This is a genomic window from Novosphingobium sp. GW835-FHT14H07, assembly GCF_058793515.1.
Map to the genome: position 1 here is coordinate 1 of NZ_JBXAFX010000028.1, position 50367 is coordinate 50367.

Below are 50367 nucleotides of genomic sequence, written 5' to 3' on the forward strand. Positions count from 1 at the left end.
TCACTCCTTCTCTTCGCAAAGAGGCGTGAATCACAACATGCTGGTATTGCTCAACAACTTTCGGTTCGGGCTCTTAGAACGACACTTGTGGATGGCCCGTTGGGATCGTCCATGTAAGTTACAGTCGCAACGATGCTGTCTTCGGACCGCGTTTGTACCGCAACGCTGCCTCGGGAAATGCTTCCTTCGTAGTAAACCCAAGTAATTTGGCCGGATTCGGCCATCCTAACGAACAGTCCTGACCCATCCCCGCTTTCATCTGAAAAAGAAACATTTGAATAGGCACCAATACATCCAAACACCGCTTCGGCTGGTGCCAACACTGGAGCGGGCGGCCCTGCCTCCGCCGGCGTATCTTTTGGTGCAGTGGGGATTGATTGGGATGACATCTCCTGCGGCACGACGGGTGACGGTGATGGCGATTGATCAGGAAGCAACACGTATACGATCAATGCGGTGGCAATCAGAAGCACTGCGGCACCAGCAAACTTTGTCCAATTAAAAGCTGGCGTGACGTCCGCTTCTCCCGGGTCTTCGCCGTGTTCTTCATCATGCTCGACAGGAGCCATTGACGCTCGAGGCAACAAACGAGCCTTTTCAGCGTCAAACTCTTCAGGTGTAAGCGCGCCAGCGTCTAGCAGATCCTTCGCGCGTTCAAGCTTGATCAGCCAATCTTGCATGCCTACACACTTACCACTCATCCTATGAAGAGCAAGACCATGGACTACGACGCGCTCGAACGACTTGTCCGACTGAGGGATCAAGGTGCTCTATCGAGTGACGAGTTTGCCGAGCAAAAGCGAATTTTGCTTGCAAACGACATGAACCTTAGCCCTTCCCTAGCCACTAGGACCGGGCTTTTTTCCACCTCTTCGTCGCTGCAGAAAGTTAGCGCCGGTGGGTTCATGATAGGGTTGTGTCTCGTGCTATACTCTACGTTTGTCTACGACACGACGATCAGCCCACTGGACGCTGCTAGCACATACTCGTCGGACGATTCTAGCAGCATCGAAGACACCGCGAGCGCAATCAGCGACATTGTAAATCGGTACGAGCGTTCAATAGCCGGTGAACGGATTATCAACCTGCCGCGCGTAGAGGAGCAGCGCCGGATATTCTCATTCGGCGCGCTGCTTATGATTGTGAGCACCATTGGTTTTGTCGTCCCACTGGTGCGCGGCGTCCGCTAGGTCTCGAGCCCTGTTCCGTTCATATGGCTCACCAGGCAGGGCGAGCGAGGTGGGTGATGACTGTTTGGCTATCCTGCCATTCTCGCGCCAATTTAGCCGGTGAACTGCGATCCGGCCTCAGCCTTGCGAATTGGCGTAACGTTGTCGCCGGCAGCCGGCATCGCGGCGCAATAGCTGCCCCAATCATCCATGAGCCGCCGCCGCTTATCGAACAAGTCGCCGCGACGATACGCCCGCTCCACCTTGTTCTCGATAGTGTGCGCCAAGGCCATTTCCGCGACCTCATGGGCATAGCCGGTGCATTCGGCAGACCAATCGCGGAAGCCCGACCGGAAGCCGTGCACGGTCACGTCAACTTTCATCCGGCGAAGCAGCATGGTCATAGCCATGCCGGACATTTTTCCGCCCTTGGTTGTCGGGAACAGCCATTCCTTGCGCAGCCCTTCCGTGGCCTTCAAAATCTCCACGGCACGCACCGACAGGGGCACGCGATGTTCCTTGCCCGCCTTCATGCGGCTGGCAGGGATCGTCCAGATTGCCTTGTCCAAATCGACCTCATCCCACTTCGCGCCGATCACTTCCCCGGTGCGGGCAGCGGTCAGGATCGTAAATTCCAACGCCAGCGCCGCGACGGCTTCCCGCTTGTGCAGCGAGCCGACGAATGCCGGGATCGCTTCATAGGGCATGGCCTTGTGATGGCCGCGCGTGAGCCGTGAGCGGGCAGGCAGGATTTGCGCGATATGGCCGCGCCACCGGGCAGGATTTTCGCCCTCCCGGTATCCCCGCGCCTTGGCGGCATCGAGGATCGTTTCCATGCGTCCCCGCACGCGGCTGGCAGTCTCGGCCTTGGCCTTCCAGATCGGCTCAAGGATTTTCAGGACGTGGGCAGTCCCGACCTCGGCAACGGGCAACTCCCCGATCACCGGATAGACATAGGTGGCCAGCGTGTTCTTCCATTGCTGGCGATGCTTGTCATTGCGCCAGCTTCCCTCATTCGCGCCGATGTAGGTTTCCGCCACCGCCTTGAACGTCATTCCGGCGACTTGTGCCGCCTGAGCCGCTGCAAGGGCCTCAGCGGCCTCTCGCTGGCGTTCCTCAAGGGGATCAATCCCCGCCTTGACCTTGAGGCGCAGGGCGTCGCGCGCGTCGCGGGCTTGCGACAGGGAAATGCCGTCCGGTCCAGCCGGGCCAAGCCCAATGTCCCGCGACTTGCCGCTGAGCATGAAGCGATAGACCCATGATCGGGCACCGCTTTCCTTCACCAGCAAATGCAGCCCGCCACCATCGGCATGGCGACCGGGCTTTGCATTCTTCACCGCCAAGGGCGTGAGCACGTTGCTGAGCTTCTTGGGCATTATGGCTCCCTGTCCGGGAACCAAACCTGCCCTTAGATCGCCCCAATGGCGTCGCGGCATCGCGTTCCCAAAACTGTTCCCCGATAATAGCGCGGTTTTATGGGAACGCAACGGGACGCATTCGGACAAGCGAACGGGCAGGCCCCACTAAATCCGCCTATTATAGCCGTTATCGTGGAGGTATTCGGATGCGGCTGGACGCTAGTTAGGCGGACTCCGTCTCCGCCACTATGCGTAAATGCCGCAAGCCCCTCCAGACCATGATGAATACCCGGACCGGGCGGCCTTGCTGAGCGGCTTGGTGATAACGCGGGATGGCATCCGGCACGGTCCTGGGCGATACCACCAGCATGACTGGTGGACCGACTCATGACTGATACTCTGATCCTGCATGGTTTCTGGCGATCTACGGCCACCTGGCGCGTACGCATCGCGCTTGGGCTGAAGGGGCTGGAATGGCAGGGCGTTGCGCATGACTTGCGGGCGGGCGATCAGCAGGCGCCAGCCTACCTCGCGCTCAACCCGCAAGGGTTCGTGCCGGCGCTGGTGAGCGATGGCGCGGTCCTGACCCAGAGCCTTGCCATCTGCGAATATCTGGACGAGTTGCATCCCCATCCCCCGCTCCTGCCGTCAACGCCTCTGGAGCGCGCCCGGGTACGCGCCGCTGCGCAAGTCATCGCCTGCGACATCCACCCGGTACAGAACCTGAAGGTGCTCAAGATGTTGCGTCGGCGTGGCATGACGGAAAGCGAGACCAATGCCTGGGCAGCCGAGGTCATCGAAAGCGGCCTCAGTGCCTTTGCCACTCTCATCGCGGACTTCGACGGTCCTTATTGCTTTGGCGATCGGCTTACGCTGGCCGACGTGGTGCTGGTTCCGCAATTGGGCAATGCACGCCGCTTTGGCGCAAGGTTCGACTTCGGAAGGATCGCAGCGATCGAAGGGGAATGCATGAAGCTTGCCGCATTCGCGTCTGCGGCGCCGGAACGGCAGCCTGATGCGCCGTCGTGACGCAGCGGCATGGCGCGGTCGACGGGGTAGCGGAAACCGTATCGCCGCATCGCAAAGTCGGTTACAGCCGCGGCAAGCCCTGAAATCGAAAACGGCGGGCAGAGCGAAGAGGAGTGCGGGCCAAGGGTGAGCGACAACGATCTCGTTGCGGCCATGTACGGCGCGGTCGGCGAGGATGCTCGCTGGACTGAAGTCCTCGACGCGATCAAAGTGCGCCTTGGCGTAGCAAGCGCGGTGTTTCAGCGGCTGGTGACGGACGGGGACGATCTGGTGCCGGTCACAAGCCTGCGTGACACCTGGTCCACCCAGGAAGCCGAAACCCATGACGCATGGGCGAATTCACCGCTCAACCCGCGGTTTCGCCGCGATACCGAACCGCGCGGACAGGACGAGATCGAAAGCGACCTGCGCTGCATTGCGCTGACGGCAAGCGACCGGGAGGCGCTCAGGCGCGGTCTTGCAGGCTGCGGCCTCGGCGCCGGTTTCTGGCTCGGCTGCAAGACCGTGCCGGGCGAACACACGACGCTGATCTTTCATCGCCACGCCGGCGACGGGCGCGACATGACCGAGGAGGACCTGCGCTTCCTCAACCTGCTGCTGCCGCATTTTCGGCAGGTCTCGCGATTGGTGACCAGCATGGCAGGATACGAGGCGCGTCTTTCGGTCGCCGAGGCCTTCATGGATTCGACCAGCCTGGCGCTGCTCGCCTGTGACGCCGATCTGGGAATCCACTGGATGAACGCTGCTGCCGAGGCGCTTATCGATGCCTTGCCGCAGGTCAGGCAAATAGGCGGCCGATTGCAGTTTGGCGCGAGCGAAGCCACCGGCGTTGTCCGCGCCGCGATCGCAGGAACGCTGGGTGATACCTGCCGCGTGCCCGGTGAGCAGCCGGCCGAAGTCCTTCATTTGCGCGTGCTGCGCCGCGATGCGGCAGACAAGCGCAAGTGGGGGCGAAAACTGGCCTTGCTGGCGCTGTGCTCGCCCGGCACGGCTCCCCGGATCGATGCATCCGAGGTGGCCAGCCTGTTCGGACTGACAATGGCCGAGGCCACGTTGACCGCGCACCTCGTCGGGGGGATGACGGTCAAGGACTACGCGGCGCATCGCGGCATTGCCGAGGGTACGGCGCGCATGCAGCTCAAGAGCGCCCTGGCCAAGGCGGGCGTCGGAAGGCAGGCCGACCTGGTGCGGCAGGTCTGCCAGTCCCTCGCCAGGCTGTAGAGGCCGGAGCGGGCCATCCGCTCCGGCACCCGGGCGTCAGAAGGTGACGTTGAGCTTGACCCCGTACTCGCGCGGCGCACCGTAGAACTCGTTCGAGTTCAGCTGGCCGGTGATATAGTCCTTGTTCGTCAGGTTCGTGCCCCAGGCCTCGAGCTTCAGCCTGTCGTTGATCCTGAGAGTGACGATCGCCGAGAGCAGGCCGCGCGGGTTGAGACGATCCGACAGCGGTGAATAGCCGATGTAGGTGAACTGCTCCCCGACGTAGGCATAGTTCACCCGCGGCGTCAGCGACATTTCCCCGCCAAGCGGGATCTCGTATTCGACGCCGCCGCCCCATGTCCAGCGCGGCGCATAGAGGTTAGGCCCGCCGCCGGTAGTCTGGATGAAGGGTGCGTAGTCGAAGCAGAACGGCGGCGCAGACGGCGTGCCCACCGGGCACTGCGGGCCGAGGTTGGCTCCGCCGAGCTGGCGGGTGTTGACGAAAGTGACGCTCGCCAGATCCGAATCCACGAAAGCCACGTTGGCATCGAAGCCGAAGCCGCCGAAGCGCCCTTGCACCTGCGCTTCCACGCCCTTGATCTCGACAGTCGAGATGTTCTCCACGCCCGCAAAGCCCGTGCTCGGTTCCACGACGTTGAACTGGAAGTTGGCGTACTTGTTGTAGAACGCGCTGATCTGGGTGCGGATGCGGTTGCGCAGGAAGGCGGATTTCCACCCCGCTTCGTAGCTGATCACGCGCTCCGGATCGAAGTTCGATGTGGGCGAATTGAAGCCGCCGGGCTTGTAGCCACGTGCAACCAGCGCATAGAGCAGGTTGTCGGCATCGACCTTCCAGTTGAGCGCGAACTTGCCGGTGGCGAGCGAGTCCTTGTGGCTGCCGGCCAGTGAGGCAACGGCCAGGCCGCCGGGAGGGAAGCCCGGAATGCCCGCGCCGATGGTCACGTCGCCATAGCCGGTGGCCTTGTAGGTGGAATAGCGCGCGCCGAGCTGGGCTTCCAGGCCCGGGACGATCTCGTAATTGCCCTGCGCGAACAAGCCCGTGGTGGTGCGCTGGTTGCCGCCGATGATATCGGTCGGAAAACCCTGCTGGTCCTGCAGGATGCGGATCGCGATATCGTTGCGCTGGAAATATCCGCCAAGGATCCAGTCGAACCGGCCTTCGGTGGGCGAGATGATGTTGATTTCCTGCGTGTAGACTTTCTCCCCCGCAAAGTAGTCTTCGGCAATACCGCCGGGCCCCGCCGAGGCGTCGACGTCGTTCAGGGCATTGATACGCTTGTTCTGGTAGCCAGTGACCGAGCGCAGGGTGATGCCGCTTGCCAGCTCCTGCCGCAGCTCGAGGCTGGCCTGGAATGAGCGTTCGCGGTTGGCGACGGGGGTATCGAAGCTGATCGTGCGGATATCGCCCACGCGGAAGACGTCGTAAGGCGTGCCCAGGATCGGGCGATAGGCATAGCCGCCCGTGTCGCGATCGTTGAACGAGACCTTGGCCACCGCCTGGAACGAGCCGGGCTTCCACATGGCGGTAAGGCGGCCGCCACCTTCGCGCAGCTTGCCCGCATCATTCCCGACCGGGCCGACGCTGGTGTAGAAGCTGTCGCGGTTGCGATAGAAGCCTGCTGCGCGGAAGCCGAACGTGTCGGAAACGGGCAGGTTCACTGCGGCTTCGGATTGAACCGAGTTGTAGTTTCCGCCGCCGAACATGGCATATCCGCCCAGCCCCTCATCCAGCAGCGGGTTCTGCGTGTTGATGAAGATTGCGCCACCCGTGGAGTTCGAGCCGACGAGCGTGCCCTGCGGCCCGCGCAGCACCTCGACGCTGGCAAGGTCGTAGAAGCTGTTGGCCTGCACGATCGGTGGCTGGAACAGGCCGTCGACATACGTCGCGACACCTGCCGTCACGCTTGGCGAATTGCTGGCAAGGCCGATGCCGCGAATATTGATCGACTGCGTGATGCCGCCATCGGAGATGGACAGCGCGGGGCTGGCATTCTGCAGGTCCGCTAGATTGGTCACGGCCTTGTCGGCCAGAGCGCTGGCATCGAAGGCGGTGGCGGAAACGGCGACGTCCTGGAGCTTTTCCTTGCGGCGCTGCGCGGTAACGATGATTTCGCCAACGCCTTCGCTGGCCTCTTCCGGCGCGCTGGCCGTATCTTGTGCCGCTTGCGCAAACGCGGTGCCAGGCTGGGTGACAAAGGCGAGCGTCATCGCGCAGCCCAGCGCGAACTGAGTCTTCATGGTATCCTCCCTGTTGTTATTGCTTACGGTGCCGGCTTCCACGCAGAGGCGGCGGCAAGGAACGCCATGGTTTCCTGTCCGACACTGCCTTCCGCAGGAGGGAAGTAGCTCAGCTTGACCACCACGGTCCGGCTGGCGGGATCGACGTAAACGTACTGCCCCTGCAGTCCGATGGCCGAATAGGCAGGCGAATTGGCCATCGTCCACCACTGATAGCCATAGCCACCTTCCGGTCCGTCCTCGGGGCCGGCCGGCGCCTGCGCGGCCTTGACCCATTCCTCGCTGATGATGCGCTTGCCGTTGGCCATGCCGCCATCGAGCATCATCTGGCCGAAGCGCGCCCAATCGCGCAGCGTGGCGTTGAAGCCGGCGCCGCTGAACTCGCGCCCGGTGCCGGGCTGGCCATCCATGATGTAGAAGCCATCAGTCTCGGTGCCGAGCGGTTCCCACAGCTTGCGCGCGGTATAGGCCGCCACCGAGCCCCCGCTGACCCGTTCGATCAGCCAGCCAAGCACGGCGGTGTCGATGGTCTTGTAGGCGAAGACTTCGCCGGGCTTCGACTTGCGCTTGATGGTGCGGGCGACATCGGCAAAGCGCGCGACGTTCTTGACGAGAGCGTTGATGTGGTTGCTTGCCGCGATGCCGGGATTGGCGAAGTCGTAGCGCTCCTCGTAATCGACGCCCGAACGCATCTGCAGGATCTGGCGGATGGTCACGCCATCGTAGCCGCTCCCTTTCAATTCGGGCAGATAGCGCACGATCTGATCATCGAGCGAGCTGATCAGCCCATCGGCAAGGGCTGCGCCAACAAGCGTCGAGGTCAGCGACTTGGTCATCGACCAGCCCATGAAGCGCGTGCGCTCGTTCGAGCCATTGCGATAGATTTCGGTGACGATCCGCCCGTCCTTCATGATCAGGAGAGCGTTGGTATAAGTGCGCTCGAGCGCCTGTTCGGCGGTCCAGGTCTTTCCGCCGAATGCGTAGGTGAAATCCATCGGGCGTTCGACCTTGGGCAAGGCCCACGGTGCGCCGGAATGCGCGACCGTGCGCGTGGTGAACAGCTGATCCATGTTGCGAAAGGCAAAGCTGTTCACGTCGGCGTCGTTCATGCGCCAGCGCATTACCTGCGTTGCCACCGGCACTTCCGAAGCGGGACCGGATTGCAGTTGCTCCGGCAATTGTTGCTGCGCCTGAACGGGCAGTGGCAAGGCAAGCAGTCCGGACAGCGCGGCTGCGGTCAGGCGAAATGCAAGAGTCATCGTGAACTGTCTCCCTGGCGGACGACTCGCATCGGTCGACCTCGGGAGAAAGGCTAGGCTGCGCCCGAACGCGGCGCATGAACCATTTGGTATATGCCATAACAATTTTATTCCGCCCGTTGGTGACGGGCGGAACGCACAAAGAGAAAGCCCTCCCCTCCGCATCGGAGAGAAGGGCTTTCGTCATTGATCGTCAGGTAGCGGCCAAGGGCCGGCCTGATCAGAAGGCGACAGTAGCCGAAACAACCACGCGCGAACCGGCGATCGACGAACCATCCTTGGTCGACGAGAAGTTCGGCGTCAGGTAATTGAAGTCGGTCGGGGTGAGGTCGGTATCGACATAGGCCACGCCGAGCGTGACGTTGCCGAGGGTGTAATCGGCGCCAACCAGCCAGTCGACATAATCACCGGTCGGCGAAACCGAGGTGCCTTGAGGGCCAAGCCCCTTGTTGCCGCCGGTGGTGTAGCCGATGTGGCCCTTCACGGTCAGGCCGGTGTCAGGGATACCTGCCGACGCATCGGTCCAGACATAGAGATTGTCAGCCTTGGCACCCGGATTGTCATAAACGCCGGTGGCAGCCGAAGCACCCGAATTGTACCACTGGCCGAGAGCTTCCTGCTTGGGAGCATAGGCTGCGCCGACAAGAAGATTTGCAGGACCGACCGACCCGGACACCTTTACGTAGGGCTCGGCGAAGTCCGTGTTGTCGAGACCGCCCGGATACATGTACCAGGTCAGGCCGACATCGACCGTCACGCCGCTGATTTCGGTCTTGTAGCCACCGATAATGTCGAGTTCCATGTTGGAACCCGCGAAGGTGCCCCAGCCTGCGAGGTTTGAACCCCAGGTGCCGACATAGAAGCCGCTTTCATGCGCCACGGTGACGCCGGCCTGAACCGCCATTTCCTTGTCGGTCATGGAAACGCCGCGGAAGCGGTAGTCCGAAACGAGAGCAGCGCTGCCCGAAACGGTGATGGCGGGGGTTTCTTCCTGCGCGAAAGCCGGAGTCGCAAAGAGTGCGAGGGCGACAGGTGCCACGGCTGCGGCGAGACGGGTCTTCATACGGAACGCTCCCTGGATAGGTTATCACGTTCCACCTGCGTCTGCCGTGCGAGCGCTTCTCAAGAACGGAGCGACGTCACTGCAGAGCCCAAAGTATTACACCCGGTTTTTGCTGCACTGCAAGATAGATTCTTGTGCAAAGTGGCAAGAGCCCGCAATTTCTGCGGACTCTTGCCACCATGCGCGCAACAAGAGGGGGTGGGATGTCGCGCGCGATCTGCCAGCTTTGGCCCTGAATCAAGCCAGTGGTCAGGCGTGCGCCAGTGTCTTCAGCAACGGCGCGGGGCCCGAAACGGTCACCGCATTCCCGCGCTGCTTGCGACGCGCCAGCCACTCCGTCAGCATCTCGGCCGTGGTGTGGTCCATCGCGTGGACACGATCGAGATCGACGTGGACGGGCTTGGCAACCGGAACCTGCTCGAGAGCATTGGTGAGGCGCGTAAGACCGAGGAAAGTGGCCGCGCCTTCCAGTTCAAGCCGCACGGTTTCGCCCACGGTCTGCTCGCCCACGCGGAAGCGCAGGTTACGCAGGTGCGGAACAAGTTCGAGCGCAGACAGCGCAAGACCGACGAGCACACCAGTCAGGAGGTCGGTCGTCACGACGAGTGTGAAGGTCGCGACCCAGATCAGAGCTGGCATGAAGCCGTGCACCTCAAAGAGGCGGCGAACCTGCTTGATGCTGACCAGCTTCCATCCGGTGACCACGAGAACGCCGCCCAGCGCCGCCATCGGCACTTCGCGCAAGATAAAGGGCAGCAGGGCCACAAAGCCGAGTATCCACACTCCGTGCATGACCGCAGACATGCGGGTCATCGCACCCGCCTGAACGTTGGCCGAACTGCGCACGATCACGCCCGTCATCGGCAGCGCGTTGACCACACCGCAAAGCAGGTTGCCGACACCCTGCGCCCGCAATTCCTTGTTGTAGTCCGTGCGCACGCCATCGTGCATCCGGTCAACCGCTGCGGCCGAAAGCAGGGTTTCGGCGCTGGCGATGAATGCGATGGCAATCGCCGAGACGATCAGCGAGCCGTTGGTCAGCGGAGCAAGAAAGTCCCCACCGGGCAGAGCGAAGGCAGCACCGATCGAATCCGGAACGACAATCCGCGCCACGTCGAGCCCGAGGCCCCACGCCACGCCTGTCGCCGCCAGCACGCCAAGCAGCGCGCCCGGGACCAGGCCAAGCCTTGCCGGCTTGAGCTTTTCCCACGCCAGCATCGTACCGATGGTGAGCAGGCCGAGCATGAGGGCGAGTTCCGTCGAACGCAGATCGAACGGGGTCAGGCCAAGCACGCGCGCTGGCATCATGGCAAGATTGTCAATGCCGTTGGAAAGCGGCTTGGCGTCGAACAGGATATGGAACTGCCCGATCACGATCAGCGCGCCGATCCCGGCCAGCATGCCATGGACCACTGCAGGCGAGATCGCGCGGAATACGCCCCCCAGCCTGGCCACACCCGCGACGAATTGCAGGGCGCCAGCCAGCACCAGTACCGGCCCGAGAGCGGACAGGCCATTGTCGCGAACGAATTCGAAGACGATCACGGCAAGGCCCGCGGCCGGCCCGCTTACCTGCAGCGGCGAACCGGCGAGGAGGCCAACGACGATCCCGCCGATGATCCCGGTGACCAGCCCTTTCTCCGGCGGCACGCCGGAAGCAATGGCGATCCCCATGCACAAGGGCATGGCGACAAGGAACACCACGATCGACGCGGTGAAATCGCGCACGAAGTAGCGGGAAATCCCGCCACCGGCACTATCGCTGGTCGCGGCTGTCATTCTGCGGCCTCGGCGGTCCAGGTATCGAGAATGCGGCGCGACCGGGCGGGAAGCGCCACCGGCAGGGGCTTGTCTTCGCGCAGCGGCACGAACTCGCCCGTATCGCCATCGAGACCAAGCACCATGCCGGCACTGATGTCGACGAACCAGCCGTGCAGCGACATTTCACCCTTGGCAATTGCCGTCGCCACCGAAGGATGAGTGCGCAGGTGATCAAGCTGGACGATGACGTTCTGCAGGCTGACCGCGCGGACCCGCTCGTCGGTGTCGAGGTGGGGCGAGCAGCTTGAAACGACGCTTTCGGCTGCGGCACCATGACGCAACCATGCAACCACGTTCGGCATGCCTTCCGGCAGCGCCGGCGCGGACAGCGCCTTCATCGCGCCGCAGTCGGAATGGCCGCAAACGATGATGTCACGCACGCCGAGCGCCATGACCGCGTATTCGACGGTCGAGGTCACGCCGCCGTTCATGGTCGCGTAGGGGGGAACCATGTTTCCGGCATTACGGCACACGAACAGCTCGCCGGGCTGGGCCTGCATGATCTGTTCGGGAACGATGCGCGAGTCCGCGCAGGAGATCATCAGCGCCTTGGGAGACTGCCCCTCGCTCACGAGCTTGCCGAACAGCTCGCGGCTGTCGGGAAAGATGGTCTTTTCGAAGCTGAAGACGCGGCCGATAAGTTCGTTCACGGTGCTGGACCTTTCACTAGAATCGACAACCGACTGAGGTCGCCCGGAAGCTAGTCAAAGTATGTGTCGCATCTTTCCGTAACGGCGCGGGCGTGTAACGAACTGTTTCGGAACGCTTCAATTCGTCGCCAACGGGAAACAGACCGTGACGCAGAGCCCTCCCGTGGGCCGGTTGCGCAATTGCAAGGTGCCATTGTCCAGCTGGATTGCTCGGCGCACGATGGCGAGGCCAAGGCCCATTCCCGGTGTGTCGCGGGCACACGCCGTGTCCAGACGGACGAACGGTTGCAGAACATCCTCGATCCGCTCGGCCGGAATGCCGGGGCCATCGTCATCGAACTGTAGCTCGGCCGCCCCGTCAACGCGCCGTACGGTAACCCGCACGTTGCCAGCGTAATGGAGTGCATTCTCGATCAGATTGGAAAGAGCACGTCGCACCGAGACGGGACGCGCCATGATCTCGAGGCTTTCAAGCCCGTGAAAGGTGGCATCCGCGCCATTGTCGGCCGCCGTGTCCACCAGAGTCTGCGCCATGACGGCAACGTCAATACGCTCTGCCGGCAAGCGACTCCCACCGGATTCGACGAAGGCCTGCAGCGATTCGAGCATGTGCCGCATCTCGCCAAGGTCAGCGCTCATGCCCTCGCGCGTTTCCTCATCAAGATCGAGGCTTTCGACGCGCAGTTGCATGCGCGAGAGCGGCGTGCGCAGATCATGTCCTATCGCCAGCATGGACTGCGTGCGATTGGTCATGGATTCATAGACGCGCTGCTGCATCTCATTGAAGGCATGGATCAGGTCGCGGACTTCCGCCGTGCCCTGTTCGGAAAGAAGTTGCGGCGGCCCCGAACCAACCGTTTTCGACGCCCGGACCAGCGTCCGCAACGGCGCCAGCGTGGCCCGAAACAGGACCCAGGCCAGCAGCACGAGCGCCAGGGTCGGCATCATCAGCGTGAGGATGCGCCCGGCATTTAGTGTCCAGGCATCGCTGGCATAAGTCTGGAACTGCACGACGCTGCGGTCAGGCAAGACCAGTGAACCTGAGACATTGCCCGCGACGGCAACCGGCTTGAGATGCAACTGCAAGTCGGCACGGCCGAGTTCGGGTGCGTCTTCTATGATCTGTTCGCGCAGGCGTGAAAGCTGGATGGAACCGCTCGGACGCTTGCCTGACGGCTGCCAATCGAGCGCGAACCGGGCCGAACTGAGATCCCTGGCAACCTGCTGGCGTTCGGTGACCGGCGCTCGCTCGATCGCACGCGTGGCGATGATGAGGTTTTCGGCAACGCGCGCAGCATCATCCTCGCGCAGCGCGAATTGGCTGGCACGATCGAACAACAGGGTATTGGCCGCAAAATCGACCAACGCGACAAGCAGCAGGATTGCCAGCAGCCGCTCGGGCAGGCCAAAGCGGCGCGACAGCATCAGGCGCGCTGCACTTCGGCCTTGAACATGTAGCCGACACCGCGAACCGTTACGATCGGGGCATTGCCTCCGGCCGCGGAGAGCTTGCGCCGCAGGCGACTGACCAGCACGTCGACGCTGCGATCCGAACTGTCACCCAGACGGGTTCGCGAGAGTTCGATCAGGCGTTCGCGCCCCAGCACGCGCTGTGGCTGCCCGATGAACGTGGCCAGCAGATCGAATTCGGCCCCCGTCAGGTCAACCATCGCGCCGCTGGGCGAATGCAGTTCGCGCCGGGCCATCGATACGGACCAGCCGTCAAAATGGATGTCGCCGCTCCGGCTGCCCGTATCGCCAGCGGTATCGGTGACGGCGTTGGCCCCGCGACGCAGCACCGCGCCGATCCGGGCCACCAGTTCGCGCGTGCTGAAGGGCTTGGGCAGATAATCGTCTGCGCCGAGTTCAAGCCCGAGGACGCGATCCTCCTCGCTGCCGCGAGCGGAGACGAAGATGATGGGCACGTCGCTTTGCTTGCGCAGGCGGCGGAACAGCTCGATCCCGCTCGTTCCCGGCAACATGATGTCAAGCACGACCAGGTCGGCCGGCTCGCTTTCCAGCGCAACCCACATTTCTGCGCCAGTGGCAGCAGTGCGGACATTGTAGCCGTGTTCCCGCAGGGCACGCGCGGTCAGCGTCCGCAGCGGCCCGTCGTCTTCCACAAGTACGATTGATGGAGATTGCATAAAGCTCCGGCGCGGTTGCAGCAACACGGTGCACGATAGCAGCGACGCCCGTGGTGCCAAGGTTGAAGAACAGGCACTATGGTGACGTTTGCTGGGGAAAACCGGCGGTTTGGCGCCCTGTTTGCGCCTGCCCGATCCGTTCGCCCCCGCAGACCGACAGGTCCTCTAGCTGAAGGCACCGTTTTGCGCGTTACGGGCGGCAATGCGACAAAATATTGCTGATTTACATTTTTGACTGAATTGCTCCAAATTGAGCAAGGTTCAGGGCCTCGCTTTCGCCCAACCACATGACATGGCGTGTGTGATCGTCCAGATCGTTGCCGCTGTTGCCGTGGCAGAAGATCGTGAAGTGCCCACGATTTTCCATCATCCAGGCGATGGCCGCGCCGATTCGGTCCGCCGGGATCGTCATCTGGCAAGAGCCTCGCGGATGCGGGCCAACCGGACGAGCATGCACGCGCCCCATTGCGACGCCAAGTTCGTCGCGCATTCTCATGCACAGCGCGCCAGCTTCCTCCGTCTCCGAAGGGTCGAAATAGACATGCGCGTGATAATCGGAAAAACAAGCCATGGCCAAGCCTTGCGCCAGACCGGGCGCAATCGCAACATCCTGCCGCGTGACGGGGCCTGCCGGGCCTTGCCCGCTCGGCGGGATCGACCATATCTACGACTATTGTCTAAAAGCCCGGCGGGGCCTCAGGCGGTAAACCGCCAGGCAAGATCGAAGAAGCCAGAGGAGAGAGTTGATCATGGGCGAGGCAGTCTATCCGGTTCCCGCGCAATGGGCCGAGAACGCCCTTGTCGATGAAGCGGGCTACTTCGAGATGTACCGCCAGTCGGTGGAAGATCCCGAAACCTTCTGGGCCGAACACGGCAAGCGGCTCGACTGGATCAAGCCCTTTACCAAGGTGAAGAACACTTCCTATCACGAAGCCGATTTCGGCATCCGCTGGTTCGAGGACGGCACGCTCAACCTCTCGGCCAACTGCCTTGACCGCCACCTGGCAGAGCGCGGCGAACAGATCGCCATCCTGTGGGAGCCGGACAGCCCTGCCACGCCCCACCGCGAGATCACTTACCGCGAGCTGCACGAACAGGTCTGCCGCTTTGCCAACCTGCTCAAGGCGCAAGGGGTGAAGCGCGGGGAGCGAGTCACGATCTACCTGCCGATGGTGCCCGAAGCCGCCGTCGCCATGCTTGCCTGCGCCCGCATCGGCGCGATCCACTCGATCGTCTTTGCAGGTTTCAGCCCGGATGCCCTTGCCGGTCGCATCATCGACTGCGACAGCCGCATCGTCCTGACGTCTGACGAAGGCCTGCGCGGCGGCAAGAAGGTCCCGCTCAAGGCCAACGTCGACGAAGCGCTCAAGCAGTGTCCGGGCGTCGACAGTGTCATCGTGCTGCGCCACACCGGTGCCGACGTGCCGATGGTTGAAGGCCGCGACGTTGATTGGGCCACCGGCGTTTCGGCGCAAAGCGCGGACTGCGCGCCCGAGGAAATGAATGCGGAAGACCCGCTGTTCATCCTCTACACTTCAGGCTCCACCGGCAAGCCCAAGGGCGTGCTGCACACCACCGGCGGCTACTCGGTCTGGGCCTCGATGACCCACCAGTACGTGTTCGATTACCGTCCCGGCCAGATCTACTGGTGCGCGGCCGACATCGGCTGGGTCACCGGCCACTCCTATGTCGTCTACGGACCGCTCGCCAACGGCGCGACCACCGTGATGTTCGAAGGCGTGCCGAACTTCCCCGATCCCAGCCGCTTCTGGCAGGTGGTCGACAAGTTCAAGGTCGAGATCTTCTATGGGGCTCCCACAGCCCTGCGCGCCCTGATGCGCGAAGGTGATGACTGGGTGAAGCAGACCAGCCGCGCCTCGCTGCGCCTGCTGGGCTCGGTGGGTGAGCCGATCAATCCCGAGGCCTGGGAATGGTATCACAAGGTCGTGGGCGACAGCCGCTGCCCGATCGTCGACACGTGGTGGCAGACCGAAACCGGCGCGGCGATGATCACCCCGCTGCCGGGCGCCACGCCGCTCAAGCCCGGCTCGGCCAGCCGCCCGTTCTTCGGCGTGAAGCCCGCCCTTGTCGACAATGAGGGCAACTTCCTCGAAGGTGCGACCGACGGCTGCCTGGTCATCACCGACTCATGGCCCGGCCAGATGCGCACCGTGTGGGGTGATCACGAGCGCTTCTTCCAGACCTATTTCAGCACCTTCAAGGGCCTCTATTTCACCGGTGACGGCTGTCGGCGCGACGAGGACGGATACTACTGGATCACCGGCCGTATCGACGACGTGATCAACGTCTCGGGCCATCGCATGGGCACCGCCGAGATCGAAAGCGCGCTGGTTGCCCACGCCAAGGTTGCCGAAGCGGCGGTGGTCGGCATGCCGCACGACATCAAGGGCCAGGGCATCTACGCCTTCGTCACCTGCAATGCCGAGGTCGAGCCGGACGAGGCGTTGCGCAAGGAACTGATCCAGTGGGTGCGCCACGAAATCGGCCCGATCGCCACGCCCGACGTGATCCAGTTCGCCCCTGGCCTGCCCAAGACCCGCTCGGGCAAGATCATGCGCCGCATTCTGCGCAAGATCGGCGAGAACGACATGTCGAACCTTGGCGATACCTCGACGCTGGCCGATCCCAGCGTGGTCGACAACCTCGTCGCCAACCGCCCGCAACTGGAAAAGGCCTGATCTGGAGAGGGCGCGGCCTTCAGGGCTGCGCCCCTGGCTTCACGTCAGCAGCTTGCCGCTCTTCTCGCGGATCACGCCTTCGATCATGCGCTTGGCAAAGCCTAGGCTGGCGGGAATATCCACCTCGACCACCAGCTCCTTCTCGGCCAGTTCCACTCCGCAATCGAGCGTGTAGCCCATCGCGCTGACGGTCATCACCATGTGGTCGTCATCGGTGAAGGTGGTGCTCACGGTCGCCAAGCCATCGGCCTTGGCCGCCGCCTGCGCAGCCTTCTCGCGCAGGCGGCGGCGCGCTTCGTCACGGTCGAGCGAGTGGGGAATGGCGATACGCATCAGTAGACCTTCGGAGCTTCAAGCTGTGGCGCGGCCTCTAGACCCTCACCGTAGCGATAGTCCAGATAGCGTCCGCGCACGGCCAGCGCATCGAGATCGCCCGCCGCCAGCTGCCGCGTGATCTCGTCGATTTCCTTGCTGATCTTGCCAAGACCATCGGCCAGCTGCTGATCGGCATTGCGCCCGCCGCGCTCCTCGCGCCGCAGGTGCTGCGGAATCTTGCGGTAGCTTTCGACCATGCCCGGCAGATGCTCGCCCACCAGCTTGCGCACTTCGACTGCGGCAGGTTCGGCCGGGTCGATGCCTTCCAGCTGCAGCCCCAGCCCATCGAGCTGCACGCCGATCTGGTCCACCAACTGCACTGCAGGCGCAGGCAGCGCCGGACGCTGGGCCTCAAGCCACAGTTCGGTCCGCCCCACCATCGTCCGCACATCGCCAGTGTTCAGCGCTGAAAGATCAGGGACCTTCATCTTCGGATATTTCGCGAAGAATGCCAGCGCAGCAATGATCGCCAGGCCCAGCACCATCACCCCGGTAACGCCGATGCCATCGAGGATGATCCCCGCCACCATCGCACCCACCAGCAGCACGCCGACCGACATCGCCATGCGCGCGGCCTTCTTGCCGAAGTGCTGGCGCTTCAATTCGGCCGAACGCTTGCCGATGCTGCGTCGCCCCCCTGCCTGCTGGCGCACCAGCGAGGAGCGCGCTTCGGCAAGGATACGGTCGCTGTCATGTGCCGAGGAATTGGCCATGCGCTGCTCAGCCCTCCAGCGTCAGCAGCGGCGAGGTTTCCGGGCCGGCCAGCTTGGCCTGCGCCGCACCTTCCGCCCGCGCGATGTAGCCCTTCGACTTCTCGACCTCGCCCGAAAGCGTGTCGACGGTCTGCTTCATCGCGTCCAGCGCCTTGAGCTTGAAGGTATCGATCGTGTCCATCGTGTCGTAGATGTTCTGGAAGGCGCGCTGCAGCGTCTCCAGCGGGATCGTGCTCGAAGCGGCCATCTCGTGGATCTTGCCGGTCTGCTCGCGCAGCAACTTGCCGGTGGAATCGATCATGTTCGCCGTCGTGGTGTTGAGCGCGGTGATCTGCTGCAGCACCAGCCGCTGGTTGGTCATCGCCTGCGCCACGGTCACCGCGGTGCGCAGCGCTGCCACCGTCGTGGTACTCGCGCGGTCCACGCCCTTTACCAGTTCGACGTTGTTCTTCTTGACCAGATCGAGCGCGAGATAGCCCTGCACCGTCACCGCCATCTGCGTCAGCAGGTCCTGCGTGCGCTGGCGGGTATAGAACAGCGCGCTTTCGCGGATCGCCTTGGCCTTGGCCGGATCGGTATGGTCGAGGTCGGCGGCAGCCTCCTCAAGCTTGGCGTCGAGCGTCCTGGAGATGTGGATCATCTGCTCGAGATTGCCCATCGCTTCCCACAGCTTCTGGCGCTCGACATCGATACCGGCGTTGTCCATCAGCAGCTCGTCCTTGCCCGAGGCCAGGCGTTCGAGGATCGCCTTGATGTGCCCCTGCGCCGAGGTGTAGCCGTCGAAATACTTCTTCAGGCTGTTGCCGAAGGGGATGATCCCCAGGAACTTTCGGCCTGAAGACAGGTTGCCCTGCCGGCCGGGATCGAGGTCCTCGATCGTCCGGCGCAGCGCGGCAAGGTCGGCGCCGACGCCTGTATCCTTGTCCATCGCACGGATCGGCCGGTCGAGAAACCGGTTCGACATGCCCGCTGCCTGCGAAATCTCCTTGCGGCCCATGTTGGTAAGCTGGTCGACCTTCTTGCCGAATTCCGGGCTCTGCGCGTCGACCGAGATGAGGTCAGCCACGAAGGCATCGACCTTGGCCTCCAGCTTGGACCGGTTCTCGTCCGACACCGGCACCAGTCCTGCCGCCTGCGCGGGCGCGACCACCGGCACCGGATCGGGCGGGGTCAGGCTGATCGGGGTCATCGTCGCGGTTTCGGTCGGTGTGGAAGCCATCGTGCTGGGACTTTCGGAATTGAACGCGTTCAACGGTATCTTTGGCAACATGGTATGTCGCGCGGCTGCGCGCAAGCTGTCTTATACTCGCAACACAGCACCATGCCTTGGGTCATATCGACGGAGCGTTGCCACAGGTCCATCAACGGCGTGATGACCATGATGAAACGTTGCGCCGTATTCGGCGCGAGCGGCGGCATCGGCTCCGCCCTGACCGCCCTCCTCGCCGCGCGTGAAGACGTGCAAGCAGTCCACGCCCTGTCGCGCAGCGGCGGCGCGGGCCATGGCAAGGTCGTGGCCCACCGCTTCGACCTGCTCGACGAAAGCTCGATCTCTTCGGCCTGTGAAGCGATCGGCACGCCGCTCGACCTTGTGTTCGTAGCGACCGGCCGTCTGGTTCGCGAAACCGGCGAAGGCCCCGAAAAGTCATGGCGCGCACTCGATGCCGGCACGATGGCCGAGCTCTACGCCATCAATACCATCGGCCCTGCCCTAATCGCACGTCACACCCTGCCCCTGCTGCCCAGGGACCGGCCTGCCGTGTTTGCCGCGATCTCCGCCCGGGTCGGCTCGATCAGCGACAATCGCCTCGGCGGCTGGCACTCCTACCGTTCTTCCAAAGCGGCGCTGAACATGCTCGTCAGGAACCTGGCGATCGAGCTCGCCCGCACGCACCCTCACGCCGTGGCCGTCACGCTGCATCCCGGCACGGTCGACACGCCCCTGTCCCGCCCGTTCCAGCGCGGTGTTCCTGCGGGGAAGCTGTTCACACCTGAGCGGTCGGCGCGGCATCTGCTCGACGTGATCGACGGCCTGACGGCAGCGCAATCCGGCAGGTTGATGGCCTGGGATGGCGCGGAGATCCCGTTCTGACGGTCGGGTCGCCGCTCGGCTTATCGAAAGTGAATCCAAAATGGAGCGGCCCGACGCGGACTATTGCGACGAGAGGCTCTAGGGTGCCTTGAAGCTCGCTGTCATTGCCCGCCGTGTTCTCTTTGCGAAGAGTGGTCGGCAGTAAGGCGGGCACGGACAGGGACCAACTGATAACATGCCGCACCCGGACTCCACGCTTGCGGCACCGCATGCGGCTGATCAGACCTGCGAATGACCAGTATCAGGTTGAAGATCGCCGTGGTGGCCGTTCTGTTTGTGGCAGCAGCCTTGCGCCTGCAGCACATCGATTTCGGCCTGCCTGCACTCAATGATCCTGACGAACTGATGTTCGAGATGGGTGCCATCCGCATACTGCGCACCGGCACGCTCAATCCCGGATGGTTCGGCCATCCCGCCACAACGACCATGTACGTTCTCGCGCTGGTAGACCTGATCGTGTTCGCAGTGGGCTACGTCAGCGGCCACTTCGCATCGCCCACGGCCTTTGCCGACGCGGTCTTTGCCGATCCGACATTGGTGATCCTGCCGGGACGCATAGTCATGGCCGCGTTCGGAGTCCTCAGCGTCTGGCTGACCATGCGCCTCGCCGACGAACTTCTCGATCGAAAGGTAGCACTGGGCGCGGGATTGGTCCTTGCGGTCAGCCCCTTGGCAGTGACCTGGGCGCAAGTCATCAGATCAGACATAATGGCGACAAGCTTTCTGCTTGCCTGCCTGATCGCCACGGCACGCCATGCGCGCGAGCCCTCGAACAGCCGCTTCGTGTGGGCGGCGGTCTGGCTGGCCCTGGCCGTCGCCACCAAGTGGCCGTTTGCACTGGGTGCCTTGCCGATGATCGCGGCCCTGCTGAATCGATGGAGCAAAGGTGAAGCTTCCTTTCGCGAGAGCCTCGCAAGGGTCGCGGCGTTCGGCGCGCTGACTCTCGCACTGCTGCTGCTGATCTCCCCCTACCTTGTGCTGGATCACGAAACGCTGTGGCGGAACCTGCAGGGCGAGGCACAGGCCCATCATCTCGGCGCAACCGGTGGCTCGCCTTGGCAGAATCTGGTGTGGTACGGGCAGGGTCCGGTCTTGAACGGCCTCGGCCTGTCGGGAAGCCTGCTCGCAATCTGGGGATTGTGGTTGATCGCGCGGCATGGGTTTGCGGCAAGAATGCTGCTGCCGGTGCTGCTGGGCTTTATCATGGTACTTGCGGCTCAGCATCTGGTGTGGGACCGCTGGGCCCTGCCGCTACTGCCTCTCATGGCAATTGCCCTCGGTGCTGCGGCAAGCCGGGTTGCAAGCCGGGTCGCTTCGCTTGGATTCCGGGCCCAAAGACTGGCTCTTCCCGTCATTCTTGTAGGGGTCGCCGCTCCATTGGCCGCAGCCGCACTCGATCGCACCGAGGCGCGGGCCCAGGATACGCGCCAAGCCGCATCTGCCTGGGCACTGGCCAACATTCCCCCCGGCTCCACGGTGCTTATCGAACAGTTTGCCTTCGATCTGCAGGCCGCACCATGGCGCATCCTGTTTCCGATGGGCGATGCGGGTTGCGTGGACGCCAAAGCCATGCTTGCGGGCAAGATCGATTACGCCACAATCGAGGCCGCACGGGGATCAAGAGCCATCGTCGATTACGGCACACTTGCCCCTGAACGCGCCAGTTCCTGCACGGCCGATTATGCGATCATTGCCCAGTATGATCGCTACGCAGCCGAAAGCGATCGCTTCGCCGGCGAACTGCGAATGTACCAGACGCTCCTGCAACAGGGACAGGAGCGGGTCGTGCTTCGCCCGCAAGAAAATGCGCCAAGAAGCGGACCGGTCGTCCGCATTATTAGCTTCTAAATGAAGGTAACTTTTCGCTTCTTCTCCATAATGGACGCGAATTGCCGCGCTTTTGGCAAACCTAAGTAATAATGAGGAGTGGTTGGGGCGACGCTCCTATATCATACAATCATTCTGGGGTATACTTTGACCAAAGCGGTCATTCTGGCAGGCGGCCTAGGGACTCGCCTCGGTGAAGAAACGTCTGTTCGCCCAAAGCCAATGGTCGAAGTCGGCGGATTTCCGATAATCTGGCATATCATGAAAATATATGCCGCCCACGGCGTGACTGATTTCGTGATATGCCTGGGTTACAAGGGTTACGTCATCAAGGAGTTTTTTGCGAATTACTTCCTGCATTCGGCCGATGTGACAATCGATCTGTCACGCAATGCAATGGAAGTGCACCAGGCCAAATGTGAGCCTTGGAAAGTTACCCTGGTCGAAACCGGTGCCGAAGCGCAGACCGGTGGACGGCTGCGCGCAGTCCGCTCCCATCTCGATGATGAGCCATTCTGCTTCACTTATGGCGATGGCGTTGCCGATATCGACGTGACCGCCGAACTCGCATTTCACCGCGCTCATGGACGCAAGGCGACCATCGCGGCCGTCGCCCCTCCCGGACGGTTCGGCGCGCTGGAATTCGATGGCGACAAGGTTGTCGACTTCAAGGAAAAGCCCGCTGGGGATGGTGGGCTGATCAACGGCGGATTCTTCGTCCTCGATCCGTCTGTGATCGATCTGATCCCGAGCGCTGGCACGATCTGGGAAAGCGGCCCGCTTGAAACGCTGGCCCGGCAGGGCGAACTCGTCGCCTTCCGCCACAGCGGGTTCTGGCAACCCATGGACACGCTGCGCGACAAGCAATTGCTCGATCGCCTCTGGGCCGAAGGTTCTGCGCCGTGGAAGTGCTGGTGAGCATGACTCATCTGCACGATCCCACCTTCTGGGCAGGACGCCGGGTCCTGCTTACCGGCCACACCGGCTTCAAGGGCAGCTGGCTATCTCTCTGGCTCAAGCAGATGGGGGCAAAGGTCACCGGTCTTTCACTTGCCGCCGAAGAGACGAGCCTGTTCCGGCAGGCACAAATCGATGCGATTGTTGACCATATCGAGGGCGACATCCGCGATTTGCCCACGTGCGTCGCCGCGGTCGAACGATGCGATCCGGAAGTCGTGTTCCACATGGCCGCGCAACCGCTCGTCCGCCTGTCCTACGAAACCCCGGTCGAGACGTTCGCGACGAATGTCCAGGGCACGGTGCACATGCTCGAGGCGTGTCGACAGGCAAAGTCACTCCGCGCGATCGTGTGCATCACGTCGGACAAGGCCTACGAGAATCGCGAATGGCTCTGGCCCTATCGCGAGAACGATCCGATGGGTGGGCACGATCCCTATTCCGCCAGCAAGGGTGCGGCCGAGATCGTGATATCGGCCTATCGCCGCAGCTTCTTCTCGGCCGAAGGCGCGGCGGGCCTTGCCTCGGTCCGCGCCGGCAACGTCATCGGCGGGGGGGACTGGGCACGCGACCGCCTGATCCCGGATATCGTCCGCGCGTTGATCGCTGGCGAGCGCCCGCTGATCCGAAATCCCCGCGCGATCCGTCCCTGGCAACACGTCCTTGAGGCCTTGGGCGGTTACCTGATGATTGCCGAGGCACTCGCTTCAGGGAAGTCTTGGGCAGCCGAAGGCTGGAACTTCGGTCCCGCCGATGACGACACCCGCCCGGTTGACTGGATTGCCAACAGGATGACCGAAGCCTGGGGCGTGTCCGGCTGGGACCGTCTAGGGACGGCAGCCGATCGCCACGAGGCGCACAATCTCAGGCTCGATTGCGCAAAAGCGCGCAGCGTCCTGGGCTGGCGACCGACCTGGGGTCTCGACGAAGCTCTGCGGCGCATCGTCTCGTGGCACCAGACCGTGGATCGCGGCGCCTGCGCAAGGGCCACCTCCCTCCGCCAGCTCGCCGAATACCGTGAAAAATTCCAGCAATTCCAATCAGGCAGTGCATGACATGACAACCGACACCCTTCCTCGCGCTGCCGACGTTCAGGCCGTGGCTGCCCATGCGGGCGAAGCTGAACTGCGCGAACTGATCGTCAGTCTCTCAGGCGAGTATGCTCGCCGCTTCCACGCACCGCGCCCCTTCGTACCGGGGCAGAGCCCTGTGCCGGTGTCCGGCAAGGTCGTGGGCGAAAGCGAGATGTGCAACCTGGTCGACGCCAGCCTTGACATGTGGCTGACCACGGGGCGCTACAACGCGCTGTTCGAAGAGCAGCTGGCAAAGCGCATGGGCGTGGCACACGCGCTCACCACCAATTCCGGCTCGTCAGCCAACCTTCTCGCCCTTGCCGCGCTGACTTCGCACTACCATCGCAGCGAAGCGCTGAAGGCCGGTGACGAGGTCATCACCGTGGCCACCGGGTTCCCTACCACGGTCAATCCGTCGTTGCAGTACGGCCTTGTCCCGGTGTTCGTCGACGTCGACATCCCGACCTACAACATCAAGCCGGAAATGATCGAGGCGGCGGTTTCGGAAAAGACCCGTGCGATCATGATCGCCCATACGCTGGGCAACCCGTTCGACCTCGCCGAAGTCATGCGCGTTGCCGAGAAGTACAATCTCTGGGTGGTCGAGGACACCTGCGACGCGCTCGGCGCCACTTATGACGACAAGCCCGTCGGCACCTTTGGCCATCTCGGCACGCTGTCGTTCTACCCCGCCCACCACATCACCATGGGCGAAGGCGGCGCCGTGTTCACCGACAAACCACGGCTCAAGCGCGTGGTCGAATCCATCCGTGACTGGGGCCGGGATTGCTGGTGTGCGCCCGGACAGGACAACACCTGCGGCAAGCGCTTTGCCCGCCGCCTCGGCACACTGCCGCACGGCTATGACCACAAGTACACGTACGGCCATGTCGGCTACAACCTGAAGATCACCGACATGCAGGCCGCCGTGGGCCTCGCCCAGCTTGCGCAGGTCGATGAGTTCATTGCCGCGCGCGGCCGCAATTTCGCCAAGCTGATCGAACTGATGCGCCCGCTCGAGGATGTGTTCATCCTGCCCGAGGCCACCCCGCGCAGCAAGCCGAGCTGGTTTGGCTTCCCGCTGACGATCCGCCCCGAAAGCGGCCTGAATCGCGAAGAACTCGTTCAGTACCTCAATGACAAGCAGGTCGGTACGCGTCTGCTGTTTGGCGGCAACCTGCTGCATCAGCCCTACATGAAGGGGCGCAATGTTCGTGTCGCTGGCGACCTTGCCAACGCCGATCTCGTGACGACCAACACCTTCTGGCTTGGTCTCTATCCGGGTCTTACTGAAGACCATCTTTCCTACAGCATCGAAATGCTCGCCAATTTCGTCAATGGCAAGCGCTGATCTGTTGGCTCAAAGGACAGGATGACAAGATGAATACTTATGAAAAACAGATGCTTGCCATTCTCGAAAAGGGACGGAAAGATCTCGGTTTCGTTGCGGTCAAGGCGGAATTCGAGGCGGAAGGCACACGATCCGACGAATTTCTTCGCCTGCTCGAACTGGCGCGCCGCGCCGGGCTCAAGGTGGCACTGAAGATCGGCGGGTGCGAGGCGATCCGTGATCTGATCGAAGCACGCCAGTACGGCGTCGACATGATCATCGCCCCGATGGTCGAAACGCCCTACGCGCTCAGCAAGTTCATCGCTGCCAAGAACAAGGTGTTTCCGGCAAAGGAACAGGAGGACATGTCCTTCCTGTTCAACGTCGAAACTGCGGCAACCTTCGAGCATCTCGAGGAACTCGGCAGCGTCGCACAGGCCGGCAAGGTGGGCTTCGTGTTCGGCCGCGTGGATTTTGCCGGTTCACTTGGCAAGGATCGAGGCTTTGTCAATTCGCCGGAAATGACTGCCTACGTGAACCGCGTGGCGCAGGAAGCTCGCATCCGCGGCGTCGAACTGGTCGTGGGCGGCGGTGTCAGCCCGGATTCGATTCCGCTTCTCTCAGGCGCTCGCCGCCACCGACTTGATCGCTTCGAAACCCGCAAGGTGGTCTTCGATTCAGTCGTTGCGGATGATGGCCGCGCTCAGGCCGGCATGGAACTCGCCATCGAGTTCGAACTGCTCTGGCTGAAGAACAAGCGCGATTTCTACCGCGGCATTGCCGAGGAAGATTCCGCTCGCATCGAAATGATGGAAGCCCGCCAGAAAGTCTCTGCCCGCACGGCGGAAGCAGCCTGATCCCATGGCGCAGATTATTCGTGTTGCAGACCTGATCGCGCGTCTGCTCGTCGAGCATGGCATCAGCGATTGCTTCATGCTGACGGGCGGAGGTGCCATGCACCTGAACGATGCGTTCGGCCGGGAAGCAGGCCTCCGCAAGATCTTCTCCCACCACGAACAGGCCTGCGCCATTGCCGCGGAAAGTTACGGGCGTCTGACCGGACGTCCGGCCCTGGTCAACGTCACGACGGGGCCGGGCGGCGTGAACGCTCTTAACGGCGTCTATGGCGCCTATGTCGATTCCATCCCGATGATCGTCGTTTCGGGGCAAGTAAAGCGCGAGACTATCGCAGGAAACTATCCGCAGATTCCCCTGCGCCAGCTTGGCGATCAGGAAGTCGATATCGTCGCGATGGCGCGCCCGATCACCAAGTATGCCGTGCTGCTGCAGGACCCGCAGGAAACACGCCGTGTGGTCGAACGCGCCATTCACCTCGCCCGCAGGGGCAGGCCAGGCCCGGTGTGGATCGACGTGCCGATCGACGTCCAGGCGGCCCCGGTCGATCCCGAGGCGCTGGCAGCATATGATCCTGCGTCCGAAGACGACATGGCCGACCTGCCGACCAACACCACAGTAGAGGCCGGCGCGCTTGAAGGCGCTGATCTTGAAGCGGAAGTCGGGGCACTGCTGGCGGAAATCACCGCAGCAGAACGCCCGGTTGTCTTCGCGGGCGCAGGTGTGCGACTGTCTGGCACGCACGCAGCGTTTCTCGAATTCATCGAACGTCTCGGTGCTCCGGTCGTGACCGGTTGGAATGCGCACGATGCCTTGCCCGACGCCCACCCGCTTTATGTGGGGCGGCCCGGCAGCGTGGGTGACCGTGGAGGCAACTTCGCGGTTCAGGCGTCGGACTACGTGCTGGTGCTTGGCAGCCGGCTGAACATCCGCCAGATCAGCTACAACTTCGGCAGCTTTGCCCGCAACGCGCGCATCGCCATGGTCGACATCGACAGCGCCGAGCTCGCCAAGCCGACCCTGCGTTTGCACCGCCCGATCCACGCCGATCTGCGCGCGTTCTTCTCAGCAGCTAAGACCATCCCGCTCCCGCCGACCGGCCAAGCCCAAAGAGCGGCCTACCTCGCCCGCAGCCGTGAACGGTCTGCCCGTTACCCCGCCGTTCTTGATACGATGAGGTCCGAAACCGGGCCGATCAACCCTTACGTCTTTGCAGAGGCCCTGTTCGAGGAGCTGGACGAATGCGATATTATCGTCACCGGAGACGGTACGGCCTGCGTCACGATATTCCAGGCGGCACGGATCAAGGCGGGTCAGCGGCTTTACACCAACTCCGGCTGCGCCAGCATGGGATACGACCTGCCCGCAGCGATCGGTGCATACTTCGGTTCGGCCACCATGGGGGCAACACCCAAGCGGATCGTCTGCCTGGCCGGCGACGGATCGATCATGATGAACCTGCAGGAATTGCAGACGATCGTCGGCGCAGACCTGCCCATCAAGATCTTCGTCCTCAATAACGACGGCTACCATTCGATCCGCCAGTCCCAGGTCGCGCACTTCAGCGGCTTTTCGGTGGGCTGTGGCCCCGACAGCGGCCTGACATTCCCCGAGTTCGCCAGACTGGCCGAAGGCTTCGGCATCCCCGCGCGCAAGGCGGGTCGTGATGGTGAGCTGTCATCAGCCATTCGTGCAACGCTTGACGCCCCCGGCCCACAGCTCTGCGAAGTGATGATCGACAAGACTCAGCAATTCGAACCGAAGCTTTCCAGCCGTCGCCTCGCCGACGGCTCGATGGTGTCGCCACCGCTTGAAGACCTGTCGCCATTCCTCAGCGATGCCGAATTGGCAGAGGCGATGAGCCCCTGCACCATCCTGAGATAGGCCATGTCGGGGGTGCAGAAATCGCTGATATTCGACCTCGATGGCACGCTCGTCGATAGCTGCGCCATATGCGTCGAGATCCTCGATGAAATGCTGCGTGACCGTGGCAGCAATCTCGTCGTCGATCCGCAGGTTGCCCGGCCATGGATGAGCGAGGGCGGCCCTCGCATGGTCGCCGCGCTGCTCGGTAGCGCCTGTGCCGATCCCGACGACGAAATAGCGGAATTCCGCGCGCGCTATGCCGCCAAGCGAACCGAGCGAAGCTCGCTTTTCGCCGATGTGGAGGACGGTCTGATCACCCTGCGCGAGGCAGGCTTCACGTTGGCAATCTGCTCGAACAAACCGCAACAGCTTGTCGACAAGGTTCTGGCGGACACCGACCTCGCGCACCTGTTCTCTTCGGTTGTAGGCGGGCGCCAGGGTGTTCCGGCGAAACCTGCACCCGATCTGCTTGAAGCAGTCCTTGAAGCGCTGCAGGTGGGGCCGCGCGATTGCCTGTTCATTGGCGACAGCGAGATCGATCACGCTGTCGCCGACAGCCTCGGCATGCCGTTCATGTTCCTCACCCACGGCTACGCCAAGGCAGACTACATCCCCAACCCCGACCGCAGCTTTGACGGATTCAGAGATCTTGCCGGCACCATTCTGGCGGGCGCCCATGCTTGACCCAGTCGTGGCAGAGGCTCTGCGCAAGGATGGGCATCGCATCGTCATCACCGGTGCGGGCGGATGGATCGGCCTTGCCCTGCTCGACCTGTTGAGCGTCGCGCTTGGCCCAGAGGTTGTCCGGGAACGCGTCCGCGCTTTCGGATCGAGCGCCAGAGATTTGGTGCTGGCCGATGGCAGCACTCTGCCGCAAGCCGCGCTTTCTTCCATCACCGACCTTCCCCATGCGCCGACGTGGGTATTTCACACCGCCTTCCTGACCAAGGATCGTGCTGTGGCAATGGACGAACGTGACTACGCCGCATCCAATCGCGCCATCACCGGACAGGTGCTTGCCGCACTGGACGCAATTGGCACCACGGGCCTGTTCGTCGCCTCGTCCGGTGCCGCCGCAAAAGTCGTAGCCGGCAGCGCCCAAGGTGCGCTCAAACTATATGGGCAGCTCAAGCTCGAAGAGGAGGAGCGCTTTGCCGCGTGGGCACACGAACGCCAGGCCACGGCCGCCATCGTGCGCATCTATGCCTTGCTTGGCCCCCGCATCAACAAGCCCGAAGCCTATGCCATTGCCAGCTTCATTCTCGATGCGCTGGCCGGCAGGCCCGTTGCAGTGCGCAGCCCCCGTCAGGTGGTCCGAGCCTATGCCAGCTTGCGCGAATTGCTGAGCCTCGTCCTGGCGATGATGCTGCGCGATGAAGGCGTCTCATGTTTCGACAGCGGTGGAGAGCCGATGGAGTTGGGGGACATCGCCCGGCTCGTCGCCAGCCTGGTTCCGGGGTGCGGAGTTGACCGCGCGGCGATCATTGCACCCGATGCCGACATCTATCACGGCGATGACGCCAGCTACGACGCCCTCCTCAGGTCGCACGGGATTGCCCGCGTGCCGCTGATCGAGGGCATCCGAGAAACGATGGACTGGCTCGGACAGTCGCACACCAAAACCCTTGCTCCCGGCGTTCCGGCTCCAGCCTGATCAAGAAAAGAAAGCGTCATGCCCATCAGCCCCCCTCCCGGTCGCCCCATGCTTTTCGCGCGGGGCATTATTCCCGCAATCGCGGGGAGCCTGCTGGCCATTGCTGCGCCCGTGTACGCACAACAGGAATCGCAACAGAATTCCCAACAGAGCGGGCAGCGCGATGATGACGAGAGCGAAACCGCCACGACATCGACCCAGTTCACGCCGCTCGACATCACACAAACCACGAGAAGCAGCAGCGAGCGCGACGTCACTGCCGAAGGCTCGTCCGGATCCGGCACCGACAAGATAAACCGTGCCACTTCCAGCAACGACGCCAAGCGCCCCGAACCGAAGCTGAGCGAATTCGAACAGTTCCTCGCGAGCATGGCCGGTAGGAAGGTCCCCCGCTTCGGCGCAGACCTTCTGGTGCCCAGCGCCACCGATTACTCCGTGCCCTCGGCTCTCGTCATTCCGCCCGATTATCCCATCGGCGTGGGCGATGTCATCGCGATCAACCTGACCGGGTCCGTCGTCGGCAGCGCCGAATTCCCGGTGGACGCCAATGGACGCATCTTTCTCCCGAATATTGGCGAGGTCAGCCTCATCGGGGTCCGTTATCGCGATCTCAAGCGGCACGTCTCACAGGCCATTGGCGCCCAATATCGCGGCTACGACGTGTCGGTCAGCATCAAGAAGCTGCACGGCATCCGGGTGTTCGTGACCGGCTTCGCGCAGCAGCCCGGCGTTTACACGGTGAACTCACTCTCTACGCTGCTCGGCGCCCTGATCGCCGCCGGTGGCCCCAACGCGGGTGGCAGCCTGCGCAGCGTCAAGCTCTACCGCAATGGGCAGGAAGTGCAGGATTTCGATCTCTACGACATCCTGCGCAAGGGCGATCGCTCGCGCGATCCGATCCTGCGCAACGAGGACGTGCTGTTCGTTCCCCCGGTCGGCAAGCAAGTCGCCGTGATCGGCAGCGCCAACGAGGAAGCGATTTACGAACTGCGCGGGCAGGAAACGCTTGAGGATCTTCTCGCTTACGCCGGTGGCCCGAACCAGCTTGCAGATCCCGATCGCGTCATCCTCTACCGTTTGGCAGACCGCGATAGCATCGGCAGCCGCGAGTTGCCCCGCGCCCAGCTTGCCCTCTCCCCGGCCGAAGGCGGCGACGTGCTGCAGATCCTCGCCAAGGGCAGCCTTGCCCGCCCGATCGAGAAGCAGTCCGTACTTGTGCGGCTTGAAGGCGAAGTCCAGCGCCCCGGCAACTACTTCGTCGCCCCCGGCACATCGGTCGGCGAAGTCGTTCGTCTTGCCGGGGGCTTCACGAGCCGGGCATTCGTCTACGGAACGGTGTTCAGCCGCGCCACGGTACGCGAACAACAGCGCGAAAGCTTCAGGGCTGCGGTCGAACAGCTGGAACAGATGGTCAATGCGGCCGCCCTCACCGGTTATGCCTCGCAAAGCCAGCCCGACCGTGAAGCGCAATTGGCATCGGCAAGGGCCCTGCTGCAAAGGATGCGCTCGGCAGAGCCCGACGGGCGTCTGGTGATGGACATCGCGCCTACCGCGACAGCCTTGCCCGAGACGGTCGTGCTGGAAAACAACGATCGCATCATCGTTCCGCCGCGCGTCGATACAGTGGGCGTGTTCGGCGCGGTCTATCGGCCGGCCTCGTTCCTGCTCGAGCCGGCACGCACCGGCAAGGTGAAGGACTATCTGGAATCGGCTGGCGGCGTCCAACGCTCGGCCGACAAGGGCGCGATCTTCGTGGTCCACGCCAATGGCGCGGTGGAAACAAAGCGGAGAGGCGCTCTGAACGCCACCGCGTTGCCAGGGGACGTACTGTTCGTACCGGTGCGCACGCAATCGTCGACCCTGCTGGCCAAGATCAAGGACATTACCCAGATCATCTTCCAGGCCGGCATCGGTGCCGCTGCCCTTGCGGCGATCAAGTGATGACACCGCGCAAAAGCCTCGTCGGCACCCTCGCGCGCGGCCGCATCATCGGCAACGACCGCGTCCGCCGCACCGGTCTCGCCGTCGCGCTGGCGGTCAGTGCCGTATTCACGGTCTACCCGCAGAACTACCGCGCCGCGGTAAGCCTGACGCCGAGCGACCCGTCCACGCTCGGCCTGTCCGGGACATTGAGCCAGCTTGGGGCCGGTGCCAACATCTTCGGCAACCAGACGGCGATCGAAGTCAGCCTGAAGGTTGCCCGCAGCGTCTATGTGCGCCAGCTCGTCGCCAAGCGCGTCAAGCTGGGAGAGCGCCTTGGTCTGAACGAGACGCAAGGCCTGCGCTGGCTCGAAAGGAACGTAGACGTCCGCATCATGCGTGGCGGCATCATCGAGATCGAACTGGTGCGCCGTGATGGCGATTTCGCGCGCGAAGTGGTCGCCACTTATGCCGATGCCGTGCGCGAACAGCTTGGCGTGATCTCGCGTGAGCAGACTGCCTACAAGCGCCGCATTCTGGAACAACTGGTCGATCAGGCAGCGCAACGGCTCGACCGGGCGCAGGCAGAGTTCGACACTTTCCGCCTCAACACCCGCTATGGCGATCCGCAGTCCGCCGTCCAGGAGGTGGCCAAGAAGGTCCCGGCGCTCGATGCGCAGATCGAGGCCAAGCAGTCCGAACTCAATGCGCTGCGCCGTTTCGCGACGGACCAGAACATCCTTGTCCAGCGTGCCCGGGTGGAGCTGGATGAACTGCTGCGGCGCCGCGCCCTCGCAGCCGAACCCCAGCCGCAGCAGCGCGGCTCGGTCGGGCAGGTCGTACAGGAATCAACCAACGGCCTGAGGCTGCGACGCGAACTTGATGTCGCCCAGTCGCTCTACGACAACTACAAGCGCTTCCTGCAGGGCACTTCGGTCGAGGACCTGACCTCCACTGCAAATATCCGCATTCTCGAACCGGCCTATGTCGATCCCGACCGCCAGTACAATTTCCCCGCTCTGGCCATAGGCCTGCTCCTGCTGCTGCTCGGGCTGGCCGTGGCATTCTACAAGCTGCGCCCCCCACCGGCAGAGCCCCGAAAGGCAGCGCAATGACCTGCGCCAGCACTGCACCGGCACTCACCTCTGCCTCGGCAGGAGCCCCCGAGATCGAGGACATCTCGGTCGTCATCCCGTGCTACAACGAGGAACTCAACGCGCAGGCCATTGCCGCTGCGGTGATCGCTGAACTTGAGAAGACCGGAGCGAGCTTCGAAATCCTGTTCATCGATAATTGCTCCACCGATCGCACGGTGCCGATCATCCGCGAAATGTGCCTGCGCGATCCGCGCATCCGACTGATCGTCAACACCCGCAATTTCGGGCAGATGCGCTCCCCGACGCACGGCATCTTCGCTGCGCGTGGGCGAGCGGTCATCGGCATGTGTGCCGATTTCCAGGACACCCCCGCCCTGCTGCCACACTTTGTGGAGCGCTGGCGGGCAGGCGTGGACATCGTGCTGGGCGTCCGTGAATCCGAGGACTCCGGAACCGTGCTGCGCCTTGTCCGCGGCCTGTCCTACTGGCTCGCCAAGAACTTCGGCGATTTCCAGACCATTCCCAATGCCACCGGCTTTGGTCTCTACAGCCGCCGCGTGGTCGATGCGATCAAGGCGCTGAACGAGCCTGAACCCTTCTATCGCGCACTGTTGGTCGAAACGGGCTTCCCGCTCGAGACCATCGGCTACGTCCGCCCCCCCCGCGCGCGTGGAGCATCGAAGAACAACTTCTTCACTCTGCTCGATTTTGCGGTGACGGGGTTGACTGGCTCCTCCAAGCGGCTTCTGCGCGTGCCGCTTTACTTCGGGGTGGTCGGCATCGTGATCGCCTTGGCCATGCTGGTTGGCGCAGGCATCGCCTTCTTTACCGGGCGCCCCATCGCCGGATGGCTGATCGGCAGCGTGATGCAGGCGCAGGTTTCACTGATCTTCGGCTTCCTCGGCCTGATGGGAGACCATGTTCGCCAGATTTCGGAGAGGACCCGCGCAGCCCCGCTCGTCCACGAACGGGAACGCTACAATTTCCCGCAAGACTACTGACCTGGGCCGCGCGCGTATGCTGGAGATTATACGCTATCTGGTTGCCGGAGCCGTGAACACAGCCTTCGGCTTCGGCATCTATGCCGCCCTGGTCTGGCTGGGCCTTGATCGCTACCTCGCGCAGGCCATCGGTTACGTCCTTGGCACTGCGTTCAACTACGTCACCTATTCGCGTGGCGTTTTTGCCGGCAGCGCCCCCGCCAAACTCCGCTTCGTGCTGTCCTACCTCGGCAACTATATCGTCAACCTGCTCGTTCTGCGCCTGGCCTCCCATTACCTCGCCGATCCCTATGCCGCAGGCGCGGCAACCACCGTCTTGGTCGTCGTCCTGAACTATATCGTCCTCAAACGCTGGGTCTTCCGGCCCTCGGCCTCGTGACCATGGACAGACGCGCAGGGCTCCGCTTCGAATGGGCGATGGCCGCGCTCATCGCCGCGATGACCGTATGGAACATGTGGCACCTGGTCACGCGGGGCTATCTGCCGCAGCCGTTCTTCTATGAGTCTTCCGACACCTGGATGGACTGGTTCAACACCGCATGGTGGGCGCATGACCGCGGCATCTACGACAGTTGGGCCTCGATCTACCCGCCGATTTCGTTCGTCGTCCTGCGCCCCCTCAGCCTTGCATCCTGCTACGGGCAGACCACAGCGGGGCTCGAGGTCCGCTCCTGCGACTGGCTTGGCATTGCCGCGATCCACGGGTTCTATCTGCTAGATATCGTTCTTGCCGCGCTCGCTTTCACCAGGCTGGACCGGCGCACCGCACTGCCACGGTCCTTCGCGCTCACGGCGGGCATGCCGCTGCTCTATGGACTGGAGCGCGGCAATCTCATCCTGCTTGCCTTTGCCTGCATGATCCTGGCCTTTGGCCCGCTGCTGAAGTCGGCCCGCCTGCGATGGCTGAGCCTTGCCGTAGCGATCAATCTCAAGGTCTATCTGGTGGCCGCACTGGCGGCACAACTGCTGCGTCGCCGCTGGCGCTGGTTCGAAGGCGGCGCAATCGCCTTCGTTGCCGTCTATCTCGCCTCCTTTGCGATGCTCGGTATCGGTACGCCGGGCGAGATCGTCCGCAACATCACCGCCTTTTCGGGCGGCTTCAATGCCGCAAGTGTCCTTGATGTCTGGTATCCGGCGACCTTCATCCCGATGAAATCGCTGCTGAACAGCACCGATTTCCCGATCACTGCACTGATCGGTTCGCAATTGGTCGAAACCGGTGATCCGATCATTTCCCTCGTCCTCCGGCTGGGCCAGGCCAGCATGGTGCTCGGCGCCGCCGCGATCTGGTTCCGCCCACAGGCGGTGCCGGCACACCGCGCCACGCTGCTGGCTGTCAGCCTTGCCTTGGTCACTTCGGAAGCTGGCGGTTACACCCCCGCCCTCATCCTGCTGTTCGTGATGTTGGAGCGCTGGGAAGGCTGGCTGCGCCCTGCCGCTATCGTCATCGCCTATGTTCTGTCCCTCCCGGGTGAGATCGTCTTCTCGACCATACCGTCGATGATCCAGGACAGCTACTTTGCCGGGCACACCGTGACCGTCCAGCACGGCATCGGCCTTGGCATGTTCGTCCGGCCGATCCTGAACATCCTGGCGCCCAGCCTGCTGGCCTGGCACACCATCGCACTCGTCTGGCGGGCCGTCTTTCAGGGTCAGCAGAGCCAGCCCCACCCCAATTCCGCAGGTCGTGCCGCTTAGCGCCTCTGCAATTCGCTTGTCAGAACTCCGACCAGTCGTTGTCGATAGCGAGATTGCCTGTCGCCAGCGGGACCGACGGCGCAGGCGTTGTCGCCCTCACGCGTGACGGCGCCACCGTCGGGACTCGTGCCAGAACGGGTGTCGGGAGGCGGCGCTTTTCGCCGCCGATGCGGAAGCTGGAAAAGGCGCTGGCAAGCTGGCTGGCCTGCTCGCTCAGGTTCTTGGTCGCGGCGTTCGTTTCCTCGACCATCGCCGCGTTCTGCTGGGTCATCTGATCCATCGCACCGATCGCACCGTTGATCTTGCGCAGGGCGATGCTCTGTTCGCCCGCCGTCTCGGCAATGGTCGAGATCGAAGAAGTGACCGCGCCAACGCGGCTGATGATCGTCTCCAAAGCCGAACCGGTCTCGTTGACCAGCGACGCGCCCGACCTGACGTGGCTCGTCACCGCCTCGACGCGTTGCTTGATCGCGTTGGCGGCTTCTGTCGCACGCTGCGCAAGCGCGCGCACTTCCGACGCGACGACCGCGAAGCCCTTGCCGGCCTCACCCGCTCGCGCTGCCTCGACTCCTGCGTTGAGCGCGAGCAGGTTGGTCTGGAAGGCGATCCCGTCGATCATTGCCGTGATCTCGGAAATCTCGGCGCTGGCACGTTCCACGTTATCCATCGCCTCGATCGCCTTGCTGACGACCATTCCGCCATTCTCCGCCTCCCCGCGCGCCTCGACCATCGATCCGCTGACTTGCGCAGCGATCTTGGCATAGTCCTCGATCTGGGTCGTCAGGTGCTCCATCGCACTCGATGATGCCTGCAGGCTCGCCGCCTGCTGTTCGCTGCGGGTCGCAAGATCGGTCGTGGCCTGCTGGATCTCGGAAGATGTCAGGTTGATGGCGACAATGCTGTCCTGCACCAGTCCCATGGCCTGGCAAAGACGCTCCATCGCTTCGTTGAAGTCGTCCGCCACTGTTTGGAATGCCGGAGGGACGCCAATAATGCGTACCGAAAGATCCGCTTGGGCAACGGCTGACAGGCGCTCTCCGATCTGCGCCATGGCTCGCTCGCGGTCGGCCACGGCGCGGGCGCGGTCAAGAGCGGCGTCGCGGAAAACCATGACCGCGCGAGCCATGTCCCCCAGCTCGTCGGCACGGCTGGTTCCGGGAATGGGCGCGTCATTCTGGCCGTCGGCAAGCGCCGTCATCGTTTCGGTCAGGTCCGAAAGCGGAACGGCGATAGACCGCGACAGGCGCCGCGACAGCACGAGGGCGAGACCAATCAGGGTGGCGCCGCCGATTGCCAGCGCTATCCACGCGAAGAGGATCGCGCTTTCCTGCCGCGCCGTCTCCTCGGTGATCTCCTTGGTCTTGGCATCTTTCACCGCGCGTAGTGGCAAAACGGCATCGCTTACCAGCACGGCCTTGCCTGCCGCACGGACCGCCTCCTGCGCCGCATCGCGCTGGCCGGCCTTGACGACGGCGATATACCTGTCGCCCCAGCTTTCGCGCCACTTCAGTGTTTCGGTGCGGGAGCGACGCACAAGGTCCTGAAGCTCCGGCTCTGTGAGTCGGGCTTCCAGCGCAGCGGATGTCTTGTCGTAATCGTCACGACCTTCGTGATACGATTTGAGATAGCTTTCGTCGGCAGTCACCAGGAAACCACGGAACTGGCTGTTCTGCCGCAGCAGAGCGGTCTCCAGTGCCAAGGTGTCGGCCAGGACTGCCTGGCTCTCAGTATTACGCGCACTGACATTCGACACCATCGCCAGGCTGATGCCGAAGACAACCATCATCAGGGCTGCTGTCACGTTCAGCGCGACGAAAGCAAAGCCGAGGCGGCGCGGAATGTTCATGCGGTCGAACACGAGTGTGGTTTCCTTGTCGGGCGTTATCGCCTTGGTGTCGATCGTGGCTCGCCCGCGGACGAACGAGCCACCCGAGGATCAGAAGCTGTAGCGGATCGAGCCGGTGACCGTGCGCGGGTTCAGCGTCCGGATGTTGGCGATCCCCGATGCAGGAATGGTGCTGGTCGATGCCGAATAGACAGCCAGCTTGTCGAACACGTTGAAGGCGTTGACCGCAAGCGTCAGCTGCTGTGCCGGATGGAACTGCACAAACGGGCTGACGACGACGTAGCCGGGCAGCTTGAGTTGGTTCGTATCCTGCGCATAGCTGCTCGTGGTGGCATTGATCACAGCTCCAAAAGCCAGGGACGCAAACTCGACGGTCGGTCGGGCGTTGAAGGAAAGTGACGGAATGTAGCGTGGGACGTTCCCGACGAGTTCCGGGAAATCAGCATCCTTGACGATCTTTGCCTTGGTCCAGGTCCCGCCGATGGCCAGCCTGAAGGGACCGCGCTTGAATTCACCCTCGAGTTCGATGCCCTTTGCAGAATACTCGCGCACCACGTCCAGGACGATGACGTTGCCGTTCTTGTCGGCGGCCAACTGGGTATTGCGTTCCTCGGTTGATGCCCAAAAGCCGGTCACGTAGATGCCGACACCGTCGTTGCGATATTTTACACCCGCTTCCGCCTGCTTCACGATCCCGTACTTCAAGGCATCATTGGCAAGCTGGCCAGTCGTTGCATTCAGCGATCCAGGGCGCAGGACGCGATCCGCGCTGGCGCGTCCGCCGCGGCTGTAGCGGGCAAACACTGAAAGCGGCTGGGCTATACGATAATTGACCCCGGTCGAGTACGACAAGTAGCCGTAATTGTAGTCGATCCGGATCGGTCTTGTCAGCGGCAGCACGGCAACCGTCGATTCGACTGGTGCGATGGCGCCATCGCGGTTGATATCGAAGGGAGCAACCAGTTCGTCGGTAATGACCTTCCCACTCACGTCGCCACGATCATAACGCAAGCTCGCCCCGATCGAGAGCTTGCCGGTCGCAAAGTTGATCGAGCCATATGGCGCAGTGATGCGGTACTTCGTGTCGAAATTGTAATTGCCGTAAGCGCGCGGCTGTCCGAAGCCGAAGCCGTAGGCAAACACGCCGTTCTGGCTGAGCAGCGTCCCGCTGGCATTGCGCAGGTCAAGCGGCGCCATCCGTCCGTTCCCGACGACGTCGGAAATGGCGTTGGTGAAGCTCCAGTCGACGTTGTAGTCCTGAATGGCGTTGTAAATGCCGCCGCTGACAGTCAGCTTGCCGCCATTGAGGGCGAAAACGCGTGACGCTCGCAGATCGTTGGTGATGTTATCGTTCGACTTCTGGTTCATGTTCAGCAGCAGATTGATGCTGGCGAGGCCATTGCCGTTGATCTGGTTACCGGGCGCGAGGACCTGCCCGAGATTCGGGCCGGCGGCGTAGGTCAGGCTGGCGCCCGGGCCGCCCAGGATGGTCGATATCACCGCCGACGGCGCGGAAAGCATAGAATCAACCTGATTGAAATCGCCGCTGATGTCGGCAAACCGGAAGCGATTGCTGACAGTCCAGTCGGCAATCTCGAATTGCGTTTCCAGCCCGATCGCCTTGACGATCGCACGCATGCCATTTTCAAGACTGCGGTTCAGGGGATTGTTCTGGTCGTCCGTGCCAAGGTAACCCGCGACAAGCGGCGAGCCATTGCCGTCACCGGCCAGGCGAGTTCCAGCGATGCTGGCGAAGACCGGGGCTTCATCCGTCCCGGTAATCCGCGCCGGTTGCGTTCCATAGTTCGGCTGTCGGTCGTCGAGGTACTTGCCATAAATGCGGACGTAGCCACCAGCGAAGTTCCGCGTGACGTTCAGCTTGATCTGACCGCCGCGGTAGGCGGTGTACCCATAATCGCGCGGTCCTTCCCCTTCGCGGTAGAAGCCGCCGACGTGAAAACGCCAATTGTCGCCCAGAGGGCTGCCATAATCGAAGTCAATTCGCTTGAGATCGTGACCGATTCCGCTGGAAACCTGGAAATTGCCGCTTTCGATTTCGCCCGTCTTCGAGATCAGGTTCACGACCCCGCCAGGCGAGTTGGACGCGAATGTGGAGGCTGATCCGCCGCGGATCGACTGAATCTGGGATATGTTGAAGTCAGCCCGCAGATACCGGTCCGCGGCGTTGAACTGCATGTCGGCGAATTCCAGCACAGGCAGGCCGTCTTCCTGAAGCTGGAGGTACTTCGAACCATCGGCTGCCAGGGGCAGACCGCGGACGGTAATCGACGAGTAGCCATCGACGTCCGAGGTCAGCGACCGGATGCCCGGAATGTTCTGCATGATGCCGGAAATGGAGCTGACCGAGAACTTGGCCAGGTCGCTTTCGTCGATCACGCTGGCCGAGATGGCCGTGTCGAGAAGATCGCGCCCCTTGGCGACGCCGGTGCTGAACGTCTTTCCGGCTGTTGTCGATCCGGACACGGTTTCGGTCCGCTTGACCGAGGCCGTCTCGCTGGCCTCGCTTACGTCTTCTGCGAAGGCTGGAGCCGCGAGACCGCAGCCAAGCAAAGTGGTAGCGAGAAGCTTCCAGGTATGCATAAAATCCCTCAATTGATTTATCTTCCTTGAGGGTCAATAATCACCGGTCGTTAAGTCACGACGATCAAAATATTACGTAATGATACGACTGAATTCTAACATATTAACATAATGTTTATTGAAGGATACGGAAAATCCGCAATTCTCGGCATTCGAATAATTGAGGACGACCTTCTAGGGTGTGGTTGCCCCGCCGTCAGACACGATGAAAGACAAAACCTTGCCGATCGCTGCCCTTGCCGAACCATTTTCCGCTTCGGCTTTCGCGACAGGGCGCGGCGCAGCGCAGCTCGCAGTGGAAGCGCAAAAGGCGCGAAAGTTCGGAAAGATGCTTGTGGCAGCCATCCTCGAGAGCGTGGCCCGGGTCCTTCCGCAGGCACCGAGCCTCGCCCATGCGATTGACACCTGGCCGGGCGACCTGGCCAGCGCTGGCGTGATTTTCCGCCTGAATGCCGGACTTCACGCTCTGGCGCGCTCAGGCAAACATCCGGGCCTCGCTGCAATCTACAGCCGGGCGCAGCCTGCCCAGGCGCCCGAACCCTCGTTGCTCGACAGAACGCTGTCGATGGCGCTCCACGATTGCGAGGCAGACCTGCTCGAATGGATGAGCGGACCGACCCAGACCAATGAGGTGGCACGCGTAGCCGGCCTTGCCGCAGTGCTGATGGAGCTGGACGCGCGCGCGCCTATGCCGACCCACCTGCTCGAACTGGGATCGAGCGCCGGATTGAACCTCAATCTCCGACACTACTCTCTGCGTTTGGGCACGCATGGCACGGGTGACCCTGCCAGTGCTGTATCCATTGCGCCACGCTGGATCGGCCCGTCGCCCAAAGGCGAACGGATCGATCTGGCCAGCGCAAAGGGCGTGGACCTGAACCCCCTCGACGTGCGCCGTGACGCCGACAGTGAGCGGCTTCACGCCTATATCTGGCCTGGCGAGCAAGTGCGATCGGAGCGCCTGCGGGCAGCTATCGCGATCGCCCGGGTCCATCCCCCACAGGTCGAACTGGGCCGCGCCGGCGAATGGCTTGTCCGCGAACTTGCCGCGCAGCCGCCGCAGGGTGAGCGGCGCGTCATATTCCATTCGATGGTCACCCAGTTCCTTCCTGAAAGCGATCGCAGGATGATCGACTGGGCAATGGCTGAGGCAGGTCGAGCAGCAAGTCCGGCGGCACCACTCGTGCGGGTTGGCCTCGAATGGAATCCGGGTCGAACCGCCGTTGAAGTCACGGTAACGCAGTGGAACGGGCTCCCGGAATCAGGACACCCGGTCGTCTTCGCCGAATGCCATCCTTACGCCGAATGGTTCTCGTGGATCGGCCCGGAAGGGAGGGAGGTCGCAGCCCAACTCCAAAACGGTGTCGCCACGTAGCGCACCTTGGGCGGTAACGAATATGGTGGCACTGCGCGAGCACGTCCGCGTTCGGTGAAAGCGCAGGGTCCATCAGGCCACCGTTGGCTCTGCCCCCCAAGGTCCCACGGGAGAACGCCATATAGCCGGACCACCCCGTCTCCCTGGCGCATATCTTTATCTGACAAGGCCGGAAAGTTGGCTTGCCCGACGAACCTGGTCAAAGCGGTCACGCTGGAGCGGTGAAGGGAGTCCCAAAGTCCATAAGTACATGACTTAGTTTCTCCAATGTCTCGCGTCAGCCATCCGATCCCTCCCAGGCCCGATGGCCCAGCATTCAAATCTCCGTTCGCTCTGACAGTATAATTGCATGGTCTACGTCGATCCCGAGGCCGCAAACGGCGTTCTGAATGTTCGGGTGTCCCAGCAAGGGTTACTGATCCGTCAGGATCTAATGCTGTAATGGATTGGCTGGGATGCGGCTGTAATCGACGCCCCTCCCCAACAGGCGGCAACTCCTTAACCCTTGACGTTCCAGGTCCGGTTTGACGTGATGGATTCCCACTTATTGTGGATCACTTGGGGGAAGCGATAACATTTGCCGCTCACCTCTGGCGTCGGTTCTTGTACAGGGCGGCAAAGATGATGCAGAGGAACGCAGCAAGCCTGACAAGATACAGCCAGCTTCTTTCCTCTTCCGCGACCTCCATGAGCGCCAGCATCGCCTGACCCGCGCCGAGCAGGAGGAATGCAACCGCGAATGCCGCGAACAGTCCGTCGCCAGTGCTGCGCCAAAACCGAAAGAAGAATAGCGCCGCCACTGAGAAGCCGAATGTGATGGCGCCGGCCATGAAGGAGAGCAGGGTTTCCATCAGTCCTCTTGCTCCCAGATGAACCCGAACAAGAGCACCGAAACGGCGGCGAGTGCAAAAACCAGGCGAAGCAAACGCAGGTCGTACTCCTGCAGCAGAATCATGTCGAAGATCACCACGAGGTTGTTTGCAGCGAGCAGTGTGAAGCACATCCCGCTCCACAGCAGCAGGCGCACGTTGCTACGAAGGTAGCTCCGGAGCAGCAGAACGGCGCAACCTGTACTAGTCAGGAAGCACAGCAGGTAGACGAGAGGTGGTGCCCACTGGTTCATTTCTCGTCCCTCAGGCGGAAAGCGTCGGCAAACGCGACCATGCTCGGGGAATTGGCCCGTACGATGGCGCGGCGGACTTTGTCAGGTGCCGATTTGTAAAGGCGGATCACCTGTTCAACGGTATCTTCAAGAGAGGCAGGGGCAGCGTAACGCACCGCTCCGGCAGCGTCCGAGACGACCAGCCCAGCGCCGACGAGAGCGTCGATACCCTGCTGCACCACCAACTCGCTCGCCCGCATTGCCGTCACGATGTCGGCGAAAGGCCACGTTCGTTCGGGCTCTGCCTGGAGCAGGCAAAGCAGTTCAACTGTCCACGCCGAGCGAAAATTGGCTGCAGCAAATGCGAGCGTTCGGGCATTGTCGTGATCCTTCATGACCGCCCAGTCATGCTGCTATTGCCCGCAACTGCGACGGCCTCACGCTGCAACCTCTCCGCTCAACAGGGCCTCCAGGTCCTCCACCGAAACCGGTTTGCGGAGAAGGTGCGTGGCATCTGGCGAGGAGGCGCCCAGACTGTCGTCGGCGTAACCTGTCATCAGCACGCACGGGAGGTCAGGATGCAGCGCTCGGGCCTGCGCGATGACCTCAAGTCCATTAGCGCCCGGCATGGCGTAGTCGGTCAGGAGCAGATCGAACGGTTCGACAGGCGAACGCAGCAGATCGAACGCTTCTGCGGCGCTCGATGCACATTGTACGGTCGCGCCAAGCTCGCGCAACTGCTCTGCGATGATGGTGCCCACCGTCGGATCGTCATCTACCACCAGGATCCGACGAAGGCTGACAGGCCGTGCAGAGCGGCTTACCTCGACAAGTCGTTCGGCGACTTCCGGCTTCCGGACGGCAGGCATGAGCAGGCGCACTGAAGTCCCTTCGCCCACGATGCTGTCGATCTCGATCCTGCCGCCGGATTGCTCTACAAAGCCCAGCACCATCGAGAGCCCGAGCCCAGTGCCCTTGCCGACTTCCTTGGTGGTGAAGAACGGTTCGGTAATGCGCTCGAGGACTGCCGGTGGAATGCCTGTCCCTGCATCGCGTACCTCGATGGAAAGATAGCTTGCCGCCGGGAAAGAAGGCATGTCCGACGACGCAGGTACCACGGCTATCGAGACCGCGATCCTGCCGCCTCCCGGCATGGCATCGCGCGCATTGATGATGAGATTCACCAGCGCCAGTTCAAGCTGCGAGCGATCGGCGAAGAGGACCAGCTCGGTTTCCTCGCAGTTCCACACCAGTTCGACATTTCCGCCCAGCGTCTGCTGCACAAGCCCGATAACGGCGTCGCAGACTTCCGATGGTGGCAGGTAGACGGGCGAGAGGTCCTGCTTGCGGGCAAACGCCATCATCCGGCGCACCAGGGCCACGCCCCGCTCTGCCGCCGCGCGTACCTGATCTAGGACCTGCCGCTCGCGATCTTCCAGTCTGGCCCGCTTTTCGAGGAGCGAGGCACCGCCGAGCACTGCTGCCAGGACGTTGTTGAAATCGTGCGCCACTCCGCCCGTCAGCTGCCCCAAGGCATCCATCTTTCCGGCCTGGAGCAGCTGCGCCTCAAGTTTCTTGCGATCGGTCACATCGAACAGGGTTCCAGCCCACCTCGAGTCGTCAGCGCCTTCCTCGGAGATGCGCACTGCCCGCTCGATGAAGTGCTTGTGGCCTCCTTCGTCGCTGATCCAGCGATATTCCGCGGAGAACACCTCGCTTGACGGGTCCACCTGCAATGCGCCGCGATCGTCAGGATGGATGCGATCCTCCCACCGCAAGTCACCTGCCTCGATGGCAGATGCCTCGCGTTCGGCAAGCTTGGCCAGATCGCCTGCCACAAATTCGCGGACCAAGGTGCCGGTGCCATCGCTGACAGCTTCGAACAGGGCGAGAGGCAGCGCTTCCAGCACCGCAGCCTGTCGCGCCCGCGCGGAATGCAGCTCGTTCTCGATCCGCAGCCTTTCGAGCTCGGATCGGAACCCCGCTTCGCGCAGCTCCCGCTCCGCGCGACTTCTCGCCTCGACCTGCTTCCTCATTTCGAACAGATCGACGAAGACGCTGACCTTCGAAGTCAGGACAAGAGGATCGACCGGTTTGAACACATAGTCCACCGCGCCCATCGCATACCCCCGAATCAGGTGCTCGGTCTCCTTGTTCACGGCGGAAAGGAAAATGATCGGGATGCGAGCGGTCTGCTTGCGTTGCCGGATCAGGTCTGCAACCTCGTATCCGTCCATCCCAGGCATGAACACATCGAGCAGGATCACGGCGAACTCGCCGGCCAGCAGATGGCGCAAGGCATCACGACCCGACGTTGCCGTCACCACCTCGCCCAGATCGCCCAGAACCTGCGTCAGCGCGAGCAGGTTGCGCTCGTCGTCATCGACGACGAGGATGCGGGCAGAAGGGACAAGTTCCTCGCCAACTGCCTCGCATGACCGCTCTTTCGTTGCTTCGGTGGTCATTGCAGCACGCCGCTGCGAGGCGGCACGAGCATCGCCTGAACCGACGAGGCATTGGCCCGGCTCCGTCCGATCCACACCCGCAGCAGCGCGAGTAGCAGATCGATGTCGACAGGCTTCGAGATGTAATCCGACGCACCTGCATCAAGGCACTTCTGGCGGTCGCCCTTCATCGCCTTGGCCGTCACCGCCACAAGTGGAATGTCTGCGATTGCCGGAAGGGAGCGGATCTTCCGGATGGTCTCGTAGCCATCCATTTCGGGCATCATGATGTCGATCAGCGCGACATCGATGTCCTCGGTAGTTTCAAGCAGTCGGATGCCTTCAGCCCCTCTCTCGGCGTGCACCACCTGCACGTCATGGGCCTCAAGAACACTGGTGAGCGAGTAGATGTTCCGGATATCGTCATCGACGATAAGGACTTTGCTTCCTCCCAGCGCCTGCATTTCGGAAAGTTTGGGCTTCCTGGCCCGCCCCGGCGCAGCGGCCGGCTTGGGCTCGTCCCCGGACAAGTTCGCAATCCGGGAAAACAGCGCCTCCAGTTCGTCGTGGCTGGCAGGTTTCTCTATGACCCCTGCCGCCCCGAGGTTGAGAGCATGCGCCGCCTGCTGCGCTCCGGAAATCACGAACACGGGAATGCCGGAAGTGTCCGGCTCGTGTCGCAGCAGGTCGAGCAGGACGAAACCGTCGATGTCGGACAATCCAAGGTCCAGCGTGATCGCACTCGGACGGAGCTTGCGCACCATTCCGATCGTCCCGGAACCAGCCGAGGAAATGACGCCCTTCAGGCCGGCATGGTGCGCCAGTTCCAGCAGGACCGTGGCAAACGTCGGATCATCCTCGACGATGAGGACGAACGGATTGCCGTTGAGCTGCTCGCGATCGTCCGGCGGAGAATAGTTCACGACCGGATCGCGCTCTGGCGATGCCGCTGCCAGCAGGGCCTGCGAAGTCGCCACGGCGTTTAGCGGTACGTAAAGGGTGAATGTCGAGCCCTGCCCGGGAACCGAGCGCACCTGAAGCTCGCCGCCAAGGAGCCGTGCGATTTCACGGCTGATCGACAGGCCGAGGCCCGTCCCGCCATACTTGCGGCTCGTCGTTCCGTCTGCCTGCTGGAACGCCTCGAAAATCAGCTTCTGCTTGTCCTCGGGAATGCCGATCCCGGTGTCGCTGACCGCGATCTCCAGCGCCGCATCGAGTTCGCCGAGCACCGGGTGGCTGGGGCTCCACCCCTCCCGCGCCTTGCGGACGGAAAGTGTCACGCCTCCGGCGGCGGTGAACTTGAAGGCGTTCGACAGCAGGTTCAGGACAATCTGCTGGAGACGCTGTTCGTCGGTCTGGATCGATTCCGGGAGGGATTCGTCAAACCTGACATCGAACGACAGGCCCTTCTCGGACGCGAGCTGGCGGAATGTGCGCTCCATGTGCTGCTTGAGCGCGACCATCGGCATGTCGCTCATCTCGATCGAGACCGTGCCGGATTCGATCTTCGAGAGGTCGAGGATGTCGTTGATCAGGTTCAGAAGGTCGGTCCCCGCGCCGTGGATCGTCCGGGCAAACTCGGTCTGCTTTTCGTTGAGGTTGCCCTGCTGGTTGTCGGCGAGAAGCTTGGACAGGATCAGCAGCGAGTTGAGCGGCGTGCGCAGCTCGTGGCTCATGTTGGCAAGGAACTCGGACTTGTACTTCGAAGTCAGCGCAAGCTGCTCTGCCTTCTCTTCCACGGCGCGACGCGCCATCTCGATCTCGAAGTTCTTGGCCTCGACCTGCCGCTTCTCGTTCTCGAGGAGCTGGGCCTTCTCCTGCAGTTCCTCGTTGGTGGCGTGGAGTTCTTCCTGCTTGCGCGTCAGTTCGGTCTGCCGCGCCTGCAGTTCCTGGGTCAGCAACTGCGACTGCTCGAGCAATCCTTCGGTCCGCATGGTCGCGGCGATCGTGTTAAGAACGATACCGACGGTTTCCATCAGCTGCGCAAGGAAGCTGTGGTGGGTTTCGTTGAACTCCTCGAACGAGGCGAGCTCGATAACCGCCTTCACCTCATCCTCGAACAGGGCGGGCAGGATATTGATATTGGCCGGTGCTGCCGTGCCGAGGCCGGAGCCGATGCGGATGAAGTCACCGGGGACCTTGGACAGCCGGATTGGCCGCTTGTCCGCCGCCGCCTGGCCGATCAGGCCTTCGCGCAGCCCGAAGCGGTGGCGCAGCTCGCCGTGGTTCTCGGCGCCATAGCTGGCGACGAGGTCGAGCCGGATGTCCTCGTCGTCGCGGCTCGTGACGTAAAAAACGCCGTACTGCGCGTTCACCAGCGGGGCCAGTTCGGACATGATCAGGTTCGAAATCGTTGCAAGATCCCTTTCACCCTGCAGCATGCGCGAAAAGCGGGCCAGGTTGGTCTTCAGCCAGTCCTGCTCGGCATTCTTGAGCGTCTGATCCTTGAGGTTGAGGATCATCTCGTTGATGTTGTCCTTCAGCGCGGCCATCTCGCCCGAAGCCTCGACCGCGATCGAACGGGTAAGGTCGCCCTTGGTCACCGCGGTTGCCACCTCGGCGATCGAGCGCACCTGATTGGTCAGGTTCGTGGCCATCGCATTCACGTTGTCGGTCAGGTCGCGCCACAGGCCAGCTGCACCCGGCACGCGCGCCTGTCCACCAAGCCGCCCTTCGACCCCGACTTCGCGGGCCATGTTGGTAACCTGATCGCCGAACGTCGAAAGCGTCTCGATCATCCCGTTGATCGTCTCGGCCAGAGCGGCGATCTCACCCTTCGCGTCGAAGGTCAGCTTGCGCTTGAGGTTGCCTTGCGCAACCGCGGTAACGACGTCGGCAATGCCGCGAACCTGGTTGGTCAGGTTGGTGGCCATCAGGTTCACGTTGTCGGTCAGGTCTTTCCAGGTGCCGCCCACGCCCGGCACTTGCGCCTGGCCGCCAAGCTTCCCCTCGGTCCCCACTTCGCGCGCCACGCGGGTCACTTCCGAAGCAAAGCCGTTGAGCTGATCGACCATCGTGTTGATGGTGTTCTTGAGCGCGAGGATCTCACCCTTCACGTCCACCGTAATCTTCTTGGACAGGTCGCCCTTGGCGACAGCAGTGGTCACGTCGGCGATGTTGCGAACCTGGCCGGTCAGGTTGTCGGCCATCAGGTTCACGTTGTCGGTCAGGTCCTTCCATGTCCCTGCCACGCCGCGCACATGGGCCTGTCCGCCAAGCTTGCCCTCGGTGCCCACCTCGCGCGCCACGCGGGTCACTTCCGAGGCGAAGGAGTTGAGCTGGTCGACCATCGTGTTGATGGTGTTCTTCAGCTCGAGAATCTCGCCCTTCACGTCGACCGTGATCTTCTTGGACAAGTCGCCAAGGGCCACGGCCGTGGTCACTTCAGCGATATTGCGCACCTGCCCGGTCAGGTTGGCGGCCATGGCGTTGACGTTGTCGGTCAGGTCCTTCCACGTTCCGCCCACACCCTCGACCTGTGCCTGGCCGCCAAGCCGACCTTCGGTGCCCACTTCGCGCGCCACGCGCGTCACTTCGGAGGCGAAGGAGTTGAGCTGGTCGACCATCGTATTGATGGTGTTCTTCAGCTCGAGGATCTCGCCCTTCACGTCCACCGTGATCTTCTTGGACAAGTCTCCCCTGGCGACAGCCGTCGTCACCTCGGCAATGTTGCGCACCTGGCCGGTAAGATTGCCGGCCATGGCATTGACGTTGTCGGTCAGGTCCTTCCACGTTCCGCCGACGCCGGGCACCCGCGCCTGCCCGCCCAGCCGGCCTTCGGTGCCCACCTCACGCGCCACGCGGGTCACTTCGGACGCAAATCCGTTAAGCTGGTCCACCATCACGTTGATCGTGTTCTTCAGCTCGAGGATCTCGCCACGCACCTCGACGGTGATCTTCTTCGAAAGGTCTCCCTTGGCGACGGCCGTCGTCACCTCGGCAATGTTGCGGACCTGGCCCGTCAGATTGTCCGCCATGAGGTTGACGTTGTCGGTCAGGTCCTTCCACGTCCCCGCGACACCCGGCACCTGCGCCTGTCCGCCCAGCTTGCCGTCGGTGCCGACCTCGCGCGCCACGCGCGTCACTTCCGAGGCAAATCCGTTAAGCTGGTCCACCATCACGTTGATGGTGTTCTTGAGCTCGAGGATCTCGCCCTTCACATCGACCGTGATCTTCTTGGAAAGGTCTCCGGAAGCCACCGCAGTGGTGACCTCGGCGATGTTACGGACCTGGCCCGTCAGGTTGTCCGCCATGAGGTTGACGTTGTCGGTCAGGTCCTTCCACGTCCCCGCGACACCGGGCACCTGCGCCTGTCCGCCCAGCTTGCCTTCGGTGCCGACCTCGCGCGCCACGCGCGTCACTTCCGACGCGAATCCGTTGAGCTGATCGACCATCACGTTGATGGTGTTCTTGAGCTCGAGGATTTCACCCTTCACATCGACCGTAATCTTCTTGGAAAGATCCCCCGACGCCACAGCCGTCGTCACTTCGGCGATGTTGCGGACCTGTCCGGTGAGGTTTGCGGCCATCAGGTTGACGTTGTCGGTCAGGTCCTTCCACGTTCCCGCGACACCGGGCACCTGCGCCTGTCCGCCCAGCTTGCCTTCGGTGCCGACCTCGCGCGCCACGCGGGTCACTTCCGAGGCAAAACCGTTGAGCTGATCAACCATCGTATTGATGGTGTTCTTCAGTTCGAGGATCTCGCCCTTCACGTCGACGGTGATCTTCTTGGACAGATTGCCCAGCGCCACGGCGGTCGTCACTTCGGCGATGTTGCGGACCTGCCCGGTCAGGTTTGCGGCCATCAGGTTCACATTGTCGGTGAGGTCCTTCCACGTACCGGCGACGCCCTTGACGTTGGCCTGTCCGCCGAGCTTGCCTTCGGTACCGACCTCGCGCGCCACGCGCGTCACTTCCGAGGCGAAGCTGGCCAACTGCTCCACCATGGTGTTGACCACTTTGCCGATGCGCAGGAACTCGCCCCGCAGGGCGCGGCCTTCGATCTCCACGGCCATCGACTGGGACAGGTCACCCTTGGCAACGGCGCCGATCACGCGGGCCACCTCGGTCGTCGGCTGCACCATGTCATCAATGAGTTCGTTGATCGCGCTCAGGGTAATGTCCCAGTCGCCCACCGCGCCCGGCACGGCGGCGCGATGGCCGATCTTGCCTTCCTTGCCGACGACGCGGGAAAGGCGCTGGAACTCTTCCGTCATGCGCCGGTTTATGCCGACGACCTCGTTGAACAGCGCGGCAATCTCGGTATCGGCGCTGTCTTCGGGCAGCGAGGCACTGAAATCGCCGTTTCGCAGCTTGCGCAAGGCGGTGAGCAGCTCGCGTCTACCGATTTCAAACTCACCCTTGGCCGCCGGTCTGTTCATGTGCCCTCCGAACAGAGGCGTTCAGCGCGCCCCTTCCGGTCGCAAACGCACAAGAATCACTCAAGTTCCAGTGGGTTCCGAGAAGCCAGGATTCTTCGAGCTGGCTTGGGGATGAGCCGAGACGGCTCGCACATGGGGCACTCTTCTCGGCTTGAAGCTTGCAGCCTAATCGAATTGCCACATCAGTCGAACGTGAACCTTGCCGAAGCACTTCGGTGAAACAATGCCGGCACCCACATCTCGAACGGCGCCTGTTGCGTTTCCGGCGATCGTGTCCAGACGCTCACGGCATTCGGCGGACAGGAAAATGGACGGTGAAGGGAAACCAAAAGTAAGCATATTGAGCTGTTTTATAATGGGGTTTTGATAGTTCAACCTGACAGTGGCCCCCAATATGGCCCCCTGCAGCGTTAGATGCCTGTGGAAATCCTAAGAGCCCGAACCGAAAGTTGTTGAGCAATACCAGCATGTTGTGATTCACGCCTCTTTGCGAAGAGAAGGAGTGA

General features: G+C 62.6%; 40 protein-coding genes. 19 read left to right on the forward strand and 21 right to left on the reverse strand.

The genetic code is table 11. The annotated features are described in order from the left end of the window. Nucleotides 1–50: 50 nt before the first annotated feature. Nucleotides 51–680, reverse strand: coding sequence for an SHOCT domain-containing protein (locus AC1Q5P_RS18155; RefSeq protein ID WP_492519681.1), 630 nt, complete (start codon nucleotides 678–680; stop codon nucleotides 51–53). 39 nt (nucleotides 681–719) lie between these two features. On the opposite strand from AC1Q5P_RS18155, the gene AC1Q5P_RS18160 reads away from it, so the two are divergent. Beyond that, entirely contained in the window at nucleotides 720–1190 is a 471-nt protein-coding gene (locus tag AC1Q5P_RS18160) for an SHOCT domain-containing protein (protein WP_492519682.1), read from the forward strand. 92 nt (nucleotides 1191–1282) lie between these two features. Here the strand turns inward: AC1Q5P_RS18160 and AC1Q5P_RS18165 are convergent, their stop codons facing one another. Continuing rightward, nucleotides 1283–2545 carry a tyrosine-type recombinase/integrase gene (locus AC1Q5P_RS18165; protein WP_492519683.1) on the reverse strand — a complete coding sequence of 421 codons (1263 nt, stop codon included), beginning with the start codon at nucleotides 2543–2545 and terminating at the stop codon, nucleotides 1283–1285. A 369-nt stretch (nucleotides 2546–2914) separates the two neighbouring features. On the opposite strand from AC1Q5P_RS18165, the gene maiA reads away from it, so the two are divergent. Both maiA and AC1Q5P_RS18175 read left to right on the forward strand, forming a co-directional pair. Further along, the gene (gene maiA / locus AC1Q5P_RS18170) at nucleotides 2915–3556 is read left to right on the forward strand and encodes a maleylacetoacetate isomerase (RefSeq protein ID WP_492519684.1); all 642 of its coding nucleotides are present in this window, start codon (nucleotides 2915–2917) and stop codon (nucleotides 3554–3556) included. A gap of 126 nt (nucleotides 3557–3682) precedes the next feature. Continuing rightward, on the forward strand, nucleotides 3683–4777 hold the full coding sequence (locus tag AC1Q5P_RS18175) for a helix-turn-helix transcriptional regulator (protein ID WP_039331785.1): 1095 nt from the start codon (nucleotides 3683–3685) through the stop codon (nucleotides 4775–4777). Between the two features lie 36 nt (nucleotides 4778–4813). On the opposite strand, the gene AC1Q5P_RS18180 is transcribed toward AC1Q5P_RS18175, so the two are convergent. From AC1Q5P_RS18180 to AC1Q5P_RS18215, 8 genes are all read right to left on the reverse strand, one after another. Next, complete coding sequence (locus AC1Q5P_RS18180) at nucleotides 4814–7015, reverse strand: TonB-dependent receptor (RefSeq protein WP_492476836.1); 2202 nt, start codon at nucleotides 7013–7015, stop codon at nucleotides 4814–4816. A gap of 23 nt (nucleotides 7016–7038) precedes the next feature. After that, nucleotides 7039–8274: a serine hydrolase domain-containing protein gene (locus tag AC1Q5P_RS18185; RefSeq protein WP_492519685.1), complete on the reverse strand. Its 1236-nt coding sequence runs from the start codon at nucleotides 8272–8274 to the stop codon at nucleotides 7039–7041. Between the two features lie 220 nt (nucleotides 8275–8494). Next, nucleotides 8495–9337, reverse strand: coding sequence for a TorF family putative porin (locus AC1Q5P_RS18190; RefSeq protein ID WP_039331780.1), 843 nt, complete (start codon nucleotides 9335–9337; stop codon nucleotides 8495–8497). A gap of 249 nt (nucleotides 9338–9586) precedes the next feature. Next, nucleotides 9587–11116 (reverse strand): SulP family inorganic anion transporter, encoded by a 1530-nt coding sequence (locus AC1Q5P_RS18195; protein ID WP_039331779.1) that lies wholly within the window; start codon nucleotides 11114–11116, stop codon nucleotides 9587–9589. Further along, nucleotides 11113–11808 carry a carbonic anhydrase gene (locus tag AC1Q5P_RS18200; protein WP_492519686.1) on the reverse strand — a complete coding sequence of 232 codons (696 nt, stop codon included), beginning with the start codon at nucleotides 11806–11808 and terminating at the stop codon, nucleotides 11113–11115. The genes AC1Q5P_RS18195 and AC1Q5P_RS18200 overlap by 4 nt, the downstream gene beginning before the upstream one ends. A gap of 117 nt (nucleotides 11809–11925) precedes the next feature. Beyond that, entirely contained in the window at nucleotides 11926–13233 is a 1308-nt protein-coding gene (locus AC1Q5P_RS18205; protein WP_492519687.1) for an ATP-binding protein, read from the reverse strand. After that, complete coding sequence (locus tag AC1Q5P_RS18210) at nucleotides 13233–13955, reverse strand: response regulator transcription factor (RefSeq protein WP_492519688.1); 723 nt, start codon at nucleotides 13953–13955, stop codon at nucleotides 13233–13235. The genes AC1Q5P_RS18205 and AC1Q5P_RS18210 overlap by 1 nt, the downstream gene beginning before the upstream one ends. A 223-nt stretch (nucleotides 13956–14178) precedes the next feature. Beyond that, nucleotides 14179–14526 carry a DOPA 4,5-dioxygenase family protein gene (locus AC1Q5P_RS18215; RefSeq protein ID WP_492519708.1) on the reverse strand — a complete coding sequence of 116 codons (348 nt, stop codon included), beginning with the start codon at nucleotides 14524–14526 and terminating at the stop codon, nucleotides 14179–14181. A gap of 178 nt (nucleotides 14527–14704) precedes the next feature. Here AC1Q5P_RS18215 and acs point away from each other — a divergent pair, with 178 nt between their 5' ends. After that, entirely contained in the window at nucleotides 14705–16654 is a 1950-nt protein-coding gene (gene acs, locus AC1Q5P_RS18220; RefSeq protein ID WP_492519689.1) for an acetate--CoA ligase, read from the forward strand. Between the two features lie 39 nt (nucleotides 16655–16693). Here the strand turns inward: acs and AC1Q5P_RS18225 are convergent, their stop codons facing one another. The 3 genes from AC1Q5P_RS18225 to AC1Q5P_RS18235 are packed head-to-tail and all read right to left on the reverse strand — an operon-like array spanning nucleotide 16694 to nucleotide 18961. Further along, nucleotides 16694–16987 (reverse strand): polyhydroxyalkanoic acid system family protein, encoded by a 294-nt coding sequence (locus tag AC1Q5P_RS18225; protein WP_492519690.1) that lies wholly within the window; start codon nucleotides 16985–16987, stop codon nucleotides 16694–16696. Continuing rightward, a complete protein-coding gene (locus AC1Q5P_RS18230; protein ID WP_492519691.1) occupies nucleotides 16987–17742 on the reverse strand; it encodes a hypothetical protein in 756 nt (251 codons plus the stop codon). The genes AC1Q5P_RS18225 and AC1Q5P_RS18230 overlap by 1 nt, the downstream gene beginning before the upstream one ends. Before the next feature lie 7 nt (nucleotides 17743–17749). After that, nucleotides 17750–18961 (reverse strand): toxic anion resistance protein, encoded by a 1212-nt coding sequence (locus tag AC1Q5P_RS18235; protein WP_039331967.1) that lies wholly within the window; start codon nucleotides 18959–18961, stop codon nucleotides 17750–17752. Between the two features lie 162 nt (nucleotides 18962–19123). On the opposite strand from AC1Q5P_RS18235, the gene AC1Q5P_RS18240 reads away from it, so the two are divergent. The 14 genes from AC1Q5P_RS18240 (at nucleotide 19124) to AC1Q5P_RS18305 (ending at nucleotide 35112) form a co-directional block, all read left to right on the forward strand. After that, nucleotides 19124–19834 (forward strand): SDR family NAD(P)-dependent oxidoreductase, encoded by a 711-nt coding sequence (locus AC1Q5P_RS18240; RefSeq protein WP_492519709.1) that lies wholly within the window; start codon nucleotides 19124–19126, stop codon nucleotides 19832–19834. A gap of 231 nt (nucleotides 19835–20065) precedes the next feature. Then, the gene (locus AC1Q5P_RS18245) at nucleotides 20066–21682 is read left to right on the forward strand and encodes an ArnT family glycosyltransferase (RefSeq protein ID WP_492519692.1); all 1617 of its coding nucleotides are present in this window, start codon (nucleotides 20066–20068) and stop codon (nucleotides 21680–21682) included. A 78-nt stretch (nucleotides 21683–21760) separates the two neighbouring features. After that, nucleotides 21761–22579, forward strand: a complete 819-nt coding sequence (rfbF, locus tag AC1Q5P_RS18250; RefSeq protein WP_492519693.1) for a glucose-1-phosphate cytidylyltransferase — start codon at nucleotides 21761–21763, stop codon at nucleotides 22577–22579. Nucleotides 22580–22581: 2 nt separating this feature from the next. Beyond that, nucleotides 22582–23673: a CDP-glucose 4,6-dehydratase gene (gene rfbG, locus AC1Q5P_RS18255; protein WP_492519710.1), complete on the forward strand. Its 1092-nt coding sequence runs from the start codon at nucleotides 22582–22584 to the stop codon at nucleotides 23671–23673. A gap of 1 nt (nucleotide 23674) precedes the next feature. After that, a complete protein-coding gene (rfbH, locus tag AC1Q5P_RS18260) occupies nucleotides 23675–25042 on the forward strand; it encodes a lipopolysaccharide biosynthesis protein RfbH (protein WP_492519694.1) in 1368 nt (455 codons plus the stop codon). Nucleotides 25043–25071: 29 nt separating this feature from the next. Then, entirely contained in the window at nucleotides 25072–25878 is an 807-nt protein-coding gene (locus tag AC1Q5P_RS18265) for an aldolase/citrate lyase family protein (RefSeq protein ID WP_039331766.1), read from the forward strand. Between the two features lie 4 nt (nucleotides 25879–25882). Next, entirely contained in the window at nucleotides 25883–27760 is a 1878-nt protein-coding gene (locus AC1Q5P_RS18270) for a thiamine pyrophosphate-binding protein (protein WP_492519695.1), read from the forward strand. Between the two features lie 3 nt (nucleotides 27761–27763). Continuing rightward, the gene (locus tag AC1Q5P_RS18275; protein WP_492519696.1) at nucleotides 27764–28426 is read left to right on the forward strand and encodes an HAD family hydrolase; all 663 of its coding nucleotides are present in this window, start codon (nucleotides 27764–27766) and stop codon (nucleotides 28424–28426) included. Then, nucleotides 28419–29396, forward strand: coding sequence for an NAD-dependent epimerase/dehydratase family protein (locus tag AC1Q5P_RS18280; protein WP_193827135.1), 978 nt, complete (start codon nucleotides 28419–28421; stop codon nucleotides 29394–29396). The genes AC1Q5P_RS18275 and AC1Q5P_RS18280 overlap by 8 nt, the downstream gene beginning before the upstream one ends. Nucleotides 29397–29414: 18 nt before the next feature. Next, entirely contained in the window at nucleotides 29415–31337 is a 1923-nt protein-coding gene (locus AC1Q5P_RS18285) for an SLBB domain-containing protein (protein WP_492519697.1), read from the forward strand. Continuing rightward, nucleotides 31337–32431 carry a GumC domain-containing protein gene (locus tag AC1Q5P_RS18290; RefSeq protein WP_492519698.1) on the forward strand — a complete coding sequence of 365 codons (1095 nt, stop codon included), beginning with the start codon at nucleotides 31337–31339 and terminating at the stop codon, nucleotides 32429–32431. Before AC1Q5P_RS18285 ends, AC1Q5P_RS18290 begins: the two co-directional genes overlap by 1 nt. Beyond that, nucleotides 32428–33414, forward strand: coding sequence for a glycosyltransferase family 2 protein (locus tag AC1Q5P_RS18295; RefSeq protein WP_492519699.1), 987 nt, complete (start codon nucleotides 32428–32430; stop codon nucleotides 33412–33414). The genes AC1Q5P_RS18290 and AC1Q5P_RS18295 overlap by 4 nt, the downstream gene beginning before the upstream one ends. Nucleotides 33415–33430: 16 nt before the next feature. Next, nucleotides 33431–33793: a GtrA family protein gene (locus AC1Q5P_RS18300; protein WP_169745695.1), complete on the forward strand. Its 363-nt coding sequence runs from the start codon at nucleotides 33431–33433 to the stop codon at nucleotides 33791–33793. Nucleotides 33794–33831: 38 nt separating this feature from the next. Continuing rightward, complete coding sequence (locus AC1Q5P_RS18305) at nucleotides 33832–35112, forward strand: glycosyltransferase 87 family protein (protein WP_492519700.1); 1281 nt, start codon at nucleotides 33832–33834, stop codon at nucleotides 35110–35112. A gap of 19 nt (nucleotides 35113–35131) precedes the next feature. Here AC1Q5P_RS18305 and AC1Q5P_RS18310 read toward each other — a convergent pair whose 3' ends face one another. Together AC1Q5P_RS18310 and AC1Q5P_RS18315 are read right to left on the reverse strand one after the other, a co-directional pair. Further along, the gene (locus AC1Q5P_RS18310) at nucleotides 35132–36970 is read right to left on the reverse strand and encodes a methyl-accepting chemotaxis protein (RefSeq protein ID WP_492519701.1); all 1839 of its coding nucleotides are present in this window, start codon (nucleotides 36968–36970) and stop codon (nucleotides 35132–35134) included. A gap of 78 nt (nucleotides 36971–37048) precedes the next feature. Then, nucleotides 37049–39559, reverse strand: a complete 2511-nt coding sequence (locus AC1Q5P_RS18315) for a TonB-dependent receptor domain-containing protein (protein WP_492519702.1) — start codon at nucleotides 39557–39559, stop codon at nucleotides 37049–37051. A gap of 205 nt (nucleotides 39560–39764) precedes the next feature. On the opposite strand from AC1Q5P_RS18315, the gene AC1Q5P_RS18320 reads away from it, so the two are divergent. Then, a complete protein-coding gene (locus tag AC1Q5P_RS18320) occupies nucleotides 39765–40934 on the forward strand; it encodes a DUF2332 domain-containing protein (protein WP_492519703.1) in 1170 nt (389 codons plus the stop codon). Nucleotides 40935–41518: 584 nt separating this feature from the next. On the opposite strand, the gene AC1Q5P_RS18325 is transcribed toward AC1Q5P_RS18320, so the two are convergent. The 6 genes from AC1Q5P_RS18325 to AC1Q5P_RS18350 form a co-directional block, all read right to left on the reverse strand. Beyond that, nucleotides 41519–41785 carry a DUF5985 family protein gene (locus AC1Q5P_RS18325; protein ID WP_039331754.1) on the reverse strand — a complete coding sequence of 89 codons (267 nt, stop codon included), beginning with the start codon at nucleotides 41783–41785 and terminating at the stop codon, nucleotides 41519–41521. Then, nucleotides 41785–42057, reverse strand: a complete 273-nt coding sequence (locus AC1Q5P_RS18330; RefSeq protein ID WP_492519704.1) for a DUF5985 family protein — start codon at nucleotides 42055–42057, stop codon at nucleotides 41785–41787. Before AC1Q5P_RS18330 ends, AC1Q5P_RS18325 begins: the two co-directional genes overlap by 1 nt. Next, nucleotides 42054–42431, reverse strand: coding sequence for a hypothetical protein (locus AC1Q5P_RS18335; RefSeq protein ID WP_039331751.1), 378 nt, complete (start codon nucleotides 42429–42431; stop codon nucleotides 42054–42056). The genes AC1Q5P_RS18330 and AC1Q5P_RS18335 overlap by 4 nt, the downstream gene beginning before the upstream one ends. Before the next feature lie 42 nt (nucleotides 42432–42473). Then, nucleotides 42474–44501: a response regulator gene (locus AC1Q5P_RS18340; RefSeq protein WP_492519705.1), complete on the reverse strand. Its 2028-nt coding sequence runs from the start codon at nucleotides 44499–44501 to the stop codon at nucleotides 42474–42476. Next, nucleotides 44498–49861 carry a HAMP domain-containing protein gene (locus AC1Q5P_RS18345; RefSeq protein WP_492519706.1) on the reverse strand — a complete coding sequence of 1788 codons (5364 nt, stop codon included), beginning with the start codon at nucleotides 49859–49861 and terminating at the stop codon, nucleotides 44498–44500. Before AC1Q5P_RS18345 ends, AC1Q5P_RS18340 begins: the two co-directional genes overlap by 4 nt. A 283-nt stretch (nucleotides 49862–50144) precedes the next feature. Further along, the coding region (locus tag AC1Q5P_RS18350) for a hypothetical protein (RefSeq protein WP_492519707.1) at nucleotides 50145–50367 on the reverse strand (223 nt) is incomplete at its 5' end.

What these genes read in the sequence shown, in the direction of transcription:
- AC1Q5P_RS18155 (WP_492519681.1), bottom strand. Translation starts at nt 680, where the DNA reads ATGCAAGATTGGCTGATCAAGCTTGAACGCGCGAAGGATCTGCTAGAC.
- AC1Q5P_RS18160 (WP_492519682.1), top strand. Translation starts at nt 720, where the DNA reads ATGGACTACGACGCGCTCGAACGACTTGTCCGACTGAGGGATCAAGGT.
- AC1Q5P_RS18165 (WP_492519683.1), bottom strand. Translation starts at nt 2,545, where the DNA reads ATGCCCAAGAAGCTCAGCAACGTGCTCACGCCCTTGGCGGTGAAGAAT.
- maiA (WP_492519684.1), top strand. Translation starts at nt 2,915, where the DNA reads ATGACTGATACTCTGATCCTGCATGGTTTCTGGCGATCTACGGCCACC.
- AC1Q5P_RS18180 (WP_492476836.1), bottom strand. Translation starts at nt 7,015, where the DNA reads ATGAAGACTCAGTTCGCGCTGGGCTGCGCGATGACGCTCGCCTTTGTC.
- AC1Q5P_RS18185 (WP_492519685.1), bottom strand. Translation starts at nt 8,274, where the DNA reads ATGACTCTTGCATTTCGCCTGACCGCAGCCGCGCTGTCCGGACTGCTT.
- AC1Q5P_RS18190 (WP_039331780.1), bottom strand. Translation starts at nt 9,337, where the DNA reads ATGAAGACCCGTCTCGCCGCAGCCGTGGCACCTGTCGCCCTCGCACTC.
- AC1Q5P_RS18195 (WP_039331779.1), bottom strand. Translation starts at nt 11,116, where the DNA reads ATGACAGCCGCGACCAGCGATAGTGCCGGTGGCGGGATTTCCCGCTAC.
- AC1Q5P_RS18205 (WP_492519687.1), bottom strand. Translation starts at nt 13,233, where the DNA reads ATGCTGTCGCGCCGCTTTGGCCTGCCCGAGCGGCTGCTGGCAATCCTG.
- AC1Q5P_RS18210 (WP_492519688.1), bottom strand. Translation starts at nt 13,955, where the DNA reads ATGCAATCTCCATCAATCGTACTTGTGGAAGACGACGGGCCGCTGCGG.
- AC1Q5P_RS18215 (WP_492519708.1), bottom strand. Translation starts at nt 14,526, where the DNA reads ATGGCTTGTTTTTCCGATTATCACGCGCATGTCTATTTCGACCCTTCG.
- acs (WP_492519689.1), top strand. Translation starts at nt 14,705, where the DNA reads ATGGGCGAGGCAGTCTATCCGGTTCCCGCGCAATGGGCCGAGAACGCC.
- AC1Q5P_RS18225 (WP_492519690.1), bottom strand. Translation starts at nt 16,987, where the DNA reads ATGCGTATCGCCATTCCCCACTCGCTCGACCGTGACGAAGCGCGCCGC.
- AC1Q5P_RS18230 (WP_492519691.1), bottom strand. Translation starts at nt 17,742, where the DNA reads ATGGCCAATTCCTCGGCACATGACAGCGACCGTATCCTTGCCGAAGCG.
- AC1Q5P_RS18235 (WP_039331967.1), bottom strand. Translation starts at nt 18,961, where the DNA reads ATGGCTTCCACACCGACCGAAACCGCGACGATGACCCCGATCAGCCTG.
- AC1Q5P_RS18240 (WP_492519709.1), top strand. Translation starts at nt 19,124, where the DNA reads ATGAAACGTTGCGCCGTATTCGGCGCGAGCGGCGGCATCGGCTCCGCC.
- AC1Q5P_RS18245 (WP_492519692.1), top strand. Translation starts at nt 20,066, where the DNA reads ATGACCAGTATCAGGTTGAAGATCGCCGTGGTGGCCGTTCTGTTTGTG.
- rfbG (WP_492519710.1), top strand. Translation starts at nt 22,582, where the DNA reads ATGACTCATCTGCACGATCCCACCTTCTGGGCAGGACGCCGGGTCCTG.
- rfbH (WP_492519694.1), top strand. Translation starts at nt 23,675, where the DNA reads ATGACAACCGACACCCTTCCTCGCGCTGCCGACGTTCAGGCCGTGGCT.
- AC1Q5P_RS18265 (WP_039331766.1), top strand. Translation starts at nt 25,072, where the DNA reads ATGAATACTTATGAAAAACAGATGCTTGCCATTCTCGAAAAGGGACGG.
- AC1Q5P_RS18270 (WP_492519695.1), top strand. Translation starts at nt 25,883, where the DNA reads ATGGCGCAGATTATTCGTGTTGCAGACCTGATCGCGCGTCTGCTCGTC.
- AC1Q5P_RS18275 (WP_492519696.1), top strand. Translation starts at nt 27,764, where the DNA reads ATGTCGGGGGTGCAGAAATCGCTGATATTCGACCTCGATGGCACGCTC.
- AC1Q5P_RS18280 (WP_193827135.1), top strand. Translation starts at nt 28,419, where the DNA reads ATGCTTGACCCAGTCGTGGCAGAGGCTCTGCGCAAGGATGGGCATCGC.
- AC1Q5P_RS18285 (WP_492519697.1), top strand. Translation starts at nt 29,415, where the DNA reads ATGCCCATCAGCCCCCCTCCCGGTCGCCCCATGCTTTTCGCGCGGGGC.
- AC1Q5P_RS18290 (WP_492519698.1), top strand. Translation starts at nt 31,337, where the DNA reads ATGACACCGCGCAAAAGCCTCGTCGGCACCCTCGCGCGCGGCCGCATC.
- AC1Q5P_RS18295 (WP_492519699.1), top strand. Translation starts at nt 32,428, where the DNA reads ATGACCTGCGCCAGCACTGCACCGGCACTCACCTCTGCCTCGGCAGGA.
- AC1Q5P_RS18300 (WP_169745695.1), top strand. Translation starts at nt 33,431, where the DNA reads ATGCTGGAGATTATACGCTATCTGGTTGCCGGAGCCGTGAACACAGCC.
- AC1Q5P_RS18305 (WP_492519700.1), top strand. Translation starts at nt 33,832, where the DNA reads ATGGCCGCGCTCATCGCCGCGATGACCGTATGGAACATGTGGCACCTG.
- AC1Q5P_RS18315 (WP_492519702.1), bottom strand. Translation starts at nt 39,559, where the DNA reads ATGCATACCTGGAAGCTTCTCGCTACCACTTTGCTTGGCTGCGGTCTC.
- AC1Q5P_RS18320 (WP_492519703.1), top strand. Translation starts at nt 39,765, where the DNA reads ATGAAAGACAAAACCTTGCCGATCGCTGCCCTTGCCGAACCATTTTCC.
- AC1Q5P_RS18325 (WP_039331754.1), bottom strand. Translation starts at nt 41,785, where the DNA reads ATGGAAACCCTGCTCTCCTTCATGGCCGGCGCCATCACATTCGGCTTC.
- AC1Q5P_RS18330 (WP_492519704.1), bottom strand. Translation starts at nt 42,057, where the DNA reads ATGAACCAGTGGGCACCACCTCTCGTCTACCTGCTGTGCTTCCTGACT.
- AC1Q5P_RS18335 (WP_039331751.1), bottom strand. Translation starts at nt 42,431, where the DNA reads ATGAAGGATCACGACAATGCCCGAACGCTCGCATTTGCTGCAGCCAAT.
- AC1Q5P_RS18340 (WP_492519705.1), bottom strand. Translation starts at nt 44,501, where the DNA reads ATGACCACCGAAGCAACGAAAGAGCGGTCATGCGAGGCAGTTGGCGAG.
- AC1Q5P_RS18345 (WP_492519706.1), bottom strand. Translation starts at nt 49,861, where the DNA reads ATGAACAGACCGGCGGCCAAGGGTGAGTTTGAAATCGGTAGACGCGAG.